Consider the following 56,355-nt stretch of genomic DNA (forward strand, 5'->3'; position numbering starts at 1 on the left):
CGGGCACCTCCGCCTTCCTCCAGGCGCAGCAGAAGGTCACCGCCCAGGCGGAGGCCGTGCGGTCCGCCTACGGGGACCGACTGCCCGACGCCGAGGCCCAGGCACTCAAGGAGCTGGAGGGCCTCGACAGCCTCCGTAAGACCATCGAAGAGGGTCCGATCCCCGCCGACAACATCGACCCGGCGTACGGATCGGTCATCGAGGGCCTCATCAACGGCCTCGGGCTCGGTCAGTCGGGCGGCGAGTCCTCGGAGTCCGCGGGCAATCTGCTGGACGCGCTGCTGCGCGCCGACACCGCCCACGCCTCTTTCGAGACCAGCGTGTTCGCGGCCCGGACCCGTGACCCCAACGCGCTCATCGAGTACACCGGAGCCGTCGGCGACTACGAGCAGTACTCCTACCAGGCCGAGCGGTTCACCCGGTTCGCCAGCCAGGAACAGGGCGCCGAACTCGCCGCGATCGAGCACAGCCCGTACCAGAGCGTCGTCGCTCAGCACTACGCCGCGCTGCAGGTCGACCCCAGCGGTCTGGTCGCCGAGAACGCCTCGCAGCTGCGCGCCGCGCTCGACGACGCCCTGGCCGCCGACCCGACGTACCAGCGTCAGGCGGAGAACCGGCTGAAGATCACCGAGTCGCTGATCCACCAGATCGCCGCCGACACCCAGAAGGCGTCCAACGACGCCTGGTGGCAGGTGCTGTGGCTGGTGTCCGCCAACCTTGCCGCCTTCGCGGCCTGGATCCTGTTCTCCGTACTGGTCCGCCGTTCCGTGGTGCGGACCGTGCGGAGCCTCACCGAGGCGGCCCAGCACGTGGCCGACGCGGCCGGGACCGAGCTGGCCCGGGTCGCCGACGACGACGCCGACGACGCGAGCCCGCCGCGCCTCGAGGCCGTGCCCGTGCCGGTCCGCGACGAACTCGGCGAACTCGCCGAAGCCTTCAACCAGGTGCAGATCACCGCGACCGCCCTGCTGGAGCGCCAGGTCATCAGCCGCCGCAACATCGCCGAGATGTTCGGCAACGTCGGCCACCGCGTCAGCAACCTGACCGCTCGCCAGCTCGCGCTGATCGACTCGGTGGAGCGCGGCGAGACCGACCCGGAGGTACTGGACCGGCTCTACCGCATCGACCACATCGCGGTACGTCTCCAGCGCAACGCCGACAGCCTGATGCTGCTCGCCGGCATCCGCGAGACGGGCCTCAACACCGGGCCCATGCGGCTCAGCAACATCGTCCGCGCCGCGCTCGGCCAGATCGAGGGCTACCAGCGGGTCACCCCGCACGCCGAGGGCGATGTCACCGTCGCCCCCGACATCGTCGGCGACCTCACGCTGATGCTCGCCGAACTGCTGGAGAACGCGGTGACGTTCTCCCCGGCGTCCAGCAGCGTCGAAGTCGTCCTGCGACCCCGGCACGGCTCCGGCGGCGGCGCCCTGATCGAGATCATCGACCACGGGCTCGGGATGAGCGCCGAGCGGCTGGAGGAGGAGAACGCCCGCCTGATCCGCCGCGAACGGCTCGACCTTGCCCCGACCGAGGTCCTCGGCCTCTTCGTGGTCGGCGGTCTGTCCCGGCGTTGGGGCATCGAGGTCGTCCTGACCCGCACCCCGGGCGGCGGCGTCACCGTCACCGTCGCGGTGCCCGGCTCCCATCTGCTGCTCGCCGACCCCACGGGGGCCGCGGCCAGGGCCCCGCACATCCTGCCGCCGCCACGCCGCCCCGGCGGGAGCGAACCGCGCCCCGCGGCGGTCGACCCGGAACCTGGCCCCTCGTCCCTGCCGCGCAGGATCCCCGCGCGCAGCCGGGGAGCGGACGGCCACACGGGCCGTCAGGAACCGACGGGCGATGGCCCCTCGGGCGGCTACGGCGGCTCCGGCGCGTCCCGGCCTCGGCCGGGCGGCACACCGGGCACCACGACTCCGGGGGCGGCGCAGCGCGAGACAGCGGGACGCGGCACGCCTCAGGACGCGGTCGGCGGCCCGGGCCACCAGCGTGGCACCGGCATGGAGAGCGGACAGGGCCGGCCGTCACGCGCCGCGGGCAACGGTATGGACAGCGGGCTCGTGCAGAGGCCACGCGGCGCGAGCACCGGCCCGGGGAGTGCGGCGGGGCAGCCGCCGCGCGGCCCGAACACCGGCACGAGCGGGGGGCTCGGCCTGCCGCCCCGCGGCGCGAGCACCGCGCGCGGCTCCGGTACGGCCCCGTCGGCACCCGGCAGCGCCCCGGCGCGACCGCGCGAGGGCGGCCCCAGTCCGCTCAGGCGGCGCGTGCGCGGCGCGACCCTGCAGGCCACCACCGCCTCGACCCGGCTGCCCAAACAGACCATTACCAACCCACGGCCGCCCGCCTGGCAGACCGCCGACGCGGAAGCGGCACGATCCGAGATCGACGAGTTCGAGGAAGCCGTTCTGCGGGCCGAGCGCGAGAGCGCGACGGAGGCTCGCGGTACCGCCTTCGGGCCGGCCCGTTCAGGGGGCCGTCCCGACACCTCTGGCGATTCCAGCACAGAGAACAACAGACCCTCATTCCCGGAAGGCATGAGCAAGTGACCATGTGGACAGGTGGACCGGAGTCCGCGGCCGTGGAACAGGCGACGGACGTGAAGGCCGCCGCTGCCGACTTCAATTGGCTGCTCAATCGTTTCGCCACCGAGACCGCCGGCGTCGTCGACGTGATCGGGGTGTCCTCCGACGGTCTGTTGATCGCGGTGTCCCAACTGCGCGGCAAGGCGGACTCGGAGCGGCTCGCGGCCATCGTCTCCGGGATCACGAGCCTCGCCATGGGCGCGTCCGGCAACTACGGCCTCGGCGGGCTCAACAAGGTCATCATCGACCTGGAGGAGGGGCACGTCCTGGTGTCCGCGCTCGGCGCGGGCGCGGTGCTCGGCGTGGTCGCCTCCAAGGAGGCGAAGCTCGGGAACATCGCGTACGAGATGACCCTCTTCGCCAACCGCGCCGGTGCCGCTCTGAGCCCGCAACTGGTCATGGAGCTCAAGAACACCGTGGGGATCGCGCCGACCGGTTGACGGCCGGCGGGGGCGTCACGAAGGCCGGGACGACCCGCGAGGTGAAGGGTGAGGACGAGATGACGGCCGGCGAGCCATCAGCCGCCGACGACGACGCGTGGGGAGCGGAGCACCCCCCGTCGATCGTCCGGCCATTCCTGCTGACCGCGGGGCGGATCGCCGGCGGTGACAGTCTGGTGCCGACGATTCCGATCGAGACGCAGGTCGTCGCGACGGATCTCGGTCTGGCCACGCTGGACGCGTTCGTCTTCGACCAGCACCGCGACATCATCACGGTCTGCCGTCAGCCGCAGTCGCTGGCGGAGATCGCGGCGAAACTGCGGATGCATTTGAATGTGATCAGAGTGCTCGCCGACGATCTGCGCGCCGACGGTCAACTGGCCTTGTACGCACCGCAGGCCGAATCCGCCCGCGACGCCACCGTATTGCGAAGGGTTATCGATGGTCTCCGAGCTATCCCCGACTCCCGGGGCGCGATCCGTGAGCGCTGACACCGAGGGTCCCCGGCCGCCGATGCCGGTGAAGATGGTGATCGCGGGCGGCTTCGGCGTGGGCAAGACCACCACCGTGGGTGCCATCTCCGAAATCGAGCCGCTCACCACCGAGGCGTCCATCACCTCGGTCGCCGCGGGCATCGACGACCTCTCCCACACCCCGGAGAAGATGACGACCACCGTCGCCATGGACTTCGGCTGTGTCACGCTCGACCCGACCCTGAAGCTCTATCTGTTCGGCACCCCCGGCCAGGAGCGCTTCGGGTTCATGTGGGACGACCTGGTCGAGGGCGCCCTCGGCGGGCTCGTCATCGTCGACACCCGCCGCCTCGACGACTGCTACGCGGCCGTCGACTACTTCGAGCACCGCGAGATCCCCTTCGCGGTGGCCGTCAACGCCTTCGACGGCAAGGTCGAACACGATCTGAACGACGTACGGTGGGCCCTCGACGTCGGCGACCATGTGCCGCTCACCGTGTTCGACGCACGCGAGCGCGGGTCCGTACGGGACGCGCTCCTCGTCGTCCTCGAACACGCCCTGGCGACCGCGCAGCAGTGAACGAGGGAAGAGGGGGGACGGGCCTTGCGGCTCGTCCCCCCTCTTCCCATTTCCTCAGACCGTACGGCGCCTGCGTACCCCCGGGGACACCGCCACCCGGGCAATGGCCCAGAACAGCACCAGCACGAGCAGCGCCAGGATCGCGGTGAGGGCCGCGCCGCCCACCACCTTCTCGTAGTTGCGCTGGTAGAGGCCGTCCAGGATGTAACGGCCGACCCCGCCGAGGCTCACATAGGCCGCGATGGTCGCCGTGGACACGATCTGGATCGCCGCCGAACGCAGACCGCTGAGGATCAGCGGCAGCGCCGCCGGCACCTCGACCTGGAACAGGACCTTCCCCTCCGGCATGCCCATTCCGCGGGCGGCGTCGACGGGGGAGGGATCCAGGGTGCGGATCGCCTCGTACGTGGTGATGAGGATCGGCGGGACCGCCAGCACCACGAGCGGGATCATCACGGGCACGATGCCGAGGCCGAGCCAGACGAACATCAGCACCAGCAGCCCGAAGGTGGGCAGCGCCCGGGCACCCGCCGACACGAAGGCCAGCGCGTTGCCGCCGCGTCCGGTGTGTCCGGTGACCAGGCCGATGGGCAGGCCGACGGCCGCGGCGATCGCGAGCGCCCCGGCGGTGTACTGGAGGTGTTCCCACACGCGCTGCGGGATCCCGTCGTACCCGTGCCAGTGGGAGCCGTCGGAGAAGAAGGACTGAATGAAGTTGAGTACGTTCACGAGACGCCCTCCGGAGTGCGGGCGGCGCCCGCGATCGTGGACGTACGGCGTGCGGCCTTGCGGCCGGAGGCCGGCTGCCAGGGGGTGAGCACGCGGCGCAGCAGGACGAGCACGGCGTCGACCAGCACCGCGAGAACGGCGGTGGTGACCACCGAGTTCACGGCGAGGAGAGGGCGGTGGTAGAGCATCGCGGTGGTGAGCAGGTTGCCGAGCGCCCCCTGGTTGCCGATCAGCGAGCCGACGCTGACCAGACTGATGCTGGAGGCGGTCGCCACGCGTAGACCGGCCATGATCGCGGGTACCGCGATGGGCAGTTGGACCTGGAGGTAGCGCCGCAGTGAACCGATGCCCATCGCCGCGGCGGCGGCGTTCGTCTCCTCGGGGACCGAGCGGACGCCGTCGACGACCGCCGGGACGAGAACCACGAGACTGTAGAGGGTCAGCGGGATCATCACGGTGGTTTTGCTCAGGCCGGTGTAGTCGATGAGCACCACGAAGAAGGCGATCGACGGGATCGCGTACAGCACCGTGGTGATCCAGAGGACCGGCGGATAGATCCAGTTGACGCGGACGCACAACAGGCCGATCGGCAGCGCCAGCAGGAGGCCGACGAGAACCGGGACCAGCGCCTCCTGCATGTGGGTGGAGATGAGGCCGAGGTAGCTGCTCTGGAGGTCGCTCGGGATGTCGAAGAAGCCGTTCATCGCGCGGCCTTCACCGTGGAGACGCCCTCGGAGTCCGCGGCGCGGCGCTGCCTGGCCGCGCGGATCGCCGCGGCGACCGTCTCCTGCCCGGCGAGCCCCAGCACACGTCCCGCCCCGTCCACGGCGACCGCCTGACCGGTGGGCGAGAGTACCGCCCGGTCCAGCGCGACCCGCAGCGAGTCCTTGCCGACCTCGAAGGCCTGCCCGTGCGGCTCCAGCGCCTGGACGTCACCGGCCCACACCGTCAGGTCGGCCCAGCCCAGCGGCTTTCCGTCCGCGTCGGTGACCAGGACCGGCCCCGCGCCTGCCGGCTTCCCGGCGAGCTGCTGCCAGTCGCTGCCGACCGGGAAGACCCGGGAGCGGTCGAGTGCGAGGTCGCGGGTGGACAGGAACGACAGCCCGCGAATGCCCCGGTCGCCGCCGAGGAACTCCTCCACGAACGCGTCGGCCGGCGCCGACAGCAGCTCGTCGGGGGCGGCGAACTGGGCGAGCTTGCCACCGGTGCGCAGTACGGCGACACGGTCACCGATCGTGATGGCCTCGTCCATGTCGTGGGTGACGAACACGATGGCCTTGCCCAGCTCGCCCTGGATGCGCAGCAACTCCTCCTGCAGACCACGGCGGACGACCGGGTCGACGGCGGAGAACGGCTCGTCCATCAGCAGGATCGGCGGGTCGGCGGCGAGCGCGCGGGCGACACCGACGCGCTGCTGCTGGCCGCCGGAGAGCTGGTAGGGGTAGCGGCGGGCCATGGCCGGGTCCAGGCCCACCCGTTCCATCAGTTCCGCCGCGCGGGCGCGGGCGCGCTGCTTGGACCAGCCGAGCAGCCGCGGCACCGTGGCGATGTTGTCGAGGATCGTGCGGTGCTGGAAGAGCCCCGCGTTCTGGATGACGTAACCCATGGACTGGCGCAGGGCGTTGACCGGCTTGCGGAGGATGTCCTCGCCGTTGACGCGGATCGTGCCGCTGCTGGGCTCGATCATGCGGTTGATCATCCGCAGTGTGGTGGTCTTGCCGCACCCCGAAGGCCCGACGAGCACGGTGATCGAGTGGTTCGGTATCTGGAGGGACAGGCGATCGACGGCCACCGTGCCGTCGGCATATCGCTTGCTGACATCTTCGATGGCTATCAAGCGTCGAAACCCTTCGGGAACGGCTGTGATCGGACGTGACCGGATCACATGCACGAGGGTGCGTAGTCTAGCCAGTTGGCGCGTGTGTTCGGGCACCGCAGGGTGGCCGGTTGTGGAGGGTGCGCAGGTGGATCCCGCCGCGTCGCACGAGCCGGTCGGGTGCGAGCGGGCGCTCCGCCGTGCGGGTGATCTCCGGGCGTGGCGGCGCGGAGGTGACGTCATCCCTGGGGAGACTGTCGCCCTCATGCTCTGTCGCCCCGCCCGCCACAGCCCGGAGAGACCCACTTGCGATTCCCCTTCCGCCGGGCCGCGCTGGCCGGCGTCGCCGTGCTCGTCGTGTCGTCCGCCCCGGCCTCACCCGCCGCCGCGGACGGCGCGGTGGCCGACCCGGCCCAGTACGTGAACCCCTTCGTCGGTACCGCGCCCGGAGGGGCCGATTTCGGCCATGGCGGCGGTGCCGGAAACACCTTTCCCGGCGCGACCGCACCCCTCGGCGGGGTGCAGTGGAGCCCGGACACGGTGACCTACCAGCACGGCGGGTACGCGTACGGGGACAACCGGATCAGAGGGTTCAGCCTCACCCACATCTCCGGGGCCGGCTGCAGGGCCTACGGCAACGTGCCCTTCATGCCGATGCTCGCCGGCGACACCAGCGGGCAGGCGACCTTTTCGCACGCCAACGAGCAGGCGACGCCCGGAAATTACCGGGTCACGTTCGACAACGGCATCGGCAGCGAACTCACCGCCACCCAGCGCTCCGGTATCGCCCGTTTCACCTACCCGGCCACCGACGACCGTCCCGCCGCGCTGAGTGTCGACGCGGGCAAGGCGTTCAACGCGGCGACCGGAACGGTCGACATCGGCACCGACACCCTGTCCGGGTTCACCGACAGCGGCGGCTTCTGCAAGTCCGCCAACCGCTACCGGCTCTACTTCCACGCCGTGTTCGACCACCCCTTCGCCCATGTCGTCCACCCCGCCGGCAGACCGGGCGCCGCGCAGGTCTCCTTCGGCCCCGACGTACGCACGGTGACCGTCCGCGTCGGCGTCTCCTTCGTCAGCGTCGACGGAGCCCGCGGCAACATCGCCGCCGAGCAGCACACGCACCCCTACGACCAGATCCGGCGGGCCGCCCGTGCCCAGTGGAACGACTGGCTCGGCCGTATCAGCGTCGGCGGCGGCACCGAAACCCAGCGCCGGGTCTTCTACACCGCCCTGTACCACTCGCTCCTGCACCCCAGTGCCCTCAGCGACGCCGACGGCCGCTACCCCGGCATGGACGGCCGCATCCACACCACCCCCGCCGGACACGTCCAGTACGCGAACTTCTCCGGCTGGGACGTCTACCGCTCCCAGGTCCAACTGCTCGCCCTGCTGGCCCCGCACGAAGCCTCCGACATCGCGCAGTCCGTCCTCAACCAGGGCCTCCAGGCGGGCTACTTCGACCGCTGGACCCTCGCCAACGGCGGCACCGGCGTCATGGTCGGCGACCCGCTGCCCGTCATCGCCTCCGCCGTGTACGCCTTCGGCGCCACCGACTTCGACGCCCGCGGCCTCCTGCGCGCTGCGATGGCGGGCCGCGACGACGAGCGCCAGCGGCCCGGACACGCGCAGTACGACGCCCTCGGCTACATCCCCGCCGGCACCAAGGGAGTGTGGGGCTCGGCGGCCACCACCCTCGAATACGCCGTCTCCGACTACGCGCTGGCCCAGCTCGCCCACCGTCTGGGCGACACCGCCGCCTACGCCACCCTGCTGAAGGCCTCCGGGAACTGGCGCAACCTCTTCAACCCCGTCACCGGCTACCTCCAGCCGCGTGCGGCCGACGGCAGCTGGCCGGCGTTCGCCCCCGCGCAGACGAAGGAGTACGTCGAGGGCAACGCCGCCCAGTACACCTGGATGGTCCCGCACGACCTGCCCGGCCTCTTCACCCTGATGGGCGGGAACGCCGCCGTCACGGCCCGCCTCGACACCTTCTTCACCCAGCTCAACGCGGGCGGCACCCAGCCCTACGCCTACCTCGGCAACGAGCCGTCGTTCGACACCCCTTGGGCGTACGACTTCGTGGGCCGCCCCGATCGCGCCCGCGACATCGTCCGCCGCGCCCTGGCCACCCTGTTCAGCGACCGTCCCGACGGCCTGGTCGGCAACGACGACCTCGGCGCCATGTCCTCCTGGGCCGTGTGGGCGAGCCTCGGCATGTACCCGCAAGCCGCCGGCACCGGGCAACTCGCCCTGGCCGCACCGGCCTTCCCCAGTGTCGTCGTCCACCGCCCGGGCGGCCCGAGGACGGTGCTCGTCGCGCCCGACGCCTCCGCCACCAGCCGGGACATCCGCACGCTCACGGTCACCGTGCCGCAGCGGAAGGGCTCGTGAGTCCGGCGTCGAGTCAGCGGGCCGGCCCGGTCGTCAGACGGCGACGACCCCGACCCCCGCCTCCGTGAACCGCCGCACGGTCTCCTCGTCCACCGCCGCGTCGGTGACCAGTGTGTCCACCGACTCGGCCGCGCAGATCCGGGCGAAGGCGCGCCGGCCCAGTTTGCTGGAGTCGGCGGCGACGATCACACGCTCGGCGCGCTCGCACAGCAACCGGTTGATCGCCGCCTCGGCCTCGTCGTGGGCGGCGGCCCCGTGCGTCACGTCGAAGGCGACCACGCCCAGCACGGCGACGTCCATGGTGATCTGGCTGAGCACACCGTCCGCGAGCGGCCCGACCAGCTCGTACGACTGCGAGCGTGCCACCCCACCCGTCAGCACGATCTTGAACTGGGGCCGCACGGCCAGTTCGCCCGCGATGTTGAGCGCGTTCGTCACCACGGTCAGCGCGGGCGACCCCGAGGCGAGATCGGGGCGCAGGGCCAGCGCGCGGGCCACCTCGGTGGTGGTCGTGCCGCCGGTGAGGCCCACTGCCTCGCCCGGCGCGACGAGATCGGCCACCGCCTTCGCGATGCGCTGTTTCTCCGAGGCGTGCCGGGCGGTCTTGTAGCGCAGCGGCAGTTCGTACGACACGCCGTGGACGACCGCGCCGCCCCGGGTGCGCACGAGCATCTGCTGCTCGGCGAGCTGGTCGAAGTCGCGCCGGATCGTGGCGGGTGACACTTCCAGCTCGGCCGCGACCTGCTCGACCTCCAGCCGGCCCCGCTCCACGAGCAGTTCGAGCAGGGCCTTCCAGCGGGCGTCGCGCGACATCCGCACTCTCCGTTCCTCGATCCTTCGCGACCCTAGCGCACCCCCAGCGCACCACATTCCCTGGCATTTCCGCGGTCGACATGCTTGATTGTGCTCGAAAGTCGGCCCTAACTTGCACTATCTTGCATGGACAGCGTCAGTGGGAGGGGTACGGCATGACCCATGTCGAGCACGAGCTGAACAGCCAGCCCGAGTGCTGGATCCGCGCCGCCGAGCAGGCCAAGGCACACGAGGGCGCACTGCCGGAAGTGGGGGAGCGGGTCGCGATCGTGGGCTGCGGGACCTCCTTCTTCATGGCGCAGGCCGCGGCCGCGCTGCGTGAGGGGTCCGGGCAGGGCGAGACGGACGCCTTCGCCGCGTCGGAGTTCCCGGAGAGCCGCTCCTACGACCGTGTGGTCGCGCTCACCCGCTCCGGCACCACCACCGAGGTGCTCGAACTTCTCGGGCGGCTGCGCGGACGTACCCGGACGACCGCTATCACCGCCGACCCCGCGACCCCCGTGATGGACCGCGCGGACGACCTCGTCGTACTCGGCTTCGCGGACGAACGCTCCGTGGTGCAGACCCGGTTCGCGACCACGGCGCTCACCCTGCTCCGCGCCCACCTCGGACTGCACACCGACGCCGTCGTCGCGGACGCGCGCACCGCGCTCGCGACCCCGCTGCCCGAAGGGCTCGTCGACTGCGCACAGTTCACCTTCCTCGGCCGAGGCTGGACCGTCGGGCTCGCCAACGAGGCCGGGCTGAAGATGCGTGAAGCCTCCCTGGCCTGGACCGAGGCGTACCCGGCGATGGAGTACCGGCACGGGCCCATCAGCGTCACCACCGCCGGCACGGCCACCTGGATGCTCGGCGAGGCCCCCGAAGGGCTGGCCGAGCAGGTACGGGCCACGGGGGGACGGTGGGTCGCGGGTGAACTCGACCCGCTCGCCGAACTCGTCCGCGCCCAGCGCCTCGCGGTCGCCGTCGCCGCGGCCCGCGGCCTCGACCCCGACCGGCCGCGCCACCTCACCCGCTCGGTCGTCCTCGCCCCGTCGGCCCGCTGAGCCGTCGGCCCGCGCACCCAGAAGGAGGAGTTGTGCCACTCGCAGCCACCGGTGACCTGGTCACCGCCGCGGCCGGGGCACGGACCGCCGTCGCCGCGTTCAACATCATCACCCTGGAGCATGTCGAGGCCGTCATCGCGGGCGCCGAGTCCGTGGCCGCCCCCGTCGTCCTCCAGGTCAGCGAGAACGCCGTGAAGTTCCGCTACGGACGGCTGCTGCCGCTGGCCCGCGCCGCCGCCGCGGCCGCCGAGCGCGCCTCGGTACCCGTCGCGCTGCATCTCGACCACGTCCAGAGCGACGACCTGCTCCGCCAGGCGTCCTCCGCCGGATTCAGCTCGGTGATGTACGACGCGGCTCGGCTGCCGTACGAGGAGAACCTCGCCGCCACCCGGGCCGCCGCCGACTGGGCACACGCTCAAGGCCTGTGGATCGAGGCCGAGTTGGGGGCGGTGGGAGGCAAGAACGGTGAACCGCCGCTCGGCGCGCACGCGCCCGGCGCCCGCACCGACCCCGCCGAGGCCCGCGCGTTCGTGGCCGACTCCGGCGTGGACGCCCTGGCCGTCGCGATCGGCAGCTCGCACGCGATGACCACCCGCACCGCCGCCCTCGACCACGACCGCCTCAAGCGGCTGACCGCGGCGCTCGGCGTGCCGCTCGTCCTGCACGGCTCCTCCGGAGTGCCGGACGACGAACTGGCCGCGGCCGTCGCGGGCGGCATCGCCAAGGTCAACGTGGGGACCGCCCTGAACATCGCGATGACCGGCGCCGTCCGGGAGTTCCTCGCCGCCCACCCCGAAGCCGTCGACTCCCGGAAGTACCTCAGCGTGGGGCGGGAGGCGATGGCGGGGACGGTGGCGCGCCTGATCCGCGTACTGAACGCCTGACCTCAGGGGACACCGACGTCGACCAGCTTCTCGAAGAAGAACTCGTGCTTGAGGAACGACACGTCGTACTCGCCCCCGGGACACGGCGGGATCAGCTGCGCCGCCTGGAACAGCCGCCAGCCGTCCCTCAAGGCGTCCACACCCGACGCGTACGGCGGCTCGTCGCTGTCCCCGGTCGTGGGGGACGTGCGGCCGGTGCCGTCGTAGACCGACCAGCCCACCACCTCCGCGTCCAGGGCGGAGGTGGCCAGGTAAAGGACCAGGACCTGCTGACGGACACTCATACGGCTTCCTCCTGGGGATGGTTGGAGACCCTGGTGACCCAGTGGTCCAGGTCGAAGGAGTCGTCCCCGGTGAGCGCGCGCCACAGCAGGACCCGATGGTAGATCTCGAGACGGCCGGTGGCGGGCTCGTACCAGGGGAAGGTCGTGGAGAGTTCCTCGGCGACTCGCGGGTCGCCGAGGTCCGAGGTGTCCCACAGCCGCCGCTGCCGCACGGCCGGGTTGAAGCGGATCTTGAACATATAGCGGACCACGTCGCTGTCGTTGCGCCGCCCGCCGTGCCACAGGCCATGGTGCAGAAACACCACGGTGCCCGCCGGGCAGACCAGCCGACTCTGCCCGCGCAGATTCTGGTAGCGCCCGGTGTCCGTCTCGTTGGTGCGCCGCAGATGGCTGCCCGGCACGCTGAGCGTGCCGCCCATGTCGAGGGTGACGTCCTGCGGGTAGTACATCAGCTGTACGTCGAAGGCGTCGGTGCGCACATCGATGATCGCGTCGGCGTGCAGCGGCTGCGCCCGCCCCTCGTGCGGCTCACGGACGTGGACGTAGTGGTGGTCGACGGCGGGGCAGGGCCCGACGAGGCTCCGCAGGGCTCCGGCCACAGCGGGGAGTTGCAGCAGCCGGCGGACGAAGGAACCCGCCGGGTAGGCGGTCGGCACGGAGCTGCCGCAGGGCACCTCGGGCACGCCCGCGCGCAGCACCTCCATGCCCTCGGCGTTCATCTCCGGCGGCACCACGGCGTCCAGCCGCAGCGACCCGTGGGCCACGAAGTGCGCCATCCGGACCGAACTCAGGAGGGGGATGCCCGAGGTGTGCTCCAGCGTGTTGGTCATGCGACTCAACGTAGGGTCGGGGCCGCCCACGGCGCGTGGGCGCGACTCACCACTGCTGGTAGCTTTTCACCATGCGGGAGACGGACGTCCACCTCGGCGAGCCGCCGGCCGTCGTCAACATCGGCGTCGGCGTGCACGGCGTGGCGAGCCGCACGGACGTCTTCCGGCTGCCGGAGCTGTGGCAGCTGCACCTCTACCAGTACGACGCCGAGCTGACCGTCGACGGCACCGCGCACACCATCCGCCCCGGCCGCGTCAGCCTCGTACCGCCCGGCACCACGGTCCGCTACCGCTACCAGGGCCGCTCCGAACACCTCTACGCCCATCTGCGCATCGCCCCCGCCGGGCCGCCCCGCACCGTCCCCGTGATGCAGGACGCGGGCCCCGAATTCCCCATGCTCTCCAGCCTGTTGCTGAACGCGATCGCGGCGGCCCCCGGGGCGCCCGAGCACACCCGGGCCGAGATCTGGACCGCGCTGTGGCGCGTCGCCCGGCTCACCCCGCCCGCCGCCACGAGCCGCGGCCCGCACCCGGCGGTCGGCGCGGCCATCGCCCACATCGAGGCCCGGCTGGCGGCGCCGCTCACCATCCCGGAGATCGCCCGTGCGGCCGGGATCTCCCACAACCACCTCACCCGGCTCTTCCGCGCCGAGACCGGCACCACGGTCGTGGCCTACATCCGGCGCCGCAGACTTCAGCGTGCCCACCATCTGCTGCGCGCCTCGACGCTCTCCATCCCGGCGGTCGCCGCCTCCGTCGGCATCCCCGACCTGCAGGCCTTCAACAAGGCGTGCCGGCGTGAACTCGGCGCCTCGCCCCGCGCACTGCGCGGAACTACTTCTTGACAGCCCTCAGGACGACGAACTTCGCGTCGCTCGCCACGAGTTCGCTGTTGCCGAAGAGGCGGCGCAGCTTCAGGTGGTAGCCGAGATGGCGATTGCCGATGACCCACAGCTCGCCGCCGGGCCGCAGCGCGCGCCGCGCCTCCGAGAACATCCGCCAGGCCGTGGTGTCCGTCGTCGCCTGGTGCGAGTGGAAGGGCGGATTGTTCAGGACGAGGTCCACGCTCCCGGCGGGGACGTCCGCGAGTCCGTCGCCCACGCGGAACTCCGCGCCCACGCCGTCGGTGTTCTCCCGGTACGTCGCCTCGGCCGAGGAGACCGCCTGGTACGACTCGTCCACGAACAGCACCTCCGCCTCCGGGTTGGCCAGCGCCATCGCCGTACCGACGACTCCGTTGCCGCAGCCCAGGTCCACGATCCGCTCGGGGCCTCGGCTGCGCGGCAGGTGCTGGAGGAGGAAGCGGGTGCCGATGTCGAGTCGGTCGGCGCAGAACACACCGGCGTGGTTGACGACGGTGCGGCCGGAAACCGGTCCGATGTCGTCGGGGAGCTGGTAGCTGTACGGCCAGGGGTTGGCGGCCCGGGCGATCCCGGCGTACGGGGTGCAGAAGATCAGCCGGGCCTTCTTCTCGGCCAGCGAGGTCCGCGTCGGGCCGAGGATCCGTTCGAAGAGGTGCAGCGTCGAGGTGTGGATCTCCTTGACCATGCCCGTGCCCACGACGACGGTCCCCTCGTGCACGCCGGGCGCCAGCCGGTGCAGCTGGTCCTCCAGCAGGGCGAGGCTCTTCGGCACCCGGACGAGCAGGACGTCGATGCGGTCGGGGGGCGTGTCCTGGGTGGTCAGCAGCCGTACCGCGGTCGCCTCGACCCCGTTGCGGGCCAGGTTCGCCCGGGTCGCCTCCTGGGCGAGGAAGGAGTCGGTGATCTGCGTCGGCCGGTGCGCCGACAGCGCCGTGGCGAGCGCTCCCCAGCGGTCGCCGACCACCACGACCGACCCGGACAGCGGCGTTTTGCTCTCCGCGAGGTGCCGCAGCAGATAGGTGTCGGCGGCGTCCCAGGCACGGAGCTGGTCGCGGGGGTCCTCGGGGAAGCGGGCCAGCGCGTACTCGGCCCAGGGCGCGGTCATCCGGTCGTTCATCGTGGGTCAAGGCTAGCCGAGCCGCAGCTCAGCCTGGTGCGGGCCGGGTCTTGATCAGGTGCGCGCACGGGACCGGCGGGGGTGCGCGAGGATGGTGGCATGTCCATGGATGCTGAGCTGTTCCCCCGGAGCCGGGCGGAGATCGCGCCGGGCGCGGTGCAGCTGCCGGACTGGCTGGACCCGGTCGCCCAGCGAGAGCTTCTCGATGCCTGCCGTACATGGGCCCGCCCGCCGGCCGGACTGCGTACGGTGCGCATGCCCGGCGGCGGCACGATGGCCTCCCGGCAGGTGTGCCTGGGCTGGCACTGGTACCCGTACCGGTACGCGCGCACGGTCGCCGACGGCGACGGGGCCCCGGTGAAGCCCTTCCCTACCTGGCTGGACGAGCTCGGCCGCCGCGCGGTCGCGGACACCCTGGGCCCCGAGAACGCCACCGCCCCGTACGACATCGCGCTGATCAACTTCTACGACGCCGACGCCCGGATGGGCATGCACCGCGACAGCGACGAGAAGTCCGACGCGCCCGTGGTGTCGTTGAGCCTCGGCGACACCTGTGTCTTCCGCTTCGGGAACACCGAGTCGCGCTCGCGCCCGTACACGGATGTCGAGCTGCGCAGCGGGGACCTGTTCGTGTTCGGCGGTGCCTCCCGGCTCGCCTACCACGGGGTTCCGCGCGTGCACGCTGCTACGGCGCCGCCCGAACTGGGCCTGACCGGCCGTCTGAACGTGACGCTACGGGTGAGTGGCTTCCAGGTGCCTTCGGACGGGACACCGCACGAGCGGATCATGGGAGACTCGCCCTCATGAACGGCAAGGCGGGCCCCCGGACGGCGGGGGAAGGGAACACGCGGACACGGCTGGACCGGGGGCGCGGGGCGCTCGGGCCCGCGCTGGAACTCGTGCACACCGGACGTGCGCCGACGCGTGCCGTACTCACCGCCGAGCTGGGCGTCACCCGGGCGACCGCGGGCGCGGTGGCCTCGGAGCTGGAGGCGCTCGGGCTGATCCGGGTCGACGCGCGGCCCGGCGCGGCGGCCGGTTCGCAGGGACGGCCCTCGCACCGCCTGGAGGTCGCCGAGGACGGTCCTGTGGCGCTGGCCGCGCAGGTGCACGCCGACGGGTTCCGCGCCGCACTGGTGGGGCTCGGCGGTCGGATCGTCGCCACCGCGCCCAGTTGCGAGACCGTCGACGCCGACCCGGCGAAGGTGCTGGGTGCCGTCGTCGAGACCGGCGCGGAGCTGCTCCGCGAGACCGGGCGGCGCTGCGTGGGCGCCGGACTCGCCGTACCGTCCGCCGTCGCCGAGCCGGACGGGCTCGCCCTCAACCCCCTCCACCTCGCCTGGCCCGCGGGCGCCCCCGTGCGCCGGATCTTCGCCGAGCGGGTGCGCGCGGCGGGGATCGAGGGCCCGGCGTTCGCCGCGAACGACATCAACCTCGCCGCGCTCGCCGAGCACCGCCACGGCGCGGGGCGCGGCGCCCGCGACCTGCTGTGCGTGGCCACCGGGCACCGGGGCGTCGGCGGCGCGCTCGTCCTCGACGGGCGGCTGCACACGGGCAGCTCGGGCCTTGCCCTCGAAGTCGGCCACCTCACCGTCAACCCCGAGGGCCGCCCCTGCTACTGCGGCAGCCGCGGCTGCCTCGACGTCGAGGCGGACCCCCTGGCGTTCCTCACCGCGGCGGGCCGCGACCCGGGCCCCGAGGTGTCCCTCCTCCAGCAGGCCAACGACCTGATCCGCACCCGGTACGACCAGGACCCCTCCGTCCGCACGGCCACCGAGGCGCTGATCGACCGCCTCGGCCTCGGACTCGCCGGACTGGTCAACATCCTCAACCCCGACCGGATCATCCTCGGCGGCCTGCACCGCACCCTGCTCGACGCCGACCCCGACCGGCTGCGCGCCGTCGTCGCCGACCGCAGCCTGTGGGGCCAGAGCGGCGGCGTACCGATCCTCGCCTGCACCCTGGACCACAACACCCTGGTGGGGGCCGCGGAGTTGGCCTGGCAGCCGGTCCTCGACGACCCACCGGCGGCACTGTCCCGGACCTGAGACCGGACTCCACGAGGCCTAGGGGGTGTCCGGCAGCCGGGGGGCTGACGGGGTGGCGTACCGCGCCACTCCACGGCGAGCGCCCGGCGGGGGTTCTCTGTGAAGACGCGCTCCACGAGTTCCGCACCCAGGGCCAGCGCGAGCCGTGGGCGCACCCGGCGCAGCAGATACGGCATCCCGGGGCCGCCGTTGACCGAGCGTGCCGCCGCGGTCGTCGTGTCGGCGCCGAGGAGCAGGCGATGGCCGAAACCGGCGTCGGCCAGGGCGTGTACGGCGTCGGGCAGGCGCCAGTCGGTGGCGTGGTGGGCACGGGAGGGGCCGTCGAAGGCGAGGTAGGCGCCCGCTTCGTAGGTACAGCGTCGAGGGCAGCAGGAGCGGACTGAGGAAGCAGGCGATGGCGCCCCGCGTACTCCCGCGGAGGTACAGGAACGGCCGCTGGCCGTACGACGACTCGGACCCCCTCCCGGAGCGAGTCTCGATGCATCGCAACAGCTCCCACCTACCACAGCTCCCCTCTAGGAGATGAACCGAGATGCAGACCCTGGCGAACTGGGACGGCGGCCCCGGCCCGTGGATCCTGTTCTTCCCGCTGATCTGGGCGGCCGCCGTGATCGGCGTCGTGACGGTCCTGCGCCGCACCGTGGGGCGCGGGCGCCGCGGACCATGGCGTGCCATGGGCGACTTCGGCCCGCCCCGCGACTCCCGCCTCACGGGCGACTCGCCGATCGCGCTGCTCGGCCGCCGCTTCGCCACCGGCGAGATCGACGAGGACGAGTACTGGCGCCGGCTGACCGTCCTGGACGAGCAGTTCGGCGGCCCGGGCAAGGGAGGAGCGGCATGACGACCGCCATCACGACGCGTCATGCCGCCGGTGTCGCCGACGCCGTCAAGGTGTACGGCAGCGGCGACACCGCCGTCAGGGCCCTGGACGGGGTGAGCGTCGCTTTCCCGGCCGGACGCTTCACCGCGATCATGGGCCCCTCGGGCTCCGGCAAGTCCACCCTGATGCACTGCGCGGCGGGCCTGGACACACTCACCTCGGGCGCCGCGTTCATCGGCGACACCCCACTGAGCACGCTGGACGACCGCCGTCTCACCCTGCTGCGCCGTGACCGTGTCGGCTTCGTCTTCCAGGCGTTCAACCTGATCCCGACGCTGACCGTCGCCGAGAACATCACGCTGCCCCTGGACCTCGCCGGGACGAAGGGCTCCCGGGAGTGGATCGACGCGCTCGTCGACGTCGTCGGCCTGCGCGACCGGCTCCACCACCGCCCGGCCGAACTCTCCGGCGGACAGCAGCAACGCGTCGCCGTGGCCCGGGCGTTCGCCGGCCGTCCCGATGTCGTCTTCGCCGACGAACCCACCGGCAACCTCGACTCCCGCTCCGGCGAGGAGGTCCTCAACCTCCTCGGCCGCGCGGTGCGCCGGATGGACCGCACGGTCGTCATGGTCACGCACGACCCGGTGGCGGCCGCACACGCCGACGAGGTCGTCTTCCTCGCCGACGGACGCCTCGTGGACCGGATGGAGTCCCCGACGGCCGACAAGGTCCTCGACCGGATGAAGGCGTTGGACGCTAAAGGCGGGCGGTCGTGAACGCGTCCGTGCGCCTGAGCGTGTCCTCCCTGCGCGCCCACCGACGCCGCTTCGCCGGTACGTTCCTGGCGGTGCTCCTCGGTGTCGCCTTCCTGGCCGGAACGCTGGTCATGGGGGACACGCTGCGAGCGAGCTTCAGCACGCTGTTCGGCGACGCCACGAGGGGCACCGACGCGGTCGTCCGCAGCGCCGATGCCATCACGACGCCCGGTGAGAGCCAGGGTGTGCGCCAACCGGTCGACACCGCCCTGGTGAAGACCGTCGAGCGGGTTCCCGGCGTCGCGGCCGCCGCCCCCGACATCCAGGGCGCGGGCCAGCTCGTCGGCAGCGACGGCAAGCCCGTCGGCGGCCAGGGCCCGCCCACCCTCGCCGGCAACTGGATCACCGACCCGAAGCTCAACCCGTACCAACTCGCCGCGGGCCACGCCCCGTCGAAGTCCGGCGAGGTCGTCGTCAACCGGGGCGCCGCGAGGAAGGGCGGCCTGAAGATCGGCGACACGACGACCCTGCGCACCCCCGGTCCCGTCAAGGTGACGATCGTGGGCCTCGCGACCTTCGGTGGTGAGGACGGCATGGCACAGGTGACGTTCACCGGGATGACGCAGGCCGACGCCGAGAAGTACCTCACCGCGAAGCCCGGCGAGGCGGCGAACATCCGGGTGCGGGCCGGTCCCGGGGTCGATCAGGCCGAGCTCGTCGCGGGCCTGACTCCCGTCCTGCCCAAGGGAGTCGAGGCGATCACCGGCCAGGAGTCGGCGAGGGAGAACACCGACATGATCTCCAGCCAGTTCCTGAACATCTTCACCACCTTCCTGCTGGTGTTCTCCGGCATCGCGCTGCTTGTCGCGACCTTCTCCATCCACAACACCTTCGCGATCGTCGTCGCCCAACGCACCCGCGAGAACGCCCTGTTGCGCGCCCTGGGCGCCTCCCGCCGCCAGGTCACCGCCTCGTCCCTGGTCGAGGCGAGCGTGGTCGCGGTGACCGCGTCGGCCGTCGGCCTCGCGGGCGGCATCGGGATGGCGGCCGGGCTGCAGGCGCTGTTCCCCGCCATCGGGTTCCCCTTCCCCCAGGGCGACTTGGTGATCAGCGGCCTGTCCATGCTGCTGCCGCTCGCGGTCGGCATCGTGGTCTGCCTGGGCTCCGCGCTGCTGCCCGCCGTACGCGCCGGACGCACCGCGCCGCTGGCCGCGCTGCGCGAGACGGCCGTCGACGGGTCCGGGGCCTCACGGGGGCGGGCGATCGTGGGTGCGGCGCTGGCCGTACTCGCGGTGGGCGCCACCCTGACCGGCGTACTGGTGAGTCCGTCGCTGTGGCTCGCGGGCCTCGGCGCCGTTCTCGCCCTCGCCGCCTTCGTGGTCCTCGGCCCCGTGGCGTCGTCGGCCGCCGTACGAGCCCTCGGCGCCCCCCTCGACATGCTGCGCGGTGTCACCGGCGGCCTGGCCCGGCGCAACGCGCTGCGCAGCCCCAAGCGGACCGCCGCCACCGCGAGCGCCCTGATGATCGGCGTCGCCGTCGTCTCGCTGTTCACGGTCTTCGGCGCCTCGCTGAAGGCCACCATGGACCAGACGGTCTCCCGGTCCTTCGCGGGTGACGTCGCCGTCAGCACCCCGTCCTTCGGCGCGGGCGGCAGCGGGCTGAGCCCCGAGCTCGCTCCCGCGATCGCGCGGCAGCCGGCCGTCCGGTACGCGGTCGGCCTCGGCCGCGGGGTCGCCCAGGTCGACGGCAAGGGGCGGGCGCTGACCGTCACCGACCCGGTCACACTCGGCAAGGTCTTCGACCTCGGTGAGGTGCGCGGCTCGCTCGATGACCTGGGCACCGACGGCATCGCGCTCACCCGGAAAGAGGCCGCCGAGCAGCACCTCACGACCGGCGACACCGCCCGGCTCACCTTCACCGACGGCCGACGCGAGAACTTCACCGTCCGCGCGGTCTACGGACGCTCCGAACTCGCAGGCGACTACGTCATCACCCGCGCCGCCTGGGCCCCGCACCGCACCCAGGACGCCGACTCACTCGTCGCCGTCACCTTCAAGAACGGTGTCGGTACGGCCGACGGAAAGGCGGCGGTCGAGAAGGTGGCCGCGCGGTACGGCAACCCCGAGGTGCAGACCCGAGACGAGTACGCGCGGTCCTCGGCCGGCGGCATCGACATGATGCTGACCCTCGTCTACGCGCTGCTCGCACTCGCGGTGCTCATCGCCCTGCTCGGCATCGCCAACACGCTCACCCTCGCGATCCACGAGCGCACCCGTGAACTCGGTCTGCTGAGGGCGGTCGGGCAGACCCGGGCGCAGCTGCGCGCCATGGTCCGCTGGGAGTCGGTCCTCGTCGCCGCCTTCGGAACGGCGGGCGGACTCGCCCTCGGTGCCTTCCTGGGCTGGGTGCTCGTCGAGGCCTCCGACGGCGCGTCGGACAGCGCCTTCGCCTTCGCGATCCCGCCCGTGCAGCTCGTCGTGGTGGCGCTCGTGGGCCTCGCGGCGGGAGCCCTCGCGGGGCTGCGCCCGGCCCGGCGGGCAGCACGCCTGGACGTGCTGCGCGCCATCGCCACCGAGTGACGTACGAGACGGGGGTCACCGCCCGGTCAGCCGGCAACGGCGGACCGGGCGGGAGCGTGTTCGGGCCGGCGTTCGTCGAGGGGGTCGAGCGGGGCGACGGCGCGTCGGCGCGAGGTCTCGCGAGTCTGTTCGTACGGCGGAAGCGCGGGCTCCGCCACCGCGGGCGAGGTCGCCGGCAGGGTGAACCACACGACCTTGCCCGACTCGCCGTCCGGACGCACGCCCCAGCTCTCGCTCACCGCGGCGATCATCGCGAGACCGCGTCCGCAGGTGGCCGTGGGGTCCACGTCCTGTACCTCGGGCAGGCGGGGGTCGTGATCGTGCACCGAAACCGTGAGCCGGTCGAGCAGCAGCTCGATCTCCACGGTGCACACCTTGTCCGGCTGGGCGTGCCGGTGAACGTTGGTCAGCAGCTCGGTCACTCCGAGCGCGGCCCGGTCTATCAAGGGGTCCTGATGCCAGTAACGCAACTGCGCAGAAAGGATTCTGCGGACCTGGCCGATCCGCGACGGCAGGGCTTGGAGCTCCACCGTGCAATGCCTGCTTGGCTGGCTGATCACGGCTGCGACTCCCCGAATTGAGGTCCGGAAGAAGACGGAGATCGGATCCAGCAGAGTGGCTGAGTGGAACGGCCGCCTGCTGTGGTGACCGGCGGACTGATTCGTAGCGTGATCGCCGGTGAACCCAGAGTGATGATGTGAGAACAGCGTGACTCAGGGGGTGCGGTCCTGCAACTCGCGGTGCGGTCCGCGCCGGCCCGAGCCGTCGCGGGGCGGGGGTCTCGCCTGAGCGGCGGCGTCCGGCGGGCCGGGGTTCATCGTTCACCGCCGCGGGGAGCGGCCGGATCGCTCACGCACCGGACGTCACCCACCGCGGAAGGGGGCCGCCGTGCCGACGGCACCGATCCCGGACCGCGTTCCCCTCGGCCACAGCCGACCGAGACCCTGGACACCACCTCGCGCCGCACGCGCCCCAAAGCCTCCCGCCCGCGGGCGGGAGGCTGCCACCCCGGGTGTTGCCGGGCGTGGGTCGCAGGCTCATGGTCCGGGGTGGGCCGGTGGGAAGCCTGAGGCTTTTCGGTCGGCCGCAACCGACCGTCGGCGGGTGGCTCCCACCCCGGGTTTTGCCCTGCGGGGGCTGGAGGACCCGTAGCCAGGCCTCGCCGGCGGTGAGTCCAGGGGTTCGTCGAAGGCCGTCGCCGACCGCGAGCCCAGGGCTGCCCCGTCGGCGGTCGCCGGTTGTGTGCCGGTGGTTCTCGCATCGTGTTTCGCCGGGCGTGGGCTGGAGGGTTCTGGATCGGGCCCGGGTGGTTGTCGGCCCAGGGCTTGCGCGCCGGGAAGCGCCGGCTGTGGGCCCAGAGCTTTGTTGTGGGCCGTCCGCGGTTGGGGGCCGACGGCCTTCCCACGGGCCGTTGGCGGTGGTGCGTGGGCGGCTGTCGTGCCGGGTCCCGCCTCGGGTTTCGCCGGGCGTGCGTTCGGGGTGTGCCTTCGGCTCTCGTCGGGCGAGAGGTCCGACACCGGTACTCGGCGGTCGCCTGGCTTCCGGTCCGGGGATCGTCGGGCGCGAGCCCGCGCCATGTCGTGCCGTTGTGGCCGGCTGCGGTGGGGGCGTTCGTGGCGGACGTCGGCGGCCGGACGTCCGAGGCTTGCCCGGTCGCCGTCGCCGGTTGCGGGCCGGGGCTGCTCGGGTCGGCGACCGGGGGGTGCGGGCCCGGGGTCCGCGTGCCGACCGCCGCGGGTCGCGAGCGTCGCTGGTAGCGCGCTCGGAGGTGCCCGGTGTGCGGCCGTCGGCCGGAGGTCGAAGGCCTGCGCGCGGGCCGTCGCCGGTCGCGAGTCGTGGGTGCCTGTGTCGGCCCTTGCCGGTGGCGAACCGAAGGCTCCCGTGTCGGTTGCCGCGCGGCCGACTCAGCCGTTGCGCCCCGCCGCCCTGCGAACCGCCTCTATGAACCGGCGCGCCGAGGGCGGCCCCGGCTTGCCCGGCGCGGGGTCGTGCTCGCCGAGCGTGAGCGAATAGCGGGTGCCGTTGACGTCGGCCAACGCCCGGTCCTCGGGCGCGAACCACGGCTTCGACGCCCGCACCGCCTGCACCGGCGCACTGTCGATCTCGCTGCCGTAACTCGTCAGCAACTCCAGCCTGCCGTCGCTGATCCGGACCTGTCCGGCCCGGGTGAGCGACCGCAGCCTCTTCCCGATCCGCACGCCCGTGGCCGTGAACTCCGGCTCCGCCATGATGCCCCGCCCCCTTGTGCGCGTCGGCTGTGCTCTGTCCCGCGTCGCTCTGTCCCGCGTCCCGGTCCCGGACTTCGCGCGGGTCGTGCTCCGGTGTGCACGACCGCTCCGGGAGTGTCATCCCGCGCGGCGCGGTCGGACGCGGGCCGCGTTCCCTGCGGTGCAGTCTGCCCGCAGGCAGCGGCGAGCACCAGTGCGCATGACGAGGTGACGGCGGGGACGGGAGCACTCGCCCGGGTGCGCCCCCGTCGCTTCGGACACCCCTGCTACAGGGGTGCCTTTGAGGTGCTCAAAGGTGTGTTTATGCAGGTGAGAAGCGTGCGCAAGGTGTTTATGATCGAGGCGTCCGACCATCTGAACCGGCGTCGGCGCGATGCGTAAGGAGCCCCGCCGTGAGCACCCCTCAGCAGATCCGGACCGGCGAAACCCTCGACGTCGACCACAGCGACGCGCGGTACCGGACCTGGCTCAAAGAAGCCGTCCGCAAAGTCCAGGCCGACGCGAACCGCTCGGCGGACACCCATCTGCTGCGCTTCCCGCTGCCCGAGGCGTGGGGTATCGACCTCTACCTGAAGGACGAGTCGACCCACCCCACCGGCAGCCTCAAGCACCGCCTCGCCCGCTCACTCTTCCTGTACGGGCTCTGCAATGGCTGGATCAGGCCGGGCCGCCCGGTGATCGAGGCGTCCAGCGGCTCGACCGCCGTCTCCGAGGCGTACTTCGCGAAGCTGATCGGCGTGCCCTTCATCGCGGTCATGCCGCGCACCACGAGCGCCGAGAAGTGCCGTCTGATCGAGTTCCACGGCGGGCAGTGCCACTTCGTGGACGACTCCCGCAGGATGTACGAGGAGTCCGCCGCCCTCGCGGTCGAGACCGGCGGCCACTACATGGACCAGTTCACCTACGCGGAACGGGCCACGGACTGGCGCGGCAACAACAACATCGCCGAATCCATCTTCCGCCAGCTGGAGTTGGAGCGTTTCCCGGAGCCCGCGTGGATCGTCGCCACAGCCGGCACCGGCGGTACCTCGGCGACCCTCGCGCGCTACGTGCACTACATGCAGGCCGACACCCGCATCTGCGTCGCCGACCCGGAGAACTCGTGTTTCTTCGAGGGCTGGACCACCGGCGATCCGGACGTCACCTGCGACTGCGGCTCGCGTATCGAAGGCATCGGCAGGCCCCGTATGGAGCCGAGCTTCGTGCCGGGCGCGATCGACCGGATGATGAAGGTGCCGGACGCCGCGAGCGTGGCGGCCGTAAGGGCACTGGAACAGGCCATCGGGCGCAAGGCGGGCGGCTCGACCGGCACCGGGCTGTGGAGCGCGCTGAAGATCGTCGCCGAGATGGTGACCGAGGGGCGCCAGGGGAGCGTGGTGACGCTGCTCTGCGACCCCGGGGACCGCTATCTCGACAAGTACTACTCGGACGCGTGGCTGGCCGAACAGGGGCTGGACATCGCGCCCTACACCGCGGCGATCGCGGCCCTGCTCCAGACGGGCGTCTGGCCGGACTGACCGTCGGGGCGCGGCTCACGGGGCGCGTCCATGGGTGGACCCAGGGCCTGTCGCTTGGATCAGGCCTGGGCCGCGGGGGTCTGGTCAAGCCCCGTCGTCTGAAACGACCTGATCCACACGACAGGCCCTGGCCGTCACGTGTGTGTCGACGCCAGCCGTCGGTCCAGCGCCGTCACCGCCTGGCGGAACGCGCGGCCCAGGCCCGCCCGGCCCAGCTTCAGGGCCAGCCGGAACGGGGCCGCGCCGTCGGCGGCGAAGGTCCACTGGACCCGGGTGCCCTTCCCGGCCGGAGCCAGTCGCCACTCCTCGACCAGGGCCCGGGGGCCGGGCGCGTTCGAGACGTCCACCCGGTACGCGTACACCTCGGGGGCCTCGGCCACGAGGACCGTTTCCTGGAAGCGCGTACCGCCCCGGAGCCGGATCTCCCGCCCGGCGCCGTCCGCGGTCGGCCGGGCGAGTGTCACCGCCGAGAACCACTCGCTCCAGCCGGGCACGTCCTCGGCCAGCGCGCGGAAGACCACCTCGGGAGGGGCCGCCACCTCGCGGGCGAACACCAGACGCAGGGGAGCGGTCTCGGCGAAGTCGAGCCCCACCGGTCGAAGACTGCGTGCCATGGACGAAACCCCCACCTGGGAACGGAGCCTCCGGTCCCGCGTACAGAGCCGCGGGCAGCGTCACCTTAGCTGGCGGACCGTCAGATGTCTGCACCGTCCTCGGGCTCTCCGGCCACCACCAGGCGCCGCAGGTGTTCGGAGACCTCCGCCCGCGCCTCGGCCGGCAGCCCGGCGTCGGTGACCAGTGTGTCGACCTGATCCAGCGCGGCGAACGAACTCAGACCCACCGTGCCCCACTTGGTGTGGTCGGCGACCACGACGACCCGCCGCGCGGACTGCACCAGCCGCCGGTTGGTCTCGGCCTCCGCCAGGTTCGGCGTCGACAGGCCCGCCTCGACCGATATCCCGTGCACCCCGAGGAACAGCACGTCGAAGTGGAGCGCCGCGATGGCCTGGTCGGCCACGGGGCCGACCAGCGAGTCGGACGGGGTGCGCACCCCGCCCGTCAGCACGACCGTGGCCGCGCCCTGCCGCTGGCCGGAGAGTCGCTGCGCCGAGTGGAAGACATCGGCGACCCGCACCGAGTTGGTGACCACGGTCAGGTCCGGCACGTCAAGGAGCTGATGCGCCAGCGCGTACGTCGTCGTGCCGCCCGAGAGCGCGATCGCCGTGCCCGGCGCGACCAACTCGGCGGCGACCCGCGCGATGTCCTCCTTGGCGGTCAGCTCCAGGCCCGACTTGGCCTCGAAACCCGGCTCGTGCGTACTCGCCTCGACCAGCGGCACCGCGCCGCCGTGCACCTTCTCCACCACGCCCTGGCGGGCGAGCGCGTCGAGGTCACGACGGACCGTCATGTCGGAGACGCCGAGCTTGCGGGTCAGCTCGTTCACACGGACGCCGCCCCGGCGCCGTACCTCGTCGAGAATCAGGGCCCGACGCTGCTCCGCGAGAAGGTTCTGATTCTCACTCACGTCCGCTCCGATCCTCGCGCCACAAGCTGCCCGCCACTCCGTCCGAACCCACTCCCACGTGGACATTCTCCTTGTCCTAGGCCTGGAGGACGACCCATCCTCGCACGGGCCACCGACACGTGCGCCACTCCCCGTTGCGTCACTGTCACACGTATCGGGGAGATTCCGTGACCACAGGTGTGCGCGCACCCCCGAGCGGAGATCCTTGTGCCTGCACATGACACATGCCAGACGCGCGCACGGGGGAAGTGCAGAAAAGTGGAACGTGCACGGGAACACGCCTCGGCGGGAGAGCTCAGCGGCCCCGCACAGCGGCCCGAAACGGCCGATACCGCCCTCGAACTCCTGGTCCACGGAGTCGGCGGCACCACACCCGAGGAGATGCTGGACGATCCGCGGACGGTCCGCATCAGCGGCGACGAGACCGCGGCGGTCTACCGGCGCGTCGACGACGCCGACGCGGAGCGGCGCCCGGACGACTACCGGGGCAAACCGGTCCCCGAGGCCTATGTGTGGTGCAACCTCACCTCCGGCAACGGCACCCGGGCCCTGTGGCTGTTGCTGCTGCCCTTCATGGTCGTCAACCTCGCGCACTGGATGCGTCCCGCCACCCGCGGCCGCACCCGGACGGTCCGCCTGTACGGCCTGCTCGTCCGGCTGGCCGGGCTCACCCTCACCGTGCTGCTGGTCGCCGCGGCCTGCGAGGTCGCCCTCGACCTGACCGCCTGGCAGTGCGCGGGCACACGCGCGTGCGCTGGGGCGCACTCGTGGCTGGGCTTCCTCTCCCCGGACCTGTCCGACAACGGCTGGTGGAGCCGACCCGGCCGCCGCCTCGCCCTGGCCGCCGTGGTGCCCGCGGGTCTCACCTGCCTGCTCTGGTACCTCTCGCACCGCACCTGGAGCGCGTACGAGTCCCAGCAGCCCGTGTCCCGCAGGCCCGAGCCCGCCGAGGAGACCGGCCGCACCGGGCTCGGCAGGCCCGGCTTCTGGTACGGGCGCCGTCTGGTGGCCCGGCTGCGCGCCGCGCACACCGCGGCGGGACTCCTCACCGTCACCGCCGCCGTCGGCGGCCCCGCGGCCCGCTTCGACCGCGAGGCCGGGGGACCCGCCGTGCTCGGGATCCTCGGCCTGCTGCTGTACGCATCGCTCGCCGTGGGCGCGGTCGTGGTGCTGTGGGTGGTCTGCCGGCGCGGGCGCAGCGAACACCGGCTGGACCAGGAACTGGACGCCACGCTCGTGCGCGGGCTGCCCCTGGGCTCGATCGTCCTGTTCGCCCTGACCCTGCTGTACGCGGGATGGTCACGGCCCGGCTGGCACTCCACGGGACGCCTGCCGGGCGACGCGACCTTCGGAGGCCTCGCCCTCGCCCAGGGGCTGCTCGTCATCGCACTCGGCGTGGTGGCCCGCGTTCTCTACCGCACCAGGCCCGACCCGCGCACCGCCCTGCGCGGTCTGGCCGGACCCGCCGTCGCGATGCTGGCCTGCGCCCTGGGCGGCGTGATGTCCGGCGGAGTCGCCCAGCGCGTCGCCGACTGGCTGGACGGCACCCGGGGCTCGCTGCCCGGCCCGCCCGTCCTGCTGACCTGGCAGGCGTCCGTGATCCCGCCGACGCTCCTCGTGCTCCTCGGCCTGTGCGGCAGGCTGGCCCTGCGCACCTGGCGGCTGCGCGTCCTCGAGATGCGCGCGGTGGAACTCGACTACCCGGGCGAGGCCAAGGACACCACTCGTACCGGCCGTATCGCGAGCACCCGCGCGATGGCCGCCCTCACCGACCGGGTGCCCCTCATGGTGGGCGTGATCTCGTTCGTGACCCTGCTCCTCGGTGCCGGAGCCCTGGTGGGCGTCCTGACCACCGGTGACGCCCCGGCGCAGGCCGCGCGAGGGTCGTACGCCTTCGTCCGGGGCGCCGCCGAAACCGCGCAGGCGCTCGGGTCCTGGCTGATCGGCCTCGGCTTCCTGCTTCTCGTCACCTCGGGGCGGCGCGCCTACAAGGACCCGGCGGCCCGCCGCACCATCGGCATCCTCTGGGACGTCGGGACCTTCTGGCCGCGCGCAGCCCATCCCTTCGCGCCGCCCTGCTACGCCGAGCGTGCCGTGCCCGACCTGACCTGGCGGATGGTCACCTGGACCCGCGCCACCGGCGGGCGCCTGGTGCTCTCCGGACACTCCCAGGGCAGTGTGCTGGCCGCCGCCGCGGCCTGGCAGCTGAAACCCTCCGCACGCAGACGGGTCGCGCTGCTCACCTACGGCTCACCCCTGGAACGGCTCTACGGGCGCTGGTTCCCGGCCCACTTCGGCCCCGCCGCCCTCACCTCCCTGCACCGGGAGGTCGACTGCTGGCGCAACCTGTACCGCCTCACCGACCCCATCGGCGGCCCCGTACGGCTGCCCGGCGACTGCGGTCCCCAGGTCGACCGCGCGCCCCTGAAGGACCCGCTCGCCTACGGACGCACCCAGGAGCATCCGCTGCCCGCGCCGATCCTCGGACACGGGGACTACCAGGCGGACCCGGCCTTCGCCGAGGAACGCGAACGGCTGCTGGCGCGGCTGCGACCGGAGGCGGTACCGGGCCCCCGTCCCGACGGCGACGCCACGACCTGAGGGCGACCGCCCGTCCACGGGGCGAGGCTCAGGGCAGCTCCGGCAGGTCCTCGGGGTAGAGCAGCGTGAGGTCGTCCGTGCTCGGCTCGTCGAGCTGGGCGACTCGCCCCGCGTGCCGCTCGACCATCGCCTCGAAGGTCTGCCGCGCGGTGCGGCCGTTGCCGAACGCCGGGCCCTTGGGGATGGCCGTGAAGTACTTCAGCAGCGCCTCGGGCGCGCCGGGCGCCAGGCTGTACTCGTGCTCCTCGGCCTGCTGCTCCACGATCCGCAGCAGTTCCTCGGGGACGTAGTCGCTGAAGGTGATGGTCCGTGAGAACCGGGATGCCACACCGGGGTTGACGGTGAGGAAGCGCTCCATCTCGGCCGTGTAGCCCGCGACGATCACGACGACGGCGTCCCGGTGGTCCTCCATGAGCTTCACGAGCGTGTCGATGGCCTCGCGGCCGAAGTCGCGGCCCGAGTCCTCCGGCGACAGCGCGTACGCCTCGTCGATGAACAGGACACCGCCGCGCGCCCGGTCGAACGCCTCCTGGGTGCGGATCGCCGTGGAACCGATGTGCTCGCCCACCAGGTCGACGCGGGACACCTCGACCAGGTGCCCCTGCTCCAGGACACCGAGCGAGGCCAGGATCTCGCCGTACAGCCGGGCGACCGTTGTCTTTCCGGTGCCGGGGGAGCCGGTGAAGACCAGGTGACGGCGGGCGGAGGCCGCCTTGAGGCCCGCCTGCTGTCTGCGGCGGCCCACCTCGATCATGTCGGTGAGGGCGCGCACCTCGCGCTTGACACTGTCCAGGCCCACCAGCCCGTCGAGTTCGCCGAGGACGACCTTCGAGGTGCGGGCCGGCTGCGCGGGCTCGGGCTCCGACGCGGTGACGAGCGGTTCCTGCTCGGTGGTGCGCTGGCCCGGGATCGCGCCGAGCAGGCTCGTGGACGGGTTGGACGTCTGTACGGCCGTCTCGTGCGCCGGGGGGCGCACTCCGGCGCTCTCGTCGCTCGTGCAGTCCTCGACGACCGGGCCGCCGCCCGGTGCGTTGCCGCCGTCGGCGAACTCGTAACCCCCGCGCGCGCAGCGCTCCGTACGGCACTTCTTCAGTGTCGCCCGGCAGCCGTCGATGACATGGAAGCCGTAGCCCCCGCTGCCTGTCACCCGGCAGTTGTGGAAGCTGCCGCGGCCACCCGCCGACACGTAGAAACCGGCCTCCGCGGGGGAGTCGACCGTGCATCGCTCGAAGGTGGGGTCGGCGCCCTTGGTGACGATCACGCCGGTCTGGGTGCCGTCCACCGTGCAGCCGGACAGGGTGCCGCCGCTTCCGTGGTCACGGAACCAGGCGCCCGTCGCGGTGTCGCGGATACGGCAGTCGTCCAGCTGCGCCGTCGCGCCGTCGCTCACCGAGACGGCGGTGTTGCGCACTTGGGAGAGGTCGCTGTCGACGACGTCCACGCGTGAACCGCGGTCGAGGACGAACAGGGCGTCGGGCACGTCGTGCACCCGGCAGGACTCGAGCACCGCGGTCGCGCCGTCGCTGACCCACACCGCGGGGTAGTCGCCCGTGCTGTCGAAGATCTCGCACTGGTTGGCGTCCACGCGTGTGCCCGGGTCCCAGACCGACAGGCCGTTGCGCCCGAACTGCCGGACGGTGGTGCGGGTCAGGGTGAGGACGGAGCGGGAACGCAGGTCCACCGCGTTCTCCGGGATGTCGTGGATGCGGCAGTCGGCGAGGGTGAGCACGGCGTCGGTGTCCAGGGTGACGCCGTCCGACATCGTGCGGTGCACATCGCAGTCGGTGAGATGGGCCGCGGCGCGCGCGGTGATCTGCACACCGGAGCCCTTGACCTCGTACACCTCGCAACCGACCGCCTCCAGCGAGGAGTTCTCGCCGGTCACCGACAGGCCCGCGCCGGAGGCGTGGTGCACCCGGCAGCGCTCCAGACGGGGATGCGCGCCGCCGCGGACCGCGATGCCGGACTGTCCGGCCGCGACGACCTCGCACTCCTCGAACACGCCACCGCCGCCGTCGAGTACGGCGATGCCGACGCCGGCCGGATTGTCGACGGTGCAGCGCCGCACGGTCGGACGGGCGCCGCCGCGCACCTCGATGCCGGCCGCGGAGCGCGTGACGATCCGCACGTCGAGGAGCTCCGGGGTGCCCTCCTCGACGAGCAGCGCGGGCGCCGCCGAGTCCTGGCCCTCCACATGCAGGTCCTGGACCACGGCCGAGGCGCGCACGGTCAGCGGCACGCCGTCCACCGGCGCGATGCGCACGGAGCCGGGAGAGCCCTCCGGGCCGCGCAGCGTCACCGCGCGCTGGACCACGAGATTCTCCCGGTAGGTGCCGGGTGCGACGGTGAGCACGTCCCCGTCGGCCGCGGCCTCCAGGGCGGCGGCCAGCGATGCGTACTCTCCTGTGCGGCGCCGCCACCGCGAGGTGCCGGTGTGCGTCACCTGGACCGTGCCCTGTGCCATGGCGCTGTAGTGCCCCCACCTCGTCGTACGCGGGTCCTGCGAGGCCGTGCTGAAACCCCGTCGCGATCAAGGACAGCTTCTCACGGCGGTGCCGAACGATTCGGTCGGTCCACCGTAGCGTGCGCGGGCACGGTGGGTTGACCGGAGCCGGAAGGCGGTCAGCTGCCGGTGCCCGTCCTGCCCCAGTCCGGACCCGCCCTGTCCCAGGCCTGATCCCAACGGGCGTACCGGCGAAGGACCATGCGCCACACGAACAGACGTCTGCCGCTGTCGAGGAGCCCGGCGGTGAGCAGGGCCGCGCCGATGCCCGCCAGCACGGCGTGCGTCGTCGCGGTGGCCGAGTCCAGCGGGCGGGCGACCATGTCTCCGTGCTCGTCGGTCCAGAGCGTGAAGTGGTCGCCCTTGTGCGGTGACTTGAGGGCGGCTATCACCTTGCCGTGATGCGCCGTGCCGTCCGGAGCGGTCCAGTCGGCGAGCACACGGCTGTGCGGATCCTGTGCCGACGAGGCCTCGGGATCGGGGTCCAGCGGGGCCCGGGCCGCCTTGCCGACCACGGTGGCCGTCACTTCGTGGCGGGCCAGGTGCTGGTCCCGGACGGCCTGTTGGAGGGCGTCCTCGGCCGTCAGTCCGGTGAGGGCGCCGAGCAGGGGCGCGAGGGTGAGGATCAGCAGGACGGTCAGCAGGGCCAGCCACGCCTCGACCAGATCGGTCGTGCGGCGCAGCGGATTGTGCCGCCAACGCCAGAGTCCGCCGATAGCTCGCACCGTCCCGCACCCCCCTTCGCCTCCGTGATAACCCCCCGCGGAGCCGTTCATATGCAAGCCCCGGGAAAGAGAGAGCGACATCACCCTTCGCACGGGTCTTTCATGAACTTCTCACACACTCAACGACCGTGCCCGGGGCCCGGGTTCCCGCGGGCGGGTCATTCGAGGACCGTGACCGGATCGCCGATCCGCACCGTGCCGCGGGACTCCGGCACCAGGTTCTGTCCGAAGACGAGCTGGGAGCCGAAGCGGCGGTGGCGTCCGAGCGTGCGCAGCGGCTCCTTGCCGCGCTGGGCGGTGTCCTGGTCGGTGGTGGTCACGACGCAGCGGCCGCACATCCTGGGCACCCGGAAGTCGACCTCGCCGATGGCGATCCGCCGCCAGCCGTCCTCGGCCCATGCCGTCGTGCCCGCCACCACCACGTTCGGCCGGAAACGGTTCATCGGCAGGGGGCCCTCGTCGGCACGGTCGCCCCGCGCGATCAAGGAGTTGAGCGCGTCCAGCGAGGCGAGCGTGGTGACCAGCAGGGGATAGCCGTCGGCGAAGCTGACGGTCTCGCCCGGGCGCGCGTAGTCCGGGTCCACCGGCCTGCGTGTGGCGGGGTCGTCCATGTGCAGGAGACGGACCTCGGTCCCCAGATAGTCACTGCACCAGGCGTGCGCGTCCGCGTCGGCGAGGACCGCCTCCACCTTGTCGCCGAAGAGATCCAGCGGCGTCGTGCCGGCCGGCCGGGGCACGAGGACGGTCAGCGGCTCACGGCCGGGCGCGGACAGGCGTATGCCGCCGCCGGGCAGCAGCTCGGCGGCGGCCAGTGCCAGCCGTGGCTGCTGGCGCTGGGTGACGACCTTTCCCCCGTCGTCGATCAGTACCCAGCGTCGGTCTCCGGCCAGCCCCCAGGGCTCCACGACGGCCTCCCGGGGCGAGAGAGCCCGGAAGGCCTTGACCGGATGGACATGGATCGAGTGCAGCTCCGCATTCCCCATGACTCCATGGTGCCAGCGGGTACCGACATTCCGGTCCGGATGCCGCGGTGCCCGCGTACCTCAGCCCCTCAGTACCCGCGGTACTGCTGGTTGTTGTACGGGTCCTGGTACGGAGCCGGGGCGGGGCGGGGAGCCGCGGGGCGCATCGCCTCGTAGCCGGTGCCGGCCGCCATCGGGCGCTGCGGCTGCTGCTGGGGTCCCGGGTAGCCACGCGGGGCGCCGGCCTGCTGCGGGATGTACGGCGCCGGGGCCTGCTGCAGCGGTGCGGGCTGTTGGGCCTGCGGGTAGCCGCCGTACATGGGGGCCTGGTGCGAAGGTCCGGCGGGCAGGGCGGGAAGCGCCGAGGGGAGTGCGGGAAGGTAGCTGCTGCCCGTGTCGTAGGCGGCGGGAACCCGGATCGGGGCGATCTGGGGAGTGCCCCGCTCAGCGACCAGGGAGTCGTAGATCGGGGTGTCCGGGAAGGACGGCGCGGAGTAGTAACCGCCGCCATAGGTGGAGCGGGGGGAGGTCATGGCACATAAGTTAAGCCCACGATGTGCTGGTTGGGGAGACCGATAAGAGGGTTGTTTTCCGTGTCGGCAGTGACGCGGGATCCCCAATGCGAGCGAACTCGGCAAAAAAGGGCGTCAAACAGGGTTCAGATCGTGTAAAGGCCGAGTTCCGAGGGGGTTACCGGTGGTTGGCCAGCAGTCTTCGAGGCCCCTCCTGCGATCTTCCGGAGCACCTCATGGGAGTTCTCCGCCTTGGGGGAATAGGTTGGTCGGGAAAGGGCCCGAGGTGCGGCCCGAGGCGCGGCCTGGCGCGGTGACACGTGATGGGGGCGGACATGACAATGCCTAAAGGTTCGAATGTTCCTGTGCCGACGCGTGCGTTGCGCGTCGAAATGGGGTGGCGTTCGGGGCCCGGGGTTCCCGACGCGGATGCTTCCGCGCTGTTGCTGGTCTCCGGAAAGGTCCGCTCCGACGGCGACTTCGTGTTCTACAACCAGCCGGCACACCCCTCCGGCGCCGTGCGGCACGAGGGCAAGCGGGGCGACGGCGGTCAGGTGACCGACACACTGCTCGTCGACCTCGCGCGCGTGGAGGGCGCGATCGAGACCGTGGTGCTGGCCGCCTCCGCGGACGGCGGCACCTTCGGGCAGGTGCCCGGTCTGTACATCCGTGTGCTCGACGCGGGGCAGGGCACGGAGATCGCGCGCTTCGACAGCAAGGACGCGACCGTCGAGACCGCCTTCGTGCTCGGCGAGTTCTACCGGCGCCAGGGTGCCTGGAAGTTCCGCGCGGTCGGACAGGGCTACAGCAGCGGACTGGAAGGGCTGGCGAAGGACTACGGAATCACGGTGGACGAGCCGCAGCACGCGCCGCCGCCCCTGCCTCGCCCCGCACCGACCGCCGCCGCGCCGATCGCTCCCGTACCGCCTGCCCCCGCACCGCCCGGCCCCACACCTCCCGCCGCCATGCCGCCCGCGCCCGGTACACGGGTGGCCGGTCCGCCGCCGGTGAACATGTCCCCGCCCGTCGCACCGCCCGTCACCGCACCGCCGGTCACCGTCTCGCCCCCCGCCATGGCTCCGCCGCCCGCCCGGACCGGGGCCCCGGTCCGCCTCTCCAAGGTCACGCTCACCAAGGAGGCGCCCTCGGTCTCACTGACCAAACAGGGCGGCACGTCCGGCGCCATGCGTGTCAACCTCAACTGGGAGGTGCGCAAGCAGTTCTCGGGGTGGGGCAGCAAGCGGGGCCGGGCCGTCGCGGCGCACAGGGACCTCGACCTCGACCTCTGCGCCCTGTACGAACTGTCCGACGGCCGCAAGGGAGTCGTCCAGGCGCTCGGCAACGCCTTCGGGGCGCTGCACCAGCCGCCGTACATCCACCTCGACGGCGACGACCGCACCGGTGCCGTGGCGAGCGGCGAGAACCTCACCGTCAACCTCGACCACAAGCAGAGTTTCCGGCGCATCCTCATCTTCGTCACCATCTACGAAGGGGCACGTTCGTTCGCCGACCTGCATGCCACGGTCACCCTGCAACCGCTGAACGGCGCCCCCGTCGACTTCTCGCTCGACGAGTGCACCGTGCCCTCGACGGTCTGCGCCCTCGCCCTCATCACCAACAACGGCGGCGACCTGATCGTCCAGCGTGAAGCCCGCTACCTCGTCCCCGAGCGCGGCGTGAGCCCGCAGCGCACGGTGGACCGCGTCTACGGGTGGGGCATGAACTGGACCCCCGGCAGGAAGTGACCCACAGGTAGTGACCCGCAGGAAATGACTCGCGGGAAGTGACCGGTCAGCGCTCGTCGAGCGCGGTGTCCGGGCGCGCGTAGGTGCGGCCCTTCCAGGCCGCGCCGCGCCCCCTGTAGTGCTGCACCGCGGAATCGACCGTCATGAGGAGGTACAGGAACGCGGTCACCGGCAGTGCCGCGGCGAGCCACACGGGCTGCCGGTAGTAGCGCAGCATCGGCAGATACGTCGCCGTCATCAGCAGCCACGCGAGCCCGCCGGCCGCCGCGATCCCCGAATGCCCGGAGAAGAGACCCGTGAAGAGGGCGGCCGGCGGCACCAGGTACACCACGGCGAGGCCGAGGACCGTACCGAGGAGCAGCACCGGGTTGTGCCGCAGCTGGGCGTACGCGCTGCGCGAGACCATGCGCCACAGGTCGTGCAGCCGGGGATAGGGACGCACGCTGTCGACCCGCTCGGCCAGCCCCAGCCAGATGTGACCTCCGCTGCCCTTGACCGCCCTCGCGAGCGCCACGTCGTCGATGACGGCGTGCCGGATGGCGTCCGGGATGCGCGCCCGCTCGGCGGCATCGGCGCGCAGCAGTACGCAGCCACCCGCCGCGGCCGCCGTCCGCGAGTCCTTCACCGCGATCCACCGGAAGGGATAGAGCTGTGCGAAGAAGTAGACGAAGGCGGGGACGACGAGCCGCTCCCACACGCTCTCCACCCGCAGCCGGGCCATCTGCGAGACCAGGTCGAAGCCGCCGGTGCGCGCCGCGGCGACCAGCGTCCGCAGGCTGTCCGGCGCGTGCGCGATGTCCGCGTCCGTCAGCAGCAGGTATTCGGGGCCACGCGCGTGTGCCAGGCCGATACCGTGACGCACGGCCCAGAGTTTTCCGGTCCAGCCCGCGGGCGGCTCCCCGGGCGAGCCGACGGTGAGCGGCAGCCCGCCGTGCGTACGGGCGAGCTCACGGGCCAGCTCCCCGGTGCCGTCCGAGCTGCCGTCGTCGACGAGGAAGATCTCGGCGCGCCCCGGATAGTCCTGGGCGAGCAGCGAGGGCAGGCTCTCGGGCAGTACGGCGGCCTCGTCGCGTGCCGGTACGACGACGCAGACGGACGGCCAGTCGTCCGGTTCCCGACGCGGCGGCAGCCGCAGATCCGTACGCCAGAAGAAGCCCTGGCCGAGCAGCAGCCACAGCCAGGCGGCCAGTGATCCCACGGCGGTCCACGCGACGGCACTCACCCGTCGCAGTCTGCCCCACCCCGGGGGGCCGCCGGGGCGGATCGTCTATGGTGACCGGGTGAAGATCGCGCTCATGGACTCCGGAATCGGACTGCTCGCCGCTGCCGCCGTGGTGCGTCGACTGCGGCCCGACGCCGATATCGTGCTCTCCTCGGACCCCGGCAGCATGCCCTGGGGACCGCGTACGCCCGAGGACGTGACCGCCCGCGCGCTCGCCGTCGCCGAGGCCGCCGCGCAGTACCGTCCCCAGGCCCTGATCGTCGCCTGCAACACCGCCTCCGTACGCGCCCTTCCGGCGCTGCGCGCCCGTCTGGAGCCGGAGGTGCCCGTCATCGGCACCGTCCCGGCGATCAAGCCGGCCGCGGCCGGTGGGGGACCCGTCGCGATCTGGGCCACGCCCTCCACCACCGGCAGCCCCTATCAGCGCGGGCTCATCGGCGAGTTCGCCGGGGGAGTGTCCGTGACCGAAGTGGCCTGCCCCGGGCTGGCCGACGCCGTGGAGCACGGTGACCAGGAGGGCATCGACGCCGCGATCGCCGCGGCGGCCGAGCGCACCCCCCGCGAGGTAAGGGCCGTAGTCCTTGGCTGCACCCATTACGAGCTGGTCGCCGAACGCATCCGTACGGCCGTGCAGCAGCCCGGCCTCCCGCCGCTCGCGCTGCATGGCTCCGCCGGGGCCGTCGCCGCGCAGGCACTGCGCAGGATCGGCGAGCGTCCGGACCCGGCGGCCCCCGCCGAGGGCTCCCTCACCGTGCTCCTCAGCGGCAGCGAGGGCGGCCTGTCGGCGACCGCGCTGGCGTACGAGGAAGGCCGCCTTCTTCAGGCGGTCAGCCCCGTCCGCTGACCGTGCCGCCGGGCGGAGGCCTCCGAAAGGCGACCGTCCGTCACCGCCTGAACGCCCCGCGTGCGCGGCGCGTCCACCCGGAGCAGTGACTCTCCGCGACCCGGTGCCCGCGGTGCGGAACCTGAGTAGTCTCTTGAACATGAGGTACCACCTCCACCGCGAAAACTTCTCGCACCCCGATGTCTGGACCGGGAGTGCGACCAATCGCGTCCAGTGGCTGCCCGCCATAGGCGGGGCCGCTTGCATCGCGCTGGGTGTCGAACTGGCCGTCGACTCGACGTGGACGTCGGGTGTCGCGGCACTGGCCATGTCCGTCGTCGGGTGCATCGCGGCGGGACTGCTCATCATGTTCGGCACCCTCGCTTTTGTGCATGTCGCCGTGAAGGTCGACAAGGACTGCCTCGAAGTGCGCTGCGGCCACATCGGTCTGCCCCGCCGACGTATTCCGCTCTCGAGCGTCGTCGGCGCCGACTTCGCCCCCCGGGTCACCCCGCGGCAGTGGGGCGGCTGGGGCTACCGCTGGCGTCCCGACAAGGGCACCGCGGTCATCGTCCGGCGCGGCGAGGGCGTGGTGCTCCAGCTCGGTGACGGACACACGTTCACCATCACGGTGGACAACGCGGAGGCGATGGTCCGGATCATCCGGGACCGGCTGCGGCCGGCCACGCCCGGCGCGGTCATCTGACCGTCGCGCAGTTCACGGCTCCAGCAGGTTCCTCGGGGTCTGGTCTTCCGCGTCCAGGACGCTCTCCAGGTCCTCGTCGGCCAGGGGCCGTGCCGTCGCGAGCCCCGCGAGCAGCCCCGCACCCGCCGTCACAGTGGTGAAGCTCAGCGCGTTGCCCAGCGAGGCGATCACGGCCAGCGCCGTGAGGGCCGCGCCCGCCGTCAGCGCGATCGTCGTGGACCGCGGCGAACGCCACAGCGCATAGAGGACCCAGCAGAAGACCGCGGCGAGCAGCGCGACTCCGACCAGACCCTGCTCGGCCGCCTGCTGCCACGGTGCCGAGTGGGGCTTGCCGTCGGGCAGCAGCGACTGCGTGACCGTCGGACTGAGTTCCCCGTACCGCCCGGGCCCCACGCCGAAGGCGGGATGGTGTCCGGTCAGGTGGAGCGCGTCGCGCCAGAGCAGGACCCGGTGCTCGGTGAGCTGGCCCTCCAGGGCGGCGGTCAGACCGTCCGGAAGCGCGTTCTCCGCGACCGCCCAGGTCGCGCCCGTCACCAGCGCCGTGGCGAGTGCGAGACCCCCGAGCCCGAGGGCGCGGCGGCGCATGCGGTCGGCGGCGAGCGAGCACAGCAGCACTCCGGCGCCGGCGGCGCATCCGGTGGTCGAGCCGAGCACCGCCGCGCTCACCACGATCCCGACGGCGAGCAGACTCAGCGCGAGCCGCTGCGCCGGCCTGCGGGCCGCCCAGGCCGCGCAGCACGCCGCACCGGTGGACAGCGCGAGCAGCGCGGCTGTGGCACCGCCGTGCCCGAGTGGCGTCGTGACCTGCGGGCCCGGGGTGGTGTGCGCGGCGGTGAGCGCGAGGCCCAGTCCGGCGAGAGCCCCGGCACACGGCGCCGCGACCGGCAGGAGTGCGCCGAGGATCCGGCCCGAGGCGTACCCGGCGGCCACGGCGAGCACGGCCAGGAGCACCCCCTCGGGCCGCCCGTCGTGCGCCGTCGCCGTGATCAGGGCCCACGCCGCGCAGGCCCCGAGCACGATCACACCCATGGCGTCCGAAACGTTTCGTCTCTCGCCTTCGGCCGCCGAACCGGCCGCGGACCTCATCCCCGTGGACCCCACCCCGTCGCCCCCCGACCCGTGCCGGGCCCCGACCGCCACGGCCGCATCCGGCCGCACGTCAGAGGCTGGGCACACCGTAACGGCTGATGCGCCGGTTTGTGGATGAGTTGCGCAGGAACGGTGCATCGGGCAGGCATGCGACGGTCTGCGGAGCGTGCGGACCACCCCCGGGCGCCGGGACGTTCATGGTGCGGACCGTGCTGTCGGCGCCCAGGTCACGCGCCGTACACTCCCCGGGTGACCGCCACCGCAACTTCCGTAGACGAGCCGGATCAGCTCGAACCCCAGGCCGCGCCCGCATCCCGCGGGGCCAGACTGGCTCGGCGATACGCTCCGGCCGCCGCCGCGGCGCTCTCCGGAGTGCTGCTCTACGTCAGTTTCCCGCCGCGCACCGTCTCGTGGCTGGCCCTGCCGGCCTTCGCGGTCTTCGGTTGGCTTCTGCGCGGTCGCTCCTGGAAGGCGGGCCTCGGGCTCGGCTATCTGTTCGGCCTCGGCTTCCTGCTGCCGCTGCTCGTGTGGACCGGTGTCGAGGTCGGCCCCGGCCCGTGGCTGGCACTCGCCGCCGTGGAAGCGGTGTACGTGGCGCTCGTCGGCGCGGGCATCACCCTCGTCTCCCGGCTGCCCGGCTGGCCGCTGTGGGCGGCGGCGGTCTGGATCGCGGGCGAGGCGGCACGCGCGCGTGCGCCGTTCGGCGGCTTCCCCTGGGGCAAGATCGCCTTCGGCCAGGCGGACGGCATGTTCCTCCCGCTGGCCGCGGTGGGCGGCACCCCGGTGCTCGGTTTCGCGGTCGTCCTCTGCGGCTTCGGGCTGTACGAGGTCGTTCGTCAGGTCGTCGAGGGCCGGCGCACCGGCGTCGTACGCCGAGGGGCCGCCGCGGCGGCGCTGCTCAGCGTGGCCGTCCCCGTCGTCGGGGCGCTCGCGGCGCGGTCGCTGGTGAGTGACAAGGCCGAGAACGGCACGGCGACCGTCGCCGTCATCCAGGGCAATGTGCCGCGCGCGGGGCTCGACTTCAACTCCCAGCGGCGCGCCGTGCTCGACTACCATGCACGGGAGACCGAGCGGCTGGCCGCCGAGGTCAAGGCGGGCAAGGTCGCCCGGCCCGACTTCGTGCTGTGGCCGGAGAACTCCTCCGACGTCGACCCCTTCACCAACGCCGACGCCCGCCTCGTGATCGACAACGCCGCCAAGGCCATCGGCGCGCCCATCTCGGTCGGTGGCGTCGTCGAGCGCGACGGCAAGCTCTACAACGAGCAGATCCTGTGGGACCCGGTCAAGGGTCCCCTCGACACGTACGACAAGCGACAGGTCCAGCCCTTCGGCGAGTACCTTCCGCTGCGTTCACTGCTCGGCGCCATCAACAAGAACTGGACCTCGATGGTCCGCCAGGACTTCAGCCGGGGCCACAAGCCGGGCGTGTTCACCATGGACGGCTCCCGGGTCGGACTGGTCACCTGCTACGAGGCCGCCTTCGACTGGGCCGTGCGCAGCACCGTGACCGACGGCGCGCAGCTGATCTCGGTGCCGAGCAACAACGCGACCTTCGACCGCAGCGAGATGACCTATCAGCAGCTCGCCATGTCCCGCGTCCGCGCCGTCGAGCACAGCCGTACCGTCACGGTGCCGGTGACCAGCGGCGTCAGCGCCGTGATCATGCCGGACGGGAGGATCACCCAGCGGACCGGGATGTTCGTGGCGGACTCGCTGGTCCAGAAGGTGCCGCTGCGCTCCTCCGAGACCCCCGCCACGCGGCTCGGCATCCTGCCGGAGATGTTGCTGGTGGCGGTCGCGGTGGGCGGTCTCGGCTGGGCGGGTACGACGATGGTCCGCGGGCGCCGGAACGGCGCCGTTCCGGGCGATCTCGCGTGACCTCGGCCGGATGACGGAATCCGGCCGTTAGGGTCGGTCCATGGCTACCCCTGACTTCATCCGCACCATCCGGGCCTCGGCCGGCCACCAGCTGCTCTGGCTCCCCGGAGTCACCGCCATCGTCTTCGACGACGAGGGCAGAGTGCTCCTGGGCCGGCGCACCGACACCCGGAAGTGGTCGATCATCGGCGGCATTCCGGACCCGGGCGAGCAGCCCGCGGCCTGCGCCGTGCGCGAGGTGTTCGAGGAGACCAACGTGCGCTGCGTCGTCGAGCGCGTGGTGCTGGTCCAGGCCCTGGAGCCGGTCACCTACGAGAACGGCGACACCTGCCAGTACATGGACACCACGTTCCGGTGCCGGGCCGTCGGCGGCGAGGCGAGGGTCAACGACGACGAGTCGCTGGACGTCGGCTGGTTCGCCGTCGACGCGTTGCCCGAGCTGAACGAGTTCGGGATGTTCCGGATCAAGCAGGCCCTGTCGGACGCGCCCACGTGGTTCGACCCCACGACCTGAGCACGGGCACACCGGGGACCGGACGGCTCGTGGCCGGGTTCTCTGGCCAGGCGATGTCCGCAAGGATGATGGAGGATGGATCGCGGAGCCCCCCACAGGGCCCTCACCAAAGAACGAGGTGAGGACATGAACTGTTACGACTGCCCCGGCACCCCCGGTCCCGCGGTCGCCGTATGCATCCGCTGCGGCGCGGCGCTGTGTCGCACGCATGTGCACGAAAGCCACCCGCCGACCCAGGACATCACCGGAACCGGCCGGGCCATCCACGAGAAGCCGGCCCGCCACATCACCTGCGGATCCTGCCGCGCGGCGGAGACGAGCTGACTTCGGCAGCGCACCGGCCGCGCCCCACGGTGTGAGCCGCGGCGTCCGTCCCCCCGACCTGAACGTCACCTGAACAGCCACCGCCCCCAGGCATCCCGGTGGGCCGTTCCGCCCTCTCTCTGAGCGAACGGCGAGCACACCGGGAAGGTACGTCCATGGTCAGCACCACCGCAGCGATCATCGCGTCGGCCCAGCGGACGGGCGGGCGGCTGCTAGCCCGTCCCGGGACGTCCGGCCGCAGTCCGGTGGGGGGCCCGGCCCACGCCAGACCCGCGCTGCTGGCGATCCTCGCGGTGGCGGCCCTGCTGTTCACCTGGGACATCCAGCACAGTGGCTACCACGCGTTCTACGCGCAGACCGCGCGCAGCATGTCCGAGAGCTGGCAGGGTTTCCTGTTCGGCTCCTTCGACCCCGGCAACTCGATCACGATCGACAAACTGCCCGGCTTCCTGTGGCCCCAGGCGCTGTCCGCGCGGATCTTCGGATTCCATCCGTGGGCGCTCACCCTGCCCCAGGTCATCGAGGGCGTGCTCAGCGTCGCCGTCCTGTACCGCGCTGTACGCCGCTGGGCCGGGGAGAGCGCGGGCCTGCTCGCGGCGGGCGCGTTCGCGCTCACCCCGGCGGTCGCGGGGCTCTTCCGCACGCAGGCCGAGGATCCCGCGTTCACCCTGCTCGTCCTGCTGGCCGCCGACGCCACGCTGCGCGCGGCCCGCGAGGCCCGGCTGCGCCCGCTGCTCGCGGCGGGGATGTGGGTCGGCCTCGGCTTCCAGGCCAAGATGCTGGAGGCCTGGGCGGTACTCCCGGCGCTCGGCCTGCTGTACGTGGTCTCGGCGCCAGCGGTGCTGCGCCGCCGCCTGGCCCACCTGGCCGCCGCCGGCGCGGTGTGTCTGGCGGTCTCGGCCTCGTGGGTGCTGCTGGTGACGCTGACCCCGGCCAAGGACCGTCCGTACGTGGACGGTACGACGAACAACTCGGCCGTCAGCCAGGTCGTCGGATACAACTTCCTCACCCGTTTCTCCAGCCTCGGCATCGACGCCAAGGACACCGGAAGCGTGGCGGCACAGACCATGGCGGGCACCGCCCCCACGGAGCCCGGGCACGCACACGCCGCCACGCAGTGGGCCAAGATGGTCGGCCCGTCGCTGGCCTCGCAGGTCGGCTGGCTGTACCCGGCGGCCGCCCTCGCCGCGGTGTGCGGCCCGGTGTGGCTGCGCGGCAGGCCGCGCACGGACCCGCTGCGGGCGGGCTTCCTGCTCTGGGGGGCCTGGCTGGCCACGTACTTCCTGGTCTTCAGCGCCGGAGCGGTCGGCGGCCATACGTATTACATGGGTGTCGTGGCCGTACCGCTGGCCGCGCTGTTCGGCGCCGGGACCGTGCAGTTCTGGCGTGCCTGGCGCAAGGGGAGCGGGGCACGGACGTGGGCGCTGCCCGTCGCGGTGGTGACCACGGTGACCTGGTCAGCGGTGATCGCGGGGCAGTACCCGACGTTCCTGCCGTGGCTGGCCCCGGCCGCGATCATCCTCGGAGCGGGCGCGCTGGCGCTGCTGGCACTGTCCCGTACCGAGTTTGCTGAAGGGGCGCGACGGCGCACCGCGGTACTGGGTCTCGGCCTGGCCGTCGCGGCGATGCTGGGGCCCTCCGCGGCCTGGGCCGCCTCGGTCCTGGACCCCGCGTACGGGCACTCCGGCATGGGCTCCGCCGGGCCGGTGTCCACATGGCACCACCACAACGCGCGGCAACGGACCTTCTCGGCACCGCCCGCCGCCCGGAACGCGGGCGGCAGGACCCCCAAGTCCGCCGACGGACTCGACGAGGACCAGCAGCGGCTCCTGGCCTACACCCGGGCCCACCAGGACGGAGCCACCTACCTCTTCGCGACGACCAGTTGGCGGTCCGCCGCCGCGTACATCCTCTACGCGGGCGCCAAGGTGCTTCCCATGGGCGGATTCACCGGGGCCGCGCCCACGCCCACGGGCGCCCAGTTCCGTCACCTCGTCGCCACCGGCCGACTGCGCTACGTCGTCCTCGGCGGCGCGGTGACCGTCCCGGGCCGGACCAACGCCGCATGGGTGCGCGCCCATTGCGCACGCGTACCGCTCCCGACGTCACGCCTCTACCGCTGCTCGCCCCGTTCTGCCGCCGCACTCCCTTGACGCGGTCACTCCGTCAGTCGCGGCCGGTGCCCCGGTAGAGGTCCAGCTCGCCCTCCAGCTCGACGGCGAGGACGGTGGCGTACTCGTCGAGGTCGGCCGCGGCGGGCGCGTCGATCCAGGTCACACCGGGGACGGCGTCGAGGCCGCCGGTGACGTGGTGGCCCAGTTCGGTGCCGGTGCCCAGGACCCTGACGCGCTTGACCTCGTTGCGCAGACCGCGCAGCGAGACGTTGTCACGGGGGGCGTCGAAGCAGACCAGGTACAGCGTGCGCCGGTCGGCGGAGAGGGTGCTGGGACCGTAGTGGTGCCCGGCGGGCAGCCCGGCGACCGTCCCGTACACCGCGTCCGTGTGCCGTCCGATCCAGGCGCCGAGCCCCTCCAGGCGTTCGATCTGCTCCTCGGGGATGGTCCCGTCCTCGCGGGGCCCGGCGCCGAGCAGCAGATTGCCGCCCATGCCGATCGTCTCGGTGAAGTAGCGCACCAGCTGGCGCACCGACTTGAAGTCGAGGTCCTGCGGCCGGTAGCTCCACGAGTCGTTGATCGTCAGGCACAGCTCCCACGGGCCCTCCGGGGCCTGCAGCGGGGTGCCCTGCTCAGGGGTGGCGTAGTCGCCGTGGCTGAGCATCCGCGCGTTGAGGACGGCGTCGGGATTGCGCGTGAGGATCAGCTCGGCGAGCTCGTCCATCCGCCACTGCTCCTCGGTGCGCTCCCACTCGCCGTCGAACCAGAGCAGGTCGGGGCGGAATCGGTCCATCAACTCGCCGACCTGGCCGTCGCGGTAGGCGAGGTAGCGCTCCCAGGCGGCCGGGTCCTCCTTGCCGGGCTCGGCGTGCGAGTAGGGACTCGGCGGTTCGCCCGGCCTCACGTGCCGGATGCTGGGGTAGTCGGGGTGGTTCCAGTCGGAGTGCGAGTAGTAGAGCCCGACCTTCAGCCCCCGCTCGCGCAGCGCGTCGACGAAACCCGTGACCAGGTCCCGGCCGGCCGGGGTGTCCCGGACGACGTCGAGATTGCGGTGGCCGGTTTCCCAAAGGGCGACGCCGTCGTGGTGCTTGGTGGTGAGGACCGCGTACCGGGCGCCGATGCGGGCGAACAGCTCGGCCCAGGCGTCCGGATCGTACTTCGACGCGGTGAAGCCCTCGAGCTGTTTCATGTACTGCTCGTGGGTCATCTCGCCCGTGTAGAACGACCAGGACTCGGCCGCTCCGCCCACGGCGTAGACACCGTAGTGGATGAAGACGCCCAGCTTGGCGTCGGGAAACCAGGGTTGCATCGGCATGCGCCCACGGTAGGCGGCGGGGCCCGCGGGGCGCGTGGGCCCCGGTCACCATCACTGGTTCGTTTTCACCATGGCCATCGCCTCGAAGCCTTGACCGACGGGTGAGGAAGGCGCTCTATTCGCGCCCCCGTGCGGGCGTGCCGACGCATCGACCGGCGTACGGATTCTCGTACTTGGCGTTATCCGGCGGTACACCGTGGCGGATCTGCGTGTTCAATCATTGGTAGCGCCACACGTATGGACAGTCCCGCTCGCCAGGAGGCCCCGTGATCGCCGTTCCCGAACCGGAACTCACCGAACGTGAAGTGATCGAGCGGGCCGTGGCGATGCGGCCCGCGCTGCTCGAACGGCAGCCGGAGACCGAGCGGCTGACGATCTACCCCAAGGACACCCACGAGGACTTCCTGCGCGCCGGTTTCTACCGGATGCTGCAGCCGCGCAGGTACGGCGGGTACGCCTTCGGCCTGCCGACCTTCTACCGGGTCGTGACCGAGGTCGCGCGTGGCTGCCCCTCCACCGGCTGGGCCCTGTCGCTCACCGCCGCCCATGTCCTCCAGGTCGCCTCGGTCTTCGAGGAGAGGACACAGGACGAACTCTTCGGAGACGAGGGCGACTTCCGGGCCGCCTCCACCGCGACCCCCGTCGGGGTGGCGCGGCCCGACGGCGACGGCCATGTGGTCCTCGACGGCACCTGGTCCTATTCCTCCGGCTCCCCGTACTCCACCCACTACGTCGGCCAGACCCTGCGCGCCCCCGAGATGCCGGACGACCCGCCGGGGCCGCTCGTGCTGTTCGTGGCGCCGCGCTCCGCCTGGACGCTGCTCGACGACTGGCAGGGCGTCCTCGGCCTGCGCGGCAGCGGTTCCCACAGCATCCGCTTCGACGAGGCCCGTATCCCCGAGCACTTCACCCGGGAGGCGAGCCTGCTCGACCTGCCGGTCGAGGGCGGCTCCCTCGGCTCGAAGCTGCACGGCCATCCCATGTACGCGGGGCGCGCGGCGAGCTTCTTCCACGGCGAGCTGGCCGCGCTCATGATCGGCACCGCGTACGCGGCCGCCGACGAGTACGCCCGGATCATCGCCGAACGCCCGCTCGTCATGGACCCCGGCCGCACCCGCGCCGACCTCCACGACTACCAGCGCCACCTGGGGGAGGCGCTGGCCGCGATCCGTACGGCGGACGCGGCGCTGCGGGCAACCGCCGACGACTGGATGGAGGCCTGCTGCGACAACGTGTCGGGCCGGGCTGCCTTCACGACCGCCGTCGACAACCGGCTCGCGCTGGTCTTCGTCACCGCCGGGCGCCTGGCCTGGGACGCGCTCCAGGGCATCCTGTTCCGCACGGCGGGCTCCCGGCACGCCCGCGACGGCGCACGGATGCAGCGCTACTTCCGGGACGCCGCCACGATCTGGTCGCACCTCGGCCCCACGATGGCCGAACCGCTGGCCCGCCGTGTCGGCCGCGACCGCCTCGGGCTGCCGTCGGACGACATCCCGCTGATCTCCTGATCTCCCGATCCCTCGGTCTCTCGATCTCGTGAGCACCGGCGGGCAGGGGCGGGGAATGCCCCGGCCGCGAGTGGGTACGCGCGACAGGAGCCGCGCCCGGGGCGAGTCCCGCCCCGGGCGGCCTGTCCGTCACTACCTGGGATCTGCCAATGGACACACCCTTGAACAACCCTCACTACCTGCCGACGGCCACGACACCCGCCCAGGAGGCGCTGAAGGCACTCGCGCAGAACACCGAGAACCCGCTGGCGCTGGACACCCTGGCCGGCAGCGAGGTGCTGGTCCCCGTGCCGGACGACGCGAGCGAGGAGGACGTGCGCGACCCCGCCGCCGTGGCGCTGCCCGTGCTGGAGCAGCCGGGCGGGGAGCAGGTGGTGCCGGTGTTCACCTCGGAGCCGGCGATGGCCGAACTGCTGCCGTTCGTCTCCCGCTACCGTCTGGTACCGCTGGGCGCGCTCGCCTCCCAATGGCCGACCGATGATCTGTCGCTCACCATCGACCCGAGTTCACCGAACGGCCTGACCCTCACCTCCGAGGGCGTTCGTACCCTGTTGGTCCGGCCGCGGGCCTGACCGTTCGACGTGCGGGCCGCGGGCCCCGTTCGCGCCCTACGAGATCCGTTGTGCTGAAGGCGTCCGCGTCGACGTGAGAATGACCGCATGAAATGGATCTCGGGCGTGGCCGGCGGCCTGCTCCTGCTGCTGGTGTTCGCCAGCATCCTGCGCATCCTCGTCGTGCCCCGCGGGCTGTACTCCTCGATGGTGATCCGTTGGTGGCGCTCCCTGCGCTTCCTGCTGCGCCTCGCCGCCCCCGGCGGCGGCTACCGCGCCATCGACCGCGCGCAGACCTGGCTCGCCCCGCTCATGCTGATGGGCACGCTCGTGAGCTGGCTCGGCGGCGCCCTGATCGGCTTCGGGCTGCTGCTGCACGCCATCTCCTCGCTGACCTGGACCCAATCGGTCCGGGAGGCGGGCTCCAGCCTGTTCACGCTCGGCTTCGCCAGCGGCGACCGACTGCACCTGTCCGCGGTGGACTTCGTCGCCGCCGTCACCGGACCGGTCGTGATCGCCCTCCAGATCGCCTACCTGCCCACCCTGTACGCCGCCTACAACCGCCGCGAGCTGGAGGTGACCCTGCTCCAGTCGCGCGCGGGCGAACCCGCCTGGGGACCTGAGATCCTCGCCCGGCAGTGGCTGGTCGACACCGAGACCGCGCTGCCCGAGCTGTACCGCTCCTGGGAGCGGCTCGCCTCCGACATCGGCGAGAGCCACTCCACGTACCCCGTCCTGCTTGCGTTCCGCTCACCGCGGCCCTACCGCAGCTGGATCGTCGCCCTCGTCGCCGTCATGGACGCGGCCGCCATGCAGCTCGCTCTCGCCCCGAGCAGCGCCCCGCCGGAGGCCCGCCTGATGCTGCGCGCCGGCTTCACCGCACTGCGCGACATCGCCCGCTCCCTGCGTTTCCCGTACGACACCGACCCCGCGCCCGATACCCCGATCCAGCTCACCTACCTGGAGTTCGACGCGGCCGTCGCGATGCTGGAGGCGGCCGGTTTCCCCGCCGAGCGGACGGCCGAACAGGCGTGGCCGCACTTCCACGGCTGGCGGGTCAACTACGAGACGATCGCCTTCGAGTTGTGCCGCCGTGGCGACGCGGTCCCCGCGCTGTGGACCGGGCCGCGGAACTTCCCCTCGACACCTATCCCGCCCGCGCGCCCCGCGGACCGGCGCCCCGGCGAAGATCGTCCCGAACTGCCCCCGGCCGCCGCGTAGTTCTGGCCGCCGAGTGGGGAAGATCCCCCGGGTACGGTTCGATGCGCAGGGATGGGAGTCCCCTTGAAAGTCGTCCTGCTGGGTACGGCCGCCGGTGGCGGCTTCCCACAGTGGAACTGCGCGTGCGCGCTCTGCGCGGCCGCCCGCGACGGAAAACTGCCCGCGCGGACCCAGGAGTCCGTCGCCCTGAGCGGCAACTCCCGCGACTGGTGGCTGCTCAACGCCTCGCCCGACATCCGTACGCAGCTGACCACCACCCCCGCGCTCGCGCCCGGACCGGGGCCACGGGACACACCCGTACGGGGCGTGCTCCTGACCGACGCGGAGGCCGACCACGTCGCCGGGCTGACCGTGCTGCGCGGCGGCGCCGGGCTCAAGGTCTACGCCGCGCCGCCCGTCCTCGCCACCCTGGCCCCCCTGCGTGACCTGCTCGACCGCTACGCCCCCTGGGAGTGGGCGGACAGCCTGACCGAGGGCGGGTTCGTACTGTCCGGCGGTCTGGTCGTCACCGCGCACCCCGTCGGTCCCAAGGCCCCGAAGTACGTCGCCGGCCCCCACCCGGACGACCGCTGGGTGACCGCGTACCGGATCGAGGACCTGGCAGGCGGCGGAGTGCTCCTGTACGCGCCCTGTCTGGGCGCCTGGACCCCGGAGCTGGACGACCTGCTCGCCTCGGCGGACTGCGCACTGCTCGACGGCACGTTCTACGCGCCCGACGAGATGGGCACGGCCGTACGCTCGCGGGGCGGGCGGCAGGCCGCGATGGGGCACCTTCCGGTGGCGGGCGCACGCGGCAGCCTCGTGGCCCTCGCTCGTCACTCCGGCCCCCGGCGGATCTACACGCACCTCAACAACACGAACCCGCTGCTCGACCCGGACTCGGACGCCCGTGCGCGGGTGAGCGCGGCGGGGGTCGAAGTGCTGCCGGACGGGGCGGAGTTCGTGGTGTAGAGACTAGGCGTTCAGCATGCTGGCCAGCACGGCGCGTTGCAGGGGGCGTACCTCGGTGTGCAGGTCGCGTCCCTTGCGGGTGAGCGCGACCCACACCCCGCGCCGGTCCTCCAGACAGACGGTGCGTTCCACCAGGCCGTCCTTCTCCAGCCGCCCGATCAGGCGGGACAGGGCGCTCTGGCTCAGATGGACACGGTCGGCGATGTTCTGCACCCGGCAGTGCTCGCCCTCGTGCGCGAGTTCGCTCGAGACCAGGATGTCCAGCACCTCGAAGTCGCTGGCGCCGAGACCGTGCGGGTGCAGCGCGCGGTCGATCTCGCACATCGTGCGCGCGTGCACCGAGAGGATGTCCCGCCACCGGTCCTCGAGCAGGGCGTCGCTCGCCGTGTTCACTGCCATACATGCACGGTAACAGAGGTCCGGGGTTTTATTGAGTGTGCAACTAGTGAGGTTGCAACAACCCGGCGGGGCTACGCGCCGGAGCCGTCCTGGAGGAGCCCCACGAGGTTCCCGTCCGTGTCCTTGACCGAGGCGATCAGCCTGCCGCCGCCCACATCCTGGACGTCCTGGAGCGTCTCGGCCCCGGCTTCCAGCAGGGCCGCCAGCGTCGCCCGGATGTCGTCGACGTGCCAGTAAGGGACCGGTCCGGTCATCCCCTTGGCGTGACCGTTGGGGTCGAGGCCGACGTCCTGCCCGGAGTCCTTGAATCCGACGTAGTACGCGGTGTCCGCGTAGGGCTCTGTGCCGAGCAACGCGCCGAACAGGGCCTTCGCCCGTGCGAGGTCCTTGACGGGGTAGATGATGGTCTTCAGCCCTGCGGTCATGGTGACTCCTCCGTGGTGTGGTGCGGTGCTTTCACGGTAGGGCGGGGGAGGGCCGGGAGGCTTCTCGAATCCTGACCGGTCCCGGCCCCCCCCGTCGTCGAGGGTGCGGCTCAGGTCGAGTCGCGTCGTACCAGTTCCGTCGGCAGGATCACCGCCGCCGGCTCCTCGCCCCCGATCTGCGCGAGTAGGACGCGGACCATCTCGGCGCTGATGCGGTCGTACGGCTGCCGGATGGTGGTGAGGGCGGGGTTCGCCGAGATCGCGGCGGAGGAGTCGTCGAAGCCGCCGACCGCGACGTCCTCCGGGACGCGGCGGCCCGCCTTGTGCAGAGCGGCGAGTGCGCCTTGTGCCATCAGGTCGGAGGCGACGAAGACGGCGTCCATGTCCGGGGCACGCTCGAGGAGCTGCTCGGCGCCCGCCTCACCGCTGGCCCGGCTGTAGTCACCGGAGGCGACGAGGCGGTCGTCGGCCTCGATGCCCGCCTCGGCGAGCACCTCCCGGTAGCCCGCGAGCCGCTCGACACCGCCCGGGGTGTCGAGCGGACCCGTGACCATGCCGATGCGGCGACGGCCCAGGGAGACCAGGTGCTTGACCATGTCCCGGGCACCGTCGCGGTCGTCGGCGGCGACGTAACTCACCTTGGAGCCGAGCCCGATGGGCTTGCCGCAGGCGACCAGCGGCACGCCCGCCTCACGCAGCTGCTCGGCGACCGGGTCGCCCGAGTGGCTGGAGACCAGCAGCACTCCGTCGACGTGGCCGGCGGTGATGTACCGCGTTATGCGCCGCCGTTCGTCCTCGGTGCCCGCGAGCATCAGCAGGAGCGGAATGTCGTGCGCGGCCAGCGCCTGGGTGCAGCCGCGCAGCAGGACGTTGAAGTTCGGGTCCTCGAAGAACCTCTCCTGCGGTTCGGTGAGCAGGAACCCGATCGAGTCGGAGCGGCCGGTGATCAGCGAGCGGGCGTGCCGGTTCACGACGTAGCCCGTTCTGCGGATGGCGGCGTTGACCGCCTCCTGCGCCGCCGGGCTCACGTAGTGCCCGCCGTTGAGCACTCGCGACACGGTGCCCCGGGACACGCCGGCCTCGCGCGCGACGTCATGGATCGTCGGCGGTCTGCGCCTGCCCCCCGCGTTGGTCATGGTCACGACTTTACGGCTCCCGAGAGCAGATCGAGGCTCCAGAAACGCTGGATGACCAGGAAGAGAGCGATGAGCGGAACGATCGCGAGCAGCGCGCCGGTGATCACCAGCGTGTACAGCGCCGGAGTGTTGGAGCCCTGTTCGAGCAGCGTGAACAGACCCAGCGTGATCGGGAACTTCTCGTCGTCGCTGAGCATGATGTACGGCAGCAGGAAGTTGTTCCACACGGCGACGAACTGGAACAGGAACACCGTCACCAGTCCGGGCACCATCATCGGCAGCGCGATCCGGGTGAAGATCCGCCACTCGCTCGCCCCGTCCATGCGCCCGGCCTCGACCACGTCACCGGGCACGGCCGCGGAGGAGTAGATCCGGGCGAGGTAGACGCCGTACGGGGAGAGGATGAGGGGGAGCAGCACGGACGCGTACGAGTCCGTGAGGTCCGCCTTCGCCAGCAGCAGGTACTGCGGGATCGCCAGGATCACCGGCGGCATGAGCACGCCCGCCATCAGGACGCTGAAGACGGTTTCGCGGCCCCGGAAGCGGTAGATCGCGAGGGCATAGCCGCTGAGCGCCGAGACGGCCGTCGACAGGAGGGCCCCGAGGCCCGCGTAGAGGGCGGAGTTGCCCATCCACTTCCAGTAGATCCCGTCGCGGTAGGCGTTGAGGTCCTTGACGTTCTGCGTGAAGCCGGAGCCCGGCAGGAACGTGAAGGTCGAGAACAGCTCACGGCCCGACTTGGTGGCCGCGATCAGCACCCACGCGACGGGCAGCAGGCAGTAGAGCGCGCCGAGCAGCAGCGTCAGGGTGGGCACGAAGGCGATACGGCGGCGCAGGGGCGGGCCCTGGGCGGTGCCGGGGGTGGTACCCGCGGCCGGTGCGGCCTTGCGTACGGCAAGAGAACTCATCGTGCTTCCTCCTGCTTGTTACGGGAGTTCGCGGCCCGCAGGAAGCCGAAGGACAGGACGAGCGTGACGACGGCGATGATCGCCGCCTCCGCGGCGGCCGAGTAGATGTCGCCCTTGCCGAAGGCGTCCTGGTACACCTTCATCAGCGGACTCCAGGTCGTGGAGACGGAGTTGGTGAGGGGTTTGAGGGTGGTCGGCTCGCTGAACACCTGGAGCGTCGCGATGATCGAGAAGAAGAAGGTGAGCACCAGCGAGGGCGCCACCATCGGGATCTTGATCTTCAGCGCGATCTGCAGGGGCGTGGCGCCGTCCAGCTTCGCCGCCTCGTACACCTCGGCCGGGATGGCCTGCAGCGAGGTGTAGATGACGATCATGTTGAAGCCGGTGCCGCCCCACACCGCGATGTTGGACAGCGCGAGATACAGCGGGCCGCCGTCCAGCAGGTTCGGCTGCGGCATCCCCAGCTTGTCGAGGACGAAGTAGAAGGGGCTGACGTCGGGGAGGTACAGGAAGCCCCACAGCAGCGCGGCGACGACGCCGGGAATGGCGTACGGCAGGAAGATCGCGAGCCGGGTGAAGGGAGCCAGGCGCACCTTGTCCGTGTCGAGCATCAGCGCGAACAGCAGCGCGAGGCCCAGCATCACCGGGATCACGATGGCGCCGTAGCCCACCACGCGCACCGCGCCGCTCAGCAGCTCGGAGTCGGAGAGCGCGTCCTTGTAGTTCTCCAGCCCCGCCCAGACTTCGTTGCGGGCGCCCGAGCCCAGGCCCAGGCCCTTGACCTGCACCTTGTGCAGGCTCAGCCAGAGCGCGTAGCCGATGGGCAGCGCGAAGAAGAGGGCGAAGAGGATCGTCGCGGGGAGGAGGAAAGCGTACGGGGCCCCCTTGACCCCGTACGACTTCCGACGTGCCGTCGTCACTGAGCGACCCCGAAGCCCTGCTTCTTGAGGTCGGCCACCGTGTCGTCCTGCATCTTCTTCAGGGCGCCGCCGAAGTCCGACTTGTCCTTGGCGGCGGCGCCGAAGGCGTCCTTGAAGGTCGTGTAGGCGACGTTCACGTTCGGGCCCCAGGCGGAGGGCGCGGTGGTCTTGGCGATCTCCGCGGCCTTCGGGTAGAAGTCGGCCTGGTTGGAGAAGAACGCCGGCGGCTCGGAGAAGGCGTCACTGGTCTGCGCGGTGGTGGCGGCCGGGTAGATGCCGCCCTCCTTCGCCAGCGCGGCCACCGCCTGCGGGTCCGTGTTCAGCCAGGTGGCGAACCTCGCGGCGGCCGCCTTGTGCTGCGAGTCCGTGGTGACGGCCGTCGAGGAACCGCCCCAGCTGCCGGTGACGTCCTTGCTGCCGTCCCACTGCGGCAACGGGGCCATCGCCCACTTGCCCTTGGTGTCGGGGGCCGCCGTGGTGAGGGTGCCCGGCGCCCACACCGCGCTGACCCAGGCGATCTGCTTGCCGGTGTTCAGCGCCTTGTTCCAGGAGGGCGTGTACATCGGCTGGTTGTCGATCGCGCCCTCCTTGACGAGGCCGCCCCAGAAGTCGGCGACCTTCTGCGTCGCCGCGTCGTCGATGCCGACGTTCCACTTGTCGCCCGAGGCGGTCCACCACTTGGCGCCCGCCTGCTGGGCGAGACCCGCGAAGAGGCCGGAGTCGTTGGCGGAGAAGGTGGTCAGGTCCTTGTCCGGGGCCTTCTTCTTCAGCGCGCGGGCGGTCTCGGCGAACTGCTCCCAGGTCGTGGGAACCGTCAGGCCGTACTTCTTGAAGAGGTCCTGGCGGTAGTAGAACATCATCGGGCCGATGTCCTGCGGGATCGCGTACACGGCGTCCGAGCCCAGGGTCGTCTGCTGCCAGACACCGTCGGCGAACTTGCTCTTCGCGTCGTTCGACTCGGCGGCTATGTCGGCGAGCGCGTCATTGCTGACCAGGGTCGGCAGCGCCTGGTACTCGGCCTGGACCAGGTCCGGGGCCTTCTTCGCCTTGTGCGCGGTGAGGATCTTGGTGACCAGCGTGTCGCCCGACGCCTGCTTCTTCACCGTGACCGTGATCTTCTGCTGCTTGCCCGGCCCCTTGTTCCAGAGGTCGGCCACCTTGTCCATGCCCGGAGTCCAGGACCAGTACGTCAGGGACGCCGGGCCCGATTCGGACGAGCTCTTGTCGTCCGACGAGCCGCAGGCGGCGAGTGCGGTGCCGCCGAGCGTGACGGCGATGGAGGTGGCCACGAGGCGACGCAGCTTCGTGTTTGGCATGGATCTTTCTCCCCTGACCTGGGTCCCCGCCTGCTGCGGCGACCGTGCCATGCTTCTGTGAGCGTTCACAGTAGAGAAACATCCCGGACACTTGTCAATGGTTGTTGCTGTGCGGTTATGTTGGGCTCGCGCCGCTGATCGAGTGTGTGCACGTTCCCAAATGATCGATTAAACGGGAGAAGATCCATGCCGGAGACCACACCCAAGGGCCTCACCAGGCTCGCCTTCGGTGGGGACTACAACCCTGAGCAGTGGCCGGAAGACGTCTGGCACGAGGACGTCCGGCTGATGCGCGAGGCGGGTGTCACGATGGTCAGCGTCGGGATCTTCTCCTGGGCGCTGCTCGAACCCGCTCGGGGCACGCACGACTTCGGCTGGCTGGACCGACTGCTCGACCTGCTGCACGAGAACGGCATCCGTGCCGACCTCGGCACCCCGACCGTCGCGCCGCCCGCCTGGTTCTACCGCGAGCACCCCGAGGCGCTGCCGGTGGCCGCCGACGGCACCCGCTACGAGTTCGGCTCGCGCGGCGCCATCTGCCACAGCAACAGCGACTACCGCGCCGCCGCGGCGAGCATCACCACCGAACTCGCCACCCGGTACGCCGGCCACCTCGCACTCGCGATGTGGCACGTCCACAACGAGTACGGCGTCCCCGTCTCGGCCTGCTACTGCGCGTCCTGCGCCGCCCACTTCCGGCGCTGGCTGGCCCGCACGTACGGGACCGTGGACGCGGTGAACGAGGCCTGGGGCACCGCCTTCTGGGGCCAGCGCTACGCGGACTTCGAGCAGATCAACCCGCCGCGCCTGACTCCCACGGTCGGCAACCCGGCCCAGGCCCTGGACTACAAGCGCTTCGCCGACGAGACCATGCGCGAGAACTTCGTCGCCGAGCGGGACATCCTGCACCGCCTCGCCCCCGGCATCCCGGTCACCACGAACTTCATGACCGCCCTCAGCCAGTGCGACTCCGTCGACTACTGGGCCTGGGGCCGCGAGGTCGACCTCGTCAGCAACGACCACTACCTGATCACCGACGGCCGCCGCACCCACGTCAACCTCGCGATGGCCGCCGACCTCACCCGCTCCGTCGCGGGCGGCGCCCCCTGGCTGCTGCTCGAGCACTCCACGTCCGGCGTCAACTGGCAGCCCCGCAACCCCGCGAAGGCCCCGGGCCAGATGGCCCGCAACTCCCTCGCGCACGTGGCGCGCGGCTCCGAGGGCGCCATGTTCTTCCAGTGGCGGCAGTCCCGGCGCGGCGCCGAGAAGTTCCACTCGGCGATGCTGCCGCACGCCGGCACCGACTCACGGGTCTGGCGCGAGGTGGTCGAACTCGGCGCGTCCATCGAGTCGCTGACCCCGGTCAAGGGCAGCCGCACCGTCGCCGACGCCGCCGTGCTGTGGGACTGGCACTCCTGGTGGGCGCAGACCCTCGACTGGCGCCCCAGCGAGGACCACGACCCGCGCGAGCGCGCCGACGCGTTCTACGAGGCGCTCTACGACCGTCACCTCACGGTCGACTTCGCCCACCCGGAAGCCGACTTGTCGGCCTACCCCCTTGTCGTCGTTCCCGCCCTCTACCTGATGACCGAGGCCGCCGGGAACAACCTCAGGGAGTACGTCGAGAACGGCGGCACCCTCGTCGTCTCGTACTTCTCCGG

The 56,355-nt window shown here is 71.9% G+C and carries 51 protein-coding genes and 1 pseudogene (2 of these 52 running past the window's edge); 27 read left to right on the forward strand and 25 right to left on the reverse strand.

Translation table 11 applies throughout. The annotated features are described in order from the left end of the window. The 4 genes in view from ACIRA5_RS02810 to ACIRA5_RS02825 are tightly spaced (at most 59 nt apart) and all read left to right on the forward strand, a layout consistent with a single transcriptional unit that may run on beyond the window. On the forward strand, window positions 1-2,546 hold the 3' portion of the coding sequence (locus tag ACIRA5_RS02810) for an ATP-binding protein (RefSeq protein ID WP_403686506.1). The gene continues 319 nt to the left of window position 1, outside the view; the window shows 2,546 of its 2,865 coding nt (coding positions 320-2,865); its start codon lies beyond the left edge, outside the window; the stop codon is at window positions 2,544-2,546. Window positions 2,547-2,548: 2 nt separating this feature from the next. Further along, entirely contained in the window at window positions 2,549-3,022 is a 474-nt protein-coding gene (locus tag ACIRA5_RS02815; RefSeq protein WP_054228754.1) for a roadblock/LC7 domain-containing protein, read from the forward strand. A 59-nt stretch (window positions 3,023-3,081) separates the two neighbouring features. Further along, window positions 3,082-3,513 (forward strand): DUF742 domain-containing protein, encoded by a 432-nt coding sequence (locus tag ACIRA5_RS02820; protein WP_060898551.1) that lies wholly within the window; start codon window positions 3,082-3,084, stop codon window positions 3,511-3,513. Next, window positions 3,464-4,075: an ATP/GTP-binding protein gene (locus tag ACIRA5_RS02825; protein WP_054228753.1), complete on the forward strand. Its 612-nt coding sequence runs from the start codon at window positions 3,464-3,466 to the stop codon at window positions 4,073-4,075. Before ACIRA5_RS02820 ends, ACIRA5_RS02825 begins: the two co-directional genes overlap by 50 nt. A gap of 54 nt (window positions 4,076-4,129) precedes the next feature. On the opposite strand, the gene ACIRA5_RS02830 is transcribed toward ACIRA5_RS02825, so the two are convergent. The 3 genes from ACIRA5_RS02830 to ACIRA5_RS02840 are packed head-to-tail and all read right to left on the reverse strand — an operon-like array spanning window position 4,130 to window position 6,641. Next, on the reverse strand, window positions 4,130-4,804 hold the full coding sequence (locus ACIRA5_RS02830; protein WP_388124484.1) for an ABC transporter permease: 675 nt from the start codon (window positions 4,802-4,804) through the stop codon (window positions 4,130-4,132). Then, on the reverse strand, window positions 4,801-5,508 hold the full coding sequence (locus ACIRA5_RS02835) for an ABC transporter permease (protein ID WP_403686508.1): 708 nt from the start codon (window positions 5,506-5,508) through the stop codon (window positions 4,801-4,803). The genes ACIRA5_RS02830 and ACIRA5_RS02835 overlap by 4 nt, the downstream gene beginning before the upstream one ends. After that, window positions 5,505-6,641 carry an ABC transporter ATP-binding protein gene (locus ACIRA5_RS02840; RefSeq protein WP_403686509.1) on the reverse strand — a complete coding sequence of 379 codons (1,137 nt, stop codon included), beginning with the start codon at window positions 6,639-6,641 and terminating at the stop codon, window positions 5,505-5,507. The genes ACIRA5_RS02835 and ACIRA5_RS02840 overlap by 4 nt, the downstream gene beginning before the upstream one ends. 285 nt (window positions 6,642-6,926) lie before the next feature. On the opposite strand from ACIRA5_RS02840, the gene ACIRA5_RS02845 reads away from it, so the two are divergent. Then, window positions 6,927-9,017, forward strand: coding sequence for a GH92 family glycosyl hydrolase (locus tag ACIRA5_RS02845; RefSeq protein WP_403686510.1), 2,091 nt, complete (start codon window positions 6,927-6,929; stop codon window positions 9,015-9,017). A 33-nt stretch (window positions 9,018-9,050) separates the two neighbouring features. Here the strand turns inward: ACIRA5_RS02845 and ACIRA5_RS02850 are convergent, their stop codons facing one another. Further along, window positions 9,051-9,830 carry a DeoR/GlpR family DNA-binding transcription regulator gene (locus ACIRA5_RS02850; protein ID WP_403686512.1) on the reverse strand — a complete coding sequence of 260 codons (780 nt, stop codon included), beginning with the start codon at window positions 9,828-9,830 and terminating at the stop codon, window positions 9,051-9,053. A gap of 155 nt (window positions 9,831-9,985) precedes the next feature. Here ACIRA5_RS02850 and ACIRA5_RS02855 point away from each other — a divergent pair, with 155 nt between their 5' ends. Together ACIRA5_RS02855 and ACIRA5_RS02860 are read left to right on the forward strand one after the other, a co-directional pair. Further along, window positions 9,986-10,876: an SIS domain-containing protein gene (locus tag ACIRA5_RS02855; RefSeq protein WP_403686513.1), complete on the forward strand. Its 891-nt coding sequence runs from the start codon at window positions 9,986-9,988 to the stop codon at window positions 10,874-10,876. 32 nt (window positions 10,877-10,908) lie between these two features. Beyond that, window positions 10,909-11,760, forward strand: coding sequence for a ketose-bisphosphate aldolase (locus tag ACIRA5_RS02860; RefSeq protein WP_403686514.1), 852 nt, complete (start codon window positions 10,909-10,911; stop codon window positions 11,758-11,760). A 2-nt stretch (window positions 11,761-11,762) separates the two neighbouring features. Here the strand turns inward: ACIRA5_RS02860 and ACIRA5_RS02865 are convergent, their stop codons facing one another. Together ACIRA5_RS02865 and ACIRA5_RS02870 are read right to left on the reverse strand one after the other, a co-directional pair. Further along, entirely contained in the window at window positions 11,763-12,044 is a 282-nt protein-coding gene (locus ACIRA5_RS02865) for a hypothetical protein (protein WP_403686515.1), read from the reverse strand. Further along, entirely contained in the window at window positions 12,041-12,874 is an 834-nt protein-coding gene (locus ACIRA5_RS02870) for a phytanoyl-CoA dioxygenase family protein (RefSeq protein WP_403686516.1), read from the reverse strand. Before ACIRA5_RS02870 ends, ACIRA5_RS02865 begins: the two co-directional genes overlap by 4 nt. Window positions 12,875-12,945: 71 nt before the next feature. Between ACIRA5_RS02870 and ACIRA5_RS02875 the strand changes: the two genes are divergently transcribed. Then, window positions 12,946-13,719 carry a helix-turn-helix domain-containing protein gene (locus ACIRA5_RS02875; RefSeq protein ID WP_403686518.1) on the forward strand — a complete coding sequence of 258 codons (774 nt, stop codon included), beginning with the start codon at window positions 12,946-12,948 and terminating at the stop codon, window positions 13,717-13,719. On the opposite strand, the gene ACIRA5_RS02880 is transcribed toward ACIRA5_RS02875, so the two are convergent. Next, window positions 13,709-14,854, reverse strand: a complete 1,146-nt coding sequence (locus ACIRA5_RS02880) for a methyltransferase (protein ID WP_403686520.1) — start codon at window positions 14,852-14,854, stop codon at window positions 13,709-13,711. The genes ACIRA5_RS02875 and ACIRA5_RS02880 overlap by 11 nt on opposite strands. Window positions 14,855-14,959: 105 nt before the next feature. Between ACIRA5_RS02880 and ACIRA5_RS02885 the strand changes: the two genes are divergently transcribed. Together ACIRA5_RS02885 and ACIRA5_RS02890 are read left to right on the forward strand one after the other, a co-directional pair. Continuing rightward, window positions 14,960-15,661, forward strand: a complete 702-nt coding sequence (locus ACIRA5_RS02885) for an alpha-ketoglutarate-dependent dioxygenase AlkB family protein (RefSeq protein ID WP_403687222.1) — start codon at window positions 14,960-14,962, stop codon at window positions 15,659-15,661. Continuing rightward, window positions 15,658-16,902 (forward strand): ROK family protein, encoded by a 1,245-nt coding sequence (locus tag ACIRA5_RS02890; RefSeq protein ID WP_403686521.1) that lies wholly within the window; start codon window positions 15,658-15,660, stop codon window positions 16,900-16,902. The genes ACIRA5_RS02885 and ACIRA5_RS02890 overlap by 4 nt, the downstream gene beginning before the upstream one ends. Window positions 16,903-16,964: 62 nt before the next feature. Here the strand turns inward: ACIRA5_RS02890 and ACIRA5_RS02895 are convergent. Continuing rightward, window positions 16,965-17,249: pseudogene (locus tag ACIRA5_RS02895) on the reverse strand (phosphotriesterase); the annotation flags it as partial. A gap of 185 nt (window positions 17,250-17,434) precedes the next feature. Between ACIRA5_RS02895 and ACIRA5_RS02900 the strand changes: the two are divergent. Genes ACIRA5_RS02900 through ACIRA5_RS02910 form a run of 3 tightly spaced genes read left to right on the forward strand, consistent with a single transcriptional unit; the run spans window position 17,435 to window position 21,056 of the window. Further along, complete coding sequence (locus ACIRA5_RS02900) at window positions 17,435-17,743, forward strand: SHOCT domain-containing protein (protein WP_403686522.1); 309 nt, start codon at window positions 17,435-17,437, stop codon at window positions 17,741-17,743. After that, window positions 17,740-18,498 (forward strand): ABC transporter ATP-binding protein, encoded by a 759-nt coding sequence (locus ACIRA5_RS02905; RefSeq protein ID WP_403686524.1) that lies wholly within the window; start codon window positions 17,740-17,742, stop codon window positions 18,496-18,498. Before ACIRA5_RS02900 ends, ACIRA5_RS02905 begins: the two co-directional genes overlap by 4 nt. Next, window positions 18,495-21,056 (forward strand): ABC transporter permease, encoded by a 2,562-nt coding sequence (locus ACIRA5_RS02910; RefSeq protein WP_403686525.1) that lies wholly within the window; start codon window positions 18,495-18,497, stop codon window positions 21,054-21,056. The genes ACIRA5_RS02905 and ACIRA5_RS02910 overlap by 4 nt, the downstream gene beginning before the upstream one ends. Before the next feature lie 26 nt (window positions 21,057-21,082). Here ACIRA5_RS02910 and ACIRA5_RS02915 read toward each other — a convergent pair whose 3' ends face one another. Both ACIRA5_RS02915 and ACIRA5_RS02920 read right to left on the reverse strand, forming a co-directional pair. Further along, complete coding sequence (locus tag ACIRA5_RS02915; RefSeq protein WP_352045476.1) at window positions 21,083-21,616, reverse strand: ATP-binding protein; 534 nt, start codon at window positions 21,614-21,616, stop codon at window positions 21,083-21,085. A 1,344-nt stretch (window positions 21,617-22,960) separates the two neighbouring features. Continuing rightward, a complete protein-coding gene (locus ACIRA5_RS02920; protein WP_054228734.1) occupies window positions 22,961-23,284 on the reverse strand; it encodes a hypothetical protein in 324 nt (107 codons plus the stop codon). Window positions 23,285-23,676: 392 nt separating this feature from the next. On the opposite strand from ACIRA5_RS02920, the gene ACIRA5_RS02925 reads away from it, so the two are divergent. Beyond that, complete coding sequence (locus tag ACIRA5_RS02925) at window positions 23,677-24,801, forward strand: PLP-dependent cysteine synthase family protein (protein WP_352045475.1); 1,125 nt, start codon at window positions 23,677-23,679, stop codon at window positions 24,799-24,801. A gap of 134 nt (window positions 24,802-24,935) precedes the next feature. On the opposite strand, the gene ACIRA5_RS02930 is transcribed toward ACIRA5_RS02925, so the two are convergent. Together ACIRA5_RS02930 and ACIRA5_RS02935 are read right to left on the reverse strand one after the other, a co-directional pair. Continuing rightward, the gene (locus ACIRA5_RS02930; protein ID WP_403686527.1) at window positions 24,936-25,415 is read right to left on the reverse strand and encodes an SRPBCC family protein; all 480 of its coding nucleotides are present in this window, start codon (window positions 25,413-25,415) and stop codon (window positions 24,936-24,938) included. Window positions 25,416-25,495: 80 nt separating this feature from the next. Continuing rightward, a complete protein-coding gene (locus ACIRA5_RS02935) occupies window positions 25,496-26,326 on the reverse strand; it encodes a DeoR/GlpR family DNA-binding transcription regulator (protein ID WP_403686530.1) in 831 nt (276 codons plus the stop codon). 258 nt (window positions 26,327-26,584) lie between these two features. On the opposite strand from ACIRA5_RS02935, the gene ACIRA5_RS02940 reads away from it, so the two are divergent. Next, complete coding sequence (locus ACIRA5_RS02940; protein WP_403686531.1) at window positions 26,585-28,927, forward strand: hypothetical protein; 2,343 nt, start codon at window positions 26,585-26,587, stop codon at window positions 28,925-28,927. 28 nt (window positions 28,928-28,955) lie between these two features. Here the strand turns inward: ACIRA5_RS02940 and ACIRA5_RS02945 are convergent, their stop codons facing one another. The 4 genes from ACIRA5_RS02945 to ACIRA5_RS02960 form a co-directional block, all read right to left on the reverse strand. Continuing rightward, entirely contained in the window at window positions 28,956-31,391 is a 2,436-nt protein-coding gene (locus ACIRA5_RS02945) for a right-handed parallel beta-helix repeat-containing protein (RefSeq protein WP_403686533.1), read from the reverse strand. A 158-nt stretch (window positions 31,392-31,549) separates the two neighbouring features. Further along, complete coding sequence (locus ACIRA5_RS02950) at window positions 31,550-32,155, reverse strand: hypothetical protein (RefSeq protein WP_352045471.1); 606 nt, start codon at window positions 32,153-32,155, stop codon at window positions 31,550-31,552. Window positions 32,156-32,313: 158 nt separating this feature from the next. Then, on the reverse strand, window positions 32,314-33,138 hold the full coding sequence (locus ACIRA5_RS02955) for an MOSC domain-containing protein (RefSeq protein WP_403686535.1): 825 nt from the start codon (window positions 33,136-33,138) through the stop codon (window positions 32,314-32,316). A 68-nt stretch (window positions 33,139-33,206) separates the two neighbouring features. Continuing rightward, complete coding sequence (locus ACIRA5_RS02960; protein ID WP_067373139.1) at window positions 33,207-33,650, reverse strand: DUF6643 family protein; 444 nt, start codon at window positions 33,648-33,650, stop codon at window positions 33,207-33,209. A 302-nt stretch (window positions 33,651-33,952) separates the two neighbouring features. Here ACIRA5_RS02960 and ACIRA5_RS02965 point away from each other — a divergent pair, with 302 nt between their 5' ends. Then, complete coding sequence (locus ACIRA5_RS02965) at window positions 33,953-35,374, forward strand: TerD family protein (RefSeq protein ID WP_403686538.1); 1,422 nt, start codon at window positions 33,953-33,955, stop codon at window positions 35,372-35,374. Window positions 35,375-35,420: 46 nt separating this feature from the next. Here ACIRA5_RS02965 and ACIRA5_RS02970 read toward each other — a convergent pair whose 3' ends face one another. Beyond that, window positions 35,421-36,596 carry a glycosyltransferase gene (locus ACIRA5_RS02970; RefSeq protein ID WP_403686541.1) on the reverse strand — a complete coding sequence of 392 codons (1,176 nt, stop codon included), beginning with the start codon at window positions 36,594-36,596 and terminating at the stop codon, window positions 35,421-35,423. A gap of 58 nt (window positions 36,597-36,654) precedes the next feature. Between ACIRA5_RS02970 and ACIRA5_RS02975 the strand changes: the two genes are divergently transcribed. Both ACIRA5_RS02975 and ACIRA5_RS02980 read left to right on the forward strand, forming a co-directional pair. Next, window positions 36,655-37,440 (forward strand): glutamate racemase, encoded by a 786-nt coding sequence (locus ACIRA5_RS02975; RefSeq protein ID WP_403686543.1) that lies wholly within the window; start codon window positions 36,655-36,657, stop codon window positions 37,438-37,440. 139 nt (window positions 37,441-37,579) lie between these two features. Next, entirely contained in the window at window positions 37,580-38,125 is a 546-nt protein-coding gene (locus ACIRA5_RS02980) for a hypothetical protein (protein ID WP_352045466.1), read from the forward strand. A 12-nt stretch (window positions 38,126-38,137) separates the two neighbouring features. Here ACIRA5_RS02980 and ACIRA5_RS02985 read toward each other — a convergent pair whose 3' ends face one another. Further along, window positions 38,138-39,154 carry an O-antigen ligase family protein gene (locus tag ACIRA5_RS02985; RefSeq protein ID WP_403686545.1) on the reverse strand — a complete coding sequence of 339 codons (1,017 nt, stop codon included), beginning with the start codon at window positions 39,152-39,154 and terminating at the stop codon, window positions 38,138-38,140. A 309-nt stretch (window positions 39,155-39,463) separates the two neighbouring features. Here ACIRA5_RS02985 and lnt point away from each other — a divergent pair, with 309 nt between their 5' ends. The 4 genes from lnt (at window position 39,464) to ACIRA5_RS03005 (ending at window position 44,083) form a co-directional block, all read left to right on the forward strand. Beyond that, window positions 39,464-41,092, forward strand: coding sequence for an apolipoprotein N-acyltransferase (gene lnt / locus ACIRA5_RS02990; protein ID WP_403686548.1), 1,629 nt, complete (start codon window positions 39,464-39,466; stop codon window positions 41,090-41,092). Window positions 41,093-41,132: 40 nt separating this feature from the next. After that, window positions 41,133-41,606, forward strand: a complete 474-nt coding sequence (locus ACIRA5_RS02995; protein ID WP_403686549.1) for an NUDIX hydrolase — start codon at window positions 41,133-41,135, stop codon at window positions 41,604-41,606. Between the two features lie 126 nt (window positions 41,607-41,732). Next, a complete protein-coding gene (locus ACIRA5_RS03000) occupies window positions 41,733-41,930 on the forward strand; it encodes a DUF2180 family protein (protein ID WP_352045462.1) in 198 nt (65 codons plus the stop codon). Between the two features lie 155 nt (window positions 41,931-42,085). Beyond that, window positions 42,086-44,083: an ArnT family glycosyltransferase gene (locus ACIRA5_RS03005; RefSeq protein ID WP_403686552.1), complete on the forward strand. Its 1,998-nt coding sequence runs from the start codon at window positions 42,086-42,088 to the stop codon at window positions 44,081-44,083. Between the two features lie 13 nt (window positions 44,084-44,096). Here ACIRA5_RS03005 and ACIRA5_RS03010 read toward each other — a convergent pair whose 3' ends face one another. Beyond that, window positions 44,097-45,359, reverse strand: coding sequence for an alpha-L-fucosidase (locus tag ACIRA5_RS03010; RefSeq protein WP_403686554.1), 1,263 nt, complete (start codon window positions 45,357-45,359; stop codon window positions 44,097-44,099). A gap of 266 nt (window positions 45,360-45,625) precedes the next feature. Here ACIRA5_RS03010 and ACIRA5_RS03015 point away from each other — a divergent pair, with 266 nt between their 5' ends. The 4 genes from ACIRA5_RS03015 to pqqB all read left to right on the forward strand — a co-directional run bounded on the left by ACIRA5_RS03015 (window position 45,626) and on the right by pqqB (window position 49,590). Continuing rightward, entirely contained in the window at window positions 45,626-46,867 is a 1,242-nt protein-coding gene (locus ACIRA5_RS03015) for an acyl-CoA dehydrogenase family protein (RefSeq protein WP_403686557.1), read from the forward strand. Between the two features lie 149 nt (window positions 46,868-47,016). Next, entirely contained in the window at window positions 47,017-47,439 is a 423-nt protein-coding gene (locus ACIRA5_RS03020) for an SseB family protein (protein WP_403686558.1), read from the forward strand. Between the two features lie 87 nt (window positions 47,440-47,526). Continuing rightward, a complete protein-coding gene (locus ACIRA5_RS03025) occupies window positions 47,527-48,639 on the forward strand; it encodes a hypothetical protein (RefSeq protein WP_403686559.1) in 1,113 nt (370 codons plus the stop codon). A gap of 63 nt (window positions 48,640-48,702) precedes the next feature. After that, on the forward strand, window positions 48,703-49,590 hold the full coding sequence (pqqB, locus tag ACIRA5_RS03030) for a pyrroloquinoline quinone biosynthesis protein PqqB (RefSeq protein ID WP_403686562.1): 888 nt from the start codon (window positions 48,703-48,705) through the stop codon (window positions 49,588-49,590). Between the two features lie 3 nt (window positions 49,591-49,593). Here the strand turns inward: pqqB and ACIRA5_RS03035 are convergent, their stop codons facing one another. The 6 genes from ACIRA5_RS03035 to ACIRA5_RS03060 form a co-directional block, all read right to left on the reverse strand. After that, window positions 49,594-49,989: a MarR family winged helix-turn-helix transcriptional regulator gene (locus tag ACIRA5_RS03035; RefSeq protein WP_403686565.1), complete on the reverse strand. Its 396-nt coding sequence runs from the start codon at window positions 49,987-49,989 to the stop codon at window positions 49,594-49,596. 71 nt (window positions 49,990-50,060) lie between these two features. Continuing rightward, complete coding sequence (locus tag ACIRA5_RS03040; protein ID WP_054233267.1) at window positions 50,061-50,414, reverse strand: VOC family protein; 354 nt, start codon at window positions 50,412-50,414, stop codon at window positions 50,061-50,063. A gap of 110 nt (window positions 50,415-50,524) precedes the next feature. Continuing rightward, the gene (locus ACIRA5_RS03045; RefSeq protein ID WP_403686568.1) at window positions 50,525-51,556 is read right to left on the reverse strand and encodes a LacI family DNA-binding transcriptional regulator; all 1,032 of its coding nucleotides are present in this window, start codon (window positions 51,554-51,556) and stop codon (window positions 50,525-50,527) included. Then, the gene (locus ACIRA5_RS03050; RefSeq protein WP_403686572.1) at window positions 51,553-52,458 is read right to left on the reverse strand and encodes a carbohydrate ABC transporter permease; all 906 of its coding nucleotides are present in this window, start codon (window positions 52,456-52,458) and stop codon (window positions 51,553-51,555) included. Before ACIRA5_RS03050 ends, ACIRA5_RS03045 begins: the two co-directional genes overlap by 4 nt. Continuing rightward, the gene (locus tag ACIRA5_RS03055; protein ID WP_403686574.1) at window positions 52,455-53,378 is read right to left on the reverse strand and encodes a carbohydrate ABC transporter permease; all 924 of its coding nucleotides are present in this window, start codon (window positions 53,376-53,378) and stop codon (window positions 52,455-52,457) included. The genes ACIRA5_RS03050 and ACIRA5_RS03055 overlap by 4 nt, the downstream gene beginning before the upstream one ends. Next, entirely contained in the window at window positions 53,375-54,694 is a 1,320-nt protein-coding gene (locus tag ACIRA5_RS03060) for an ABC transporter substrate-binding protein (protein WP_403686577.1), read from the reverse strand. Before ACIRA5_RS03060 ends, ACIRA5_RS03055 begins: the two co-directional genes overlap by 4 nt. A 186-nt stretch (window positions 54,695-54,880) precedes the next feature. Here ACIRA5_RS03060 and ACIRA5_RS03065 point away from each other — a divergent pair, with 186 nt between their 5' ends. After that, window positions 54,881-56,355, forward strand: partial view of a beta-galactosidase gene (locus tag ACIRA5_RS03065; RefSeq protein WP_403686579.1) — the 5' portion only. The gene runs 547 nt beyond the window's last position; only the first 1,475 of its 2,022 coding nucleotides appear in the window; the start codon lies at window positions 54,881-54,883; its stop codon lies beyond the right edge, outside the window.

It is taken from the genome of Streptomyces sp. NPDC096311 (assembly GCF_044763085.1).
GTDB lineage: Bacteria > Actinomycetota > Actinomycetes > Streptomycetales > Streptomycetaceae > Streptomyces.

Bases quoted from the DNA above. Each gene is read 5' to 3' on its own strand.
- ACIRA5_RS02815 (WP_054228754.1), top strand. From the start codon at position 2,549: ATGTGGACAGGTGGACCGGAGTCCGCGGCCGTGGAACAGGCGACGGAC.
- ACIRA5_RS02820 (WP_060898551.1), top strand. From the start codon at position 3,082: ATGACGGCCGGCGAGCCATCAGCCGCCGACGACGACGCGTGGGGAGCG.
- ACIRA5_RS02825 (WP_054228753.1), top strand. From the start codon at position 3,464: ATGGTCTCCGAGCTATCCCCGACTCCCGGGGCGCGATCCGTGAGCGCT.
- ACIRA5_RS02835 (WP_403686508.1), bottom strand. From the start codon at position 5,508: ATGAACGGCTTCTTCGACATCCCGAGCGACCTCCAGAGCAGCTACCTC.
- ACIRA5_RS02850 (WP_403686512.1), bottom strand. From the start codon at position 9,830: ATGTCGCGCGACGCCCGCTGGAAGGCCCTGCTCGAACTGCTCGTGGAG.
- ACIRA5_RS02855 (WP_403686513.1), top strand. From the start codon at position 9,986: ATGACCCATGTCGAGCACGAGCTGAACAGCCAGCCCGAGTGCTGGATC.
- ACIRA5_RS02865 (WP_403686515.1), bottom strand. From the start codon at position 12,044: ATGAGTGTCCGTCAGCAGGTCCTGGTCCTTTACCTGGCCACCTCCGCC.
- ACIRA5_RS02870 (WP_403686516.1), bottom strand. From the start codon at position 12,874: ATGACCAACACGCTGGAGCACACCTCGGGCATCCCCCTCCTGAGTTCG.
- ACIRA5_RS02875 (WP_403686518.1), top strand. From the start codon at position 12,946: ATGCGGGAGACGGACGTCCACCTCGGCGAGCCGCCGGCCGTCGTCAAC.
- ACIRA5_RS02880 (WP_403686520.1), bottom strand. From the start codon at position 14,854: ATGAACGACCGGATGACCGCGCCCTGGGCCGAGTACGCGCTGGCCCGC.
- ACIRA5_RS02885 (WP_403687222.1), top strand. From the start codon at position 14,960: ATGGATGCTGAGCTGTTCCCCCGGAGCCGGGCGGAGATCGCGCCGGGC.
- ACIRA5_RS02890 (WP_403686521.1), top strand. From the start codon at position 15,658: ATGAACGGCAAGGCGGGCCCCCGGACGGCGGGGGAAGGGAACACGCGG.
- ACIRA5_RS02900 (WP_403686522.1), top strand. From the start codon at position 17,435: ATGCAGACCCTGGCGAACTGGGACGGCGGCCCCGGCCCGTGGATCCTG.
- ACIRA5_RS02905 (WP_403686524.1), top strand. From the start codon at position 17,740: ATGACGACCGCCATCACGACGCGTCATGCCGCCGGTGTCGCCGACGCC.
- ACIRA5_RS02920 (WP_054228734.1), bottom strand. From the start codon at position 23,284: ATGGCGGAGCCGGAGTTCACGGCCACGGGCGTGCGGATCGGGAAGAGG.
- ACIRA5_RS02930 (WP_403686527.1), bottom strand. From the start codon at position 25,415: ATGGCACGCAGTCTTCGACCGGTGGGGCTCGACTTCGCCGAGACCGCT.
- ACIRA5_RS02945 (WP_403686533.1), bottom strand. From the start codon at position 31,391: ATGGCACAGGGCACGGTCCAGGTGACGCACACCGGCACCTCGCGGTGG.
- ACIRA5_RS02955 (WP_403686535.1), bottom strand. From the start codon at position 33,138: ATGGGGAATGCGGAGCTGCACTCGATCCATGTCCATCCGGTCAAGGCC.
- ACIRA5_RS02960 (WP_067373139.1), bottom strand. From the start codon at position 33,650: ATGACCTCCCCCCGCTCCACCTATGGCGGCGGTTACTACTCCGCGCCG.
- ACIRA5_RS02965 (WP_403686538.1), top strand. From the start codon at position 33,953: ATGGGGGCGGACATGACAATGCCTAAAGGTTCGAATGTTCCTGTGCCG.
- ACIRA5_RS02980 (WP_352045466.1), top strand. From the start codon at position 37,580: ATGAGGTACCACCTCCACCGCGAAAACTTCTCGCACCCCGATGTCTGG.
- ACIRA5_RS02985 (WP_403686545.1), bottom strand. From the start codon at position 39,154: ATGGGTGTGATCGTGCTCGGGGCCTGCGCGGCGTGGGCCCTGATCACG.
- ACIRA5_RS02995 (WP_403686549.1), top strand. From the start codon at position 41,133: ATGGCTACCCCTGACTTCATCCGCACCATCCGGGCCTCGGCCGGCCAC.
- ACIRA5_RS03000 (WP_352045462.1), top strand. From the start codon at position 41,733: ATGAACTGTTACGACTGCCCCGGCACCCCCGGTCCCGCGGTCGCCGTA.
- ACIRA5_RS03005 (WP_403686552.1), top strand. From the start codon at position 42,086: ATGGTCAGCACCACCGCAGCGATCATCGCGTCGGCCCAGCGGACGGGC.
- ACIRA5_RS03010 (WP_403686554.1), bottom strand. From the start codon at position 45,359: ATGCCGATGCAACCCTGGTTTCCCGACGCCAAGCTGGGCGTCTTCATC.
- ACIRA5_RS03020 (WP_403686558.1), top strand. From the start codon at position 47,017: ATGGACACACCCTTGAACAACCCTCACTACCTGCCGACGGCCACGACA.
- ACIRA5_RS03025 (WP_403686559.1), top strand. From the start codon at position 47,527: ATGAAATGGATCTCGGGCGTGGCCGGCGGCCTGCTCCTGCTGCTGGTG.
- ACIRA5_RS03035 (WP_403686565.1), bottom strand. From the start codon at position 49,989: ATGGCAGTGAACACGGCGAGCGACGCCCTGCTCGAGGACCGGTGGCGG.
- ACIRA5_RS03040 (WP_054233267.1), bottom strand. From the start codon at position 50,414: ATGACCGCAGGGCTGAAGACCATCATCTACCCCGTCAAGGACCTCGCA.
- ACIRA5_RS03050 (WP_403686572.1), bottom strand. From the start codon at position 52,458: ATGAGTTCTCTTGCCGTACGCAAGGCCGCACCGGCCGCGGGTACCACC.
- ACIRA5_RS03060 (WP_403686577.1), bottom strand. From the start codon at position 54,694: ATGCCAAACACGAAGCTGCGTCGCCTCGTGGCCACCTCCATCGCCGTC.